This window comes from Bacillus cereus group sp. BfR-BA-01441 (assembly GCF_022663075.1).
Classification (GTDB): Bacteria; Bacillota; Bacilli; order Bacillales; family Bacillaceae_G; genus Bacillus_A; species Bacillus_A cereus.
Window position 1 is genome coordinate 1 of sequence record NZ_JAKUEU010000018.1, and the last position, 57,104, is coordinate 57,104.

Here is a 57,104-nt window from a genome sequence, read left to right on the forward strand (position 1 = left end):
TGACTCCTGAAGAAAAACCATCTGTTACAAAGCAAAGAGCTTTTTCTGGACGCCCAACATCTTTTCGTGATTGGAGAGCATCTAGTCAAAAAAATTAGGGAATGTTATGTGAAATGATAAATAAAAAAGTACAGTCTGCTGTAGAAAAGACTGTACTTTTTTATGTTAGTAGAGAATGTTAAGGGAGACGTATTTATTTTGCCTATTCCAATTCCACTTTTAATTGGAGCTCTTTATCTAACTTATCATTATTAAATTTTAAAGTTAATCCTCGCGTGTTTTTCGGTACATCGAATACAATGTTTCCGTCCGAATGTTCATCAGGGTTAACAATACCAAATTTAAATGTAGAGGTATTTGCAGCTTTAAGTACGGATTGATGTTCATTGGAAATGTGATATTCTCTTCCAAATCCATCAATTAATTTAAAGTTGTTGATATCTAGTGTAATGGGTTCTTCTTTACGATTATAAACTGCGATGTCTAATACTTTAAAGACACCTTGTGCTTTAACTTCTCCAGTCCCTAGAACATCTAATGACTCGGCAGATCCCATTGACATGTATACATCAGAGGAATCTACATTGGTAGGAAGTTCTTTTTGCGAATCCTTGTTGCTAAGTTTGTCATTCTCTGTTTTTTTAGAAGTCGCCTGCTCATTTTTCGCAGGCGCATCATGTGAACTGCAAGCTGATACTCCAAACAAGAATGTGCTACATAATAATGATGCTAATAACTTTTTGTTCATCGTTTCTTCCTTCCAAAATAGAAGCACTTTTAATGAGTGCTATATATATTTGTCTTTATATGTATTACATTTTATATCTTATTATATTAATTTTGGAAGGAAAAGGGAAAAATGCACATTTCTCTGATTCGAATTATTTATCTGTCTAAAAGTTGAAATTAAAATGAGCCCCATAAATGATAAACCATTCCACTGACAAAAAACACTAATCCTAAAAATAAAATAATTAAAGCAAGAATTCCATTTTTATTATGTTCCATAAAATAAGCTCCTTTTTCATTTACTTACATACAAAAAGCCTTTAGTCGTAATTATGGCTAAAGGCCTTAATCTTCATACTTTGTAGTTTATAAAAAAGTTGTACTTCTGTATTAATTTGGAATATGATTATTTAAAGAGAAGGTGATGAGTACATGCAGGAAACAAAACAATTCCCGCTTATATCGGGAAATCTCTCATTAGATTTAGTAAATACAGAGTTAGTTAGGCGTGGACAACGTTATGATTTATTAATAACAGATGAAGATGTATTAGAATGGCTACATGTAATAAAGGTTAATCTTCCTTTTTGGAATGAAAAAACACTTATAGGAATTCAGAAGCGAATGGATCAAGTTACATCTAGCATATTAGAGGTAAGAGAAGTATTGAGAAAACAGTTTGAGGAAATTGCTGATCAGCAAGAAATTTCTAATGATTTTATTACGTATTTAGAAAAACAAATTGAGAAGGCACCATTTACATATAAAATCATTGAACAGCAGCTAGTATCTATCCCAGTTGGAAAAATCGAGGATGTACTCGCATCGTTAATTGCATTTGACGCTTTAACGTTAATAGCAGAAAATAAGCTTATTTCCCTTAAAAGGTGTTCAAATCCTGACTGTGTTTTATTATTTATAGATAAGAGTGGAAAACGAAAATGGTGTTCTATGAAAATATGTGGGAACCGGAAAAAGGTAGCAAAATTTCAGGATCGAAAATTTGAGGAAGTTTAGAGAATCAACTTATAACAGTTGATTCTTTTTTTGCATTTTAAAACTAACCCCTTAAATTAATATTTACAGGTTAGTTATGCTGGATTATAATTGTTGGTAAATAAAGGAGGAGAACGATGGATAATATAACAGCAACTAAGCAGAAAGATCCTCAACCAATAAGTGTACGATATTTTACAAAAATGAAAGGGAAAGGAAGAAGCCCATTACAAGTAAATGTAAAGGACTCTTTAACGGGACTACTAGGGGGATTTTTAACAATTCTTACCTTAACATATTTAACGAGCATAACCTCTACAGAATTATTAATGGCTCCATTTGGTGCGAGTTGTGTATTAGCGTTTGGAGTTTGGAATGCGCCATTATCTCAGCCGCGTAATATTATTGGAGGACATTTGATTTCAACTTTCATTGGTCTATCAATATATCATTTGTTTGGGAATGAATATTGGACAATTGCTTTAGCGGTGGGGATGGCAATAGCCGTTATGATGTTAACGAGAACGACGCACCCTCCGGCAGGCGCCGATCCGATTATCGTAATTTTAGGGGCAAATAGTTGGAGTTATTTAGTAACACCAGTTTTAATTGGCTCCGTTGTTATTGTAGTTATTGCTTTATTCATTAATAATATGAGTAGTAAAAGAAGTTATCCAACTTTTTGGATGTAGTTTGTGAAGTGAAAAATAATTTAATTGAGTATTCTATTCTTACTATGTTTTATTTTTTATATAGTAAAAGCCTTAGTCGTAATTGTAGCTAATGGCTTGGGTCCTCATACTTTGTAGTTCATAAAGAAAAGACACTTTAAAGTGTCTTCTACAGATTTGAATTATTTAATTCATGTAATTAATATTCGTTAGCATAAAACTCTTTTATTAATTTTATTTCATTTATATCTGGATTAAACTTAAATATTTTAATTTGATTCGATTCGTCTTTGTATGCAAATGTATTCTCACCAACTTGGGTCATATTGCTGGTGTTTAAGATAGGATCGCTACCGTGATCAGTAATTTCCACAGTTTTCTCACGATCCCAGAATGCAATGACAATAATCAAAATGATAAGACATACCCGTATAAAACGTAATTCTCTTGCAACAGGATGTTCCATCTGTTTGTCTCCTTTACTGTTTGATAGAGTCTGTTTATAAAAGAGATGATTCCTAGGAATATAAATAAAAAAGACACCGTAAAGTGTCTTTTTTATTTTAGTTATGCGCATTACTTAATAAGACGCTAGTTCCTCAGTCTGGCTATGAGTAACTATGTAGGGTAATTCCATTGTAACATTTTAACCAGTAATGGGTCTATATGGAATTTAATTGATTTTCTTTTTGATTATTCAGAACGATTAATCGGGTATTTGGATGAAGGAAGCGGTGAGGAAGAAGGGACTTAACTTGTTTTAGAAGAGTGTCTTCTTTTTTGTATCATTGTGAGTAAAGTGTAGAGTTATATTTCCCTTTACACGAACATAACGGTATAATATAGTTAAGTTAAGTAAACTTAACTATTAAACAAAACGAAATAAAAGCATGGAGGAATAACGCTATGACTAGAACGTATAAAGAAGTAATTAATGAAATGAACCGAGCTTATAATGAATTCTACATTTTACTATTCCAGGAGTTAAAAGATGAATTCGGTCTTACAGGACAGCAAGAGAGCATGCTATTTCATATTAATTTAAATGAAAACACGACAGCAAATCACATTGCGACTACTTTTAATATATCAAAAAGTGCCGTTAGTCAAGTTTTATCTAAATTGGAGAAACAGAAGATGATTTCAAAACAAGTAAACCCTAATAATAAACGGGAGTATTTTCTTACACTTGGTCCAAACGGTAGTAAGTATATAGAGCGGTTGTCGGAGTTAGATGATGTATTAATTGAGAAATATTTTTCTAAAATCGATATAAACGCCCTAGAGCAAATGACAGATACGTTAACGAAAATAAATAAAGTCATATTGGAAGAAAAACAGAAAGATCTTGATTGTAATGAGTAAGAACGTAGATGAAGCAATTAGTAGAAAGGAGGAGAAGTGTATTATGAGTTTCATACCAAATATGATTACGATAGCAAATTTTGTATGTGGGCTTTTAGCTATTTACGCTGTTTTCGTTCACGATATTTATTTGGGAGCAGTTTTTATTATTACAGGTATGTTGTTTGACTTTTTAGATGGTATGGTCGCTCGGAAACTTGATTCTGTTTCGGAAATTGGTGGAGAGTTGGACTCATTTGCGGATTTAGTTACTTTTGGTGTGGCACCGTCTATTCTTGCATATAGTGCCTCGTTAAAAGATTTGCAGTCTATCGGGATGATATGCGCGCTCACTTACAGTATTTGCGGCATGCTTCGGCTTGCAAGATTTAACACACAGCAAAGCAAACTCCCGACCTTTATCGGCATGCCAATCCCATTCGCGGCAATGTGTCTCCTCATTTTATGTTTTTTAAAGAATCCAGTTTCCGTGGCGTTTGGTACATGCGTACTCGCTTATTTAATGGTAAGCAAAATCAAATTCCCTCATTTTAAAAAAGATATAGCTGAAAGCTTGAAGCCTGGAAGATTGGATTGATGATACGGGATTACAATGAGAAAGATAAAGGAGTATAACATGATTCGTATGGCATTAAGATCATTCAACATACAAATGTATTGTTTGCTAGGCGTAATGTTATTGGGATGGCTTGTGACACCTTTTTCAGCACAGTTCGTAGGGATAAGCATTGGCCTTTTAGTAAGTATGTACTGCGCCTGGATTTTAGGAAGGCGTATTGAAAAGTTCGGAGATAGCATTGTAAAAAAAGAAAAAGCACCGATGCTTGGAATGATAAATCGGTTCGCAGCCGCAATACTCGGCGCGATTATTATGTATGAAATTGAACACCATGAATTCATGTGGACATTCGCTGCTGGAATTATGAGTGGGTATTTCTTGGTTATTATTAATTTGGGGTATTACAGTATGAGGGATGAGAAGGGATAAAGTGAAACCTAAGTTTAAGCATACTGTTGCCTAACAACGAATAGCGGATTAGTAATTAGAGTAATAATAAAATCTAACATAAAATTTAAGAAAAATTTTATATTTCCCCCACTTTTTATTTTAAAAGTTTTTTCTATCCTATAAACAAGTTACATCAAGGAGGAGACTGAAAATGAATAAGTGGGGATTTTTTTATTTTTAATATATTCCCTATATTCGAAGACAAAGTAGAAGATTAAACATATGAACAAAGTACTGGTTCTTAAACTATATTCTAAAATAATAGATGAAAATGTAAAGTTAGGGGATTCCACATGCATACAGAAGTTTTAATGAGTTATTTGTATACTTATTTTTTTACAATTATGTTTTGTATTTTATTTCAAATTGGATTTTATTTTAAAGCGAAAAGAAACATATCTATTCGGCATTTTCTATGGGTATATGTTTTTCTGTTCTACCTTTCGTTAGTGTATAAGGTGACGCAGATTGCAACTGTATGGGATATAAGTAGATATGAAACGTGGATTCGTGTAAGTCAAATCAACTTGACTCTATTTGATACGGCAGGTAGTACTACGTATCTTTTGAACATCGTACTGTTTATGCCGTTCGGTTTTTTATTACCGATGATTTGGCCGTATTTTAGAAAAATAAAAAACACGGTATGTGCAGGATTCTTTTTTTCATTGGCAATTGAGTTAAATCAATTGTTAAATAATAGAATTACAGATATTGATGATTTATTTACGAACACCCTCGGGGCGATTATTGGGTATTTATTATATAGAGCTTTAAAAATGATATTTAAAAGAGAGGGGGAAAAGCTTGATACCAGCTCTTCTCTAGTTATAAAATACGAGGCTATTTTTTGTTTAGTATGTTCATTTGTAGGAGCGATGTTAATTTATCATCCAGCTTTATTTGGAAGACCTGTCATCATTCAGTGAGGCAATTACGAATTTCTTTTGAATGCTCGAGTGATATTTCAATTTGCAAAAAGCCTTTAACTTGTTATAGTTAAAGGCTTTTATCATCATAATTTTTACTTACCAATTACCCACTCTAACATCCGCCTTCAACCACTTCACCCAATCCAAATCCTCTACCTTAAGCAAACTAAGCGAAACACCCTTCATATCTAAAGAAGTTAACAGTGTACCAACCTTTACGAATGTCACTTGCAATCCTTCAAGTTCACACAAACGGCGAATGTCGTTTGCGAAAATGTATTGTTCCATTAATGGAGTTGCGCCGAGTCCATTAATGAGGATAGCGAAGTTGTCTCCTTTTCTCCAGCGATAAATGCTTTTTAGTTTGTTCATTAGTTCGATCGCTAATATTTCAGAAGAGGATAGTGCTTCTTTACGGTAACCTTTTTCTCCGTGAATGCCTACGCCATAAAACACTTCATCGTCATTTAATGTGAATGAAGCTTTTCCTTTTACTGGATCGTTGACAGGGGAAAGAGCAACTCCTAATGTGTGTAAGTTTTTAGTGATAGAGCGGCCAAGTGTTGTTAGTTCTTCTAGAGAATGGCCTTCAAGAGCGGCCGCACCAAGTATTTTTTGAACGAAAACAGTACCAGCGACGCCGCGTCTTCTTTTATTAAAAGAAGCATCATCTTCAATTGAAACGTCGTCATTTACGATGATGTGGTCAATTTTTCTTCCTTCTTCTTTAGCGATCTGCTTTGCCGCAAGAAAGTTCTCAACGTCATCTTTAAAGTTTTTAATAATGAATAGTATACTTTTATCTTTTGGCATAAGGCGAGTTGCCGCCGCAATTTGTTCCACTGTAGGCGGAGTGAAGATGCTTCCGTTTACTGCCGCTGTAAGCATACCTTTTCCTACATAGCCAATATCAGCAGGTTCATGTCCGCTACCACCGCCACTTATAATAGCGACGTCTTGCTTCATTTTTTCGATATCTTTTACATAAATGATGTTATTCGTTTCATCGTAATTTACTTTGTCGTTATGTTCAAAATAAAAGCCGTGCAGCATATCTTGAACGATATTTTGTACATCATTCATAATCTTTTTCATTGCTTTTGCCACCCTTTAATTACTTTGCTGATTGCTCCAGTAATAGTAGTAATTGATTGTTTATCATATTTTTCATAAGAGAAGACATAATGGAAGGATCTACTTCGCACTTACTTTCAATCCAATCTTTTATCGTTCCAACGAAGCCGTGACTATAAAAGGAGGCAATCGTATTTTTTGTCTCATCAGAAAGGCTGAATCCACAGCTCACAGATAGTTCATCGATAATCTTCATATATAAGTTTTTCGTATGCTCAAATAAATAGTGATTAAACGAGTTTTGCTCAATGACTTTAAAAGCATTTCGGTAAAATTTTTGATTTTCATAAAAGTAATCAAATAATAAATCGAAAATGTTTTCCCACGTTTCATAATCGAGAAAGTCGATAATGTTTTCCTTCGTTTCTTCTCTATAAATCCAGCTTAATAGTTCAAATTTATCTTTAAAATGATAATAAAAAGTTTGCCTACGCATTTGACAGTGTAACATAATATCGCTCACTGATATTTTATGAAACGACTCTGTTTCCATTAAATACTTCAATGAGTTCGCGATTATCTTTTTAGAAATTATAGAAGAGGTCATCTGAATCATCCCTAGAATGTTATTAATATGAAAATCCTATCTATAAATGAGAGCGGTGTCTTTAGACAGATTGTCCATTTTGTCCGTTTACTATAAAACGCTTTCATTTTAACATGGTTAGTAAGAAGAAGATTTCAAATATATCACAATATATTAAAGGAATTGAGGGAGAACTACAATGAAAAAGATTATAAACAAACCAGAAACATTAGTAATGGAAATGTGCAACGGAATGGTTATGGCTCATCCAGAGCTTGAGCTTTTGAAAAAATATAAAGTGATTAAGAAGAAAGAAATGAACGAAAATAAAGTAACGTTAATTAGTGGAGGCGGTAGTGGTCACGAGCCGGCACATGCAGGATTAGTCGGAAAAGGAATGTTAGATGCGGCAGTGTGCGGAGATGTGTTTGCGTCACCTTCACAAATTCAGGTATACCAAGCGATTAAAGAGACAGCTAGTAAAAAAGGTACGTTATTAATTATTAAAAATTATAGCGGCGATATTATGAATTTCAAAAACGGTGCGCATTTAGCGACGGAAGATGGAATTGAAGTCGACTACGTAAAGGTGGACGATGATATTGCGGTAGAAGATAGCCTGTACACAGTAGGACGCCGCGGCGTTGCGGGCGTTATTTTAGTTCATAAAATTGCCGGCGCAGCAGCGGAAGCAGGTATGGGTTTAGGAGCGGTGAAAGCTGTAGCAGAAAAAGCAGCGGCTAACGTGCGCACAATCGGTTTAGCATTAACGTCTTGTACAGTTCCAGCGAGTGGATCACCTACTTTCACACTTGCGGAAGATGAAATGGAATACGGTGTAGGTATTCACGGCGAACCAGGAATTAAGCGTGAAAAAATGCTGTCAGCAGATGAACTAGCGAACCGTATGACAAATGACCTTGTAAAAGATTTAGGAGTAAAAGATGGCGAGGAAATCGCAATTCTAGTTAACGGTTTTGGCGGAACACCACTGCAAGAACTTTACTTATTTAACAACGCAGTTACGAGAGAACTAGCTGCAAGAAACATTAAAATTAATAGAGTATTCGTCGGTAACTATATGACAAGTATTGATATGGCTGGTATGTCTTTAACGGTAATGAAGTTAGATGAAGAGCTAAAAACATTACTATCAAAAGAATGTAATACACCAGCGTTTAAAGTAGACGGTCCAGTTGAAAGTGTAGAGTACGTAAATGTACTTGAAGAGACAGAAGAGAAGGAAGTTTCATTTGAACTAGAAACTGCGGAAGAGCACGCTGTTATTAAAGATAATGTTATTACATTAAACAACATGATTTATCTCGTTGATAAAATGAGCGATATTATTATTAAAAATGAAGTACCGTTCTGTGAGCTAGATACGCATGCTGGTGATGGCGACTTCGGAATGAGTGTGGCAAAAGGATTTAAGCAATTAAAACGTGAGTGGCACTCTATTGTAGAACAAGAAAACGTAACGATCGGATCATTCCTTGACGGCTGTTCGATGATTATTATGGAACATTGCGGCGGCGCATCTGGTCCAATTTGGGGCGGTGCATTCCGCGCAGCTAGTAAAGCAGCAGCCGAGAAGCGTGAGTTAACAGTGAAAGAATTCGCTGAAATGCTGCAAGCAGCATTGCAAGGCATCCAATCGATCGGTGAAAGATCATTCGGCAGAGGAGCAGTAGTTGGTGACAAAACACTTGTTGACGCACTTGCTCCATGTGTAGACTCTTGGTTAGATAGCGCCTCAAACGAAGTAGACGTAAAAACTGCCTTTGAAAAAGGAGCAGAAGCAGCGGTCAAAGGAGCAGAGTACACGAAAGAAATCGTAGCTCGCATGGGCCGCGCTGGTACAGTTGGCGAAAGAAGCTTAGGATATCCAGATGCAGGTGCACATGCACTTGGGGTTATCTTTACGGAGATTGCAGGTAGTTTGAAATAGTAATTGGAAAGTCCCTCTGCCTTAAGGTGGAGGGATTTTTATATAGTTGATATGTAGAAGACTTCTTTCGGTTCTTTCTCAGTAAAATATGAGTTTGTTACTATTTTTGATAAAATCTTATTTCAAAAATACAACTAATATTTCTCAACATTAATATATTGAAAATAGTTAGAATATTTAAGATAATCATTTGTGAAGAAGTAAATTATAAAAAAAGGGGGAATTTATTTTGTTACGTCGTTTATCTATTTGTACAGTACTAACAGCTTTTATATTTACTTTATTTACATTTAACGGCTCTGCTTTCGCGGCTACGAATGCTACTGAAAATCAAAATGTAGTAGCAGCTTGTGCAAAGGGAGGTACGGTAGGTGTATATGGTGCAAAGATGCGCAGTGGTTATACTGTCGATTCACCTGTCTTACATACATTTAATGATGGTACGAAAATTACTGGAACATGGGTAACTGGTGAATATGTTCAAGGTCATTACAGTAATTCTAAACAGTGGTTAAAAGTTACATATAAAGGGATGACAGGTTATGTATCCCATACAACATTATATAACGTTTGCTCATAAAACTATGTACCATAATAGCTTTGGATATATTGAGCTAATCTCTTCTCGAGATTAGTTCTTTTTTATCTCTTAGTTTTTAATGGGGCATTTTTTGAAAAAGACCAACGATTCATTAAATCGATGGTCTTACGTTTATATAGTATTCATTTGTATCTATATTAAATTTTTCATTGCTTTTTGCTTATTTTAGACTTAGTTTGTTTGTGATTGCAGCTTATCAATTTTCCAGTATGTTTGTAGAGGGTCTAAAGAGCTTTCAATATAAAACATATATTCATCTGCGGTACGTGGTACTTCAAAAGCTATTTTCAATTCTACCGTTTCATTTGGTTTAACTTGTATATCAGAAGGGTTTTGATCAAGCACCTTTCCTTTATAGATCTTTCCGTCTTTTTCATCTTTTAAGTTATATTTTAATTCTGATAGTCCAATCGTTTGACCTCGTACATTTTTTACAGAGACATTAACAACTACGGAATCGTTGCTAGCATTTAAATAGGCACTTTGAACAGCGGTCAAGTAATAGCCTCCCTTAACACTCTCACCAACTAATAAAATACCTTGTTCCAAGCGGCTCATATCTTCTTTTTCTTCGAAATTTATTAATTCTTCATTTTCATTTTTTGCGGTTGGTTCTTCTATTGGACCATTTTCAACGGCACTATCTGTTTTATCTTGTGTGCAAGCAGCCGTAACACTGACTAATACTAGAATGAAAGTAAGTAATATAGATAATTTTCTCATAAAATTTATCTGTCTCCTTAAGTTTCTCAATTTTGTGCAACTATACATATAAGATTAACATAATGTCTCATTATTGGCTCAAAATAGGGGGTCTTTTAGACAACTTATTCTTTTTACTTTTAATATACATTCGATTGGTTCTCGCGATATTTGTTAATCTTTTAAAACATTGGCTTAGTAATACCGAGGGTTATTATAGATATATTAATCATGTAATTTGTCCATATCAAAATGAACGTTTTTTGCATTTAATATATTGTAAATATATTTTATTTTGGAAGGATGTGATTATATGGCTCATAAATCTACTGGAGTGTTTCGAGTTCCAGTTTCTGAAAATGGGATTATTCCAACTGCTCTCAACATTATGTTAAACAATGATTCACGCTGTCATACTAGTAATGTAACGGTAACTGTTAAGAGAAGTCGAAACACCTTTTTCCCAACTCAAAATGAATTAGTTGAAATCTCTCGTACTTTTGTTTCTTTAGAACCAAACAGAACAACTAAGATTGTGTTGTTTACTCCAGAATTCCAAGTAGAAGATTTCCTTGATGTCATCATTAGTGGAAATAGAGAGGATGTTAAGGATGTTCTTGTATATTCTTTCTTAGCAGATTCAGTAGGTCATAATCTGCCATCTACTGTTTTCAGAAATGCAGAATACACTTTTGCTTGCTGACACTGTGATAATGTATTCTTTACTGTCGTATATCTGAATTGAAATGTTGCAAACAGCACTTCAAGGCATATAATCTATCGTTGAAAGATCATTCGGCAGAGGAGCGGTAGTTGGTGAAAGAAGTTTAGGATATCCAGATGCAGGTGCACATATGCTTGGGGTTATCTTTACAGAAATTTTAGGTAGTTTGAAATAGAAATTAAAAGATCCCTTCTACCTTAAGGTGGAGGGGGTTTTTTAATATGTTTTTTGATATATATTGCTAAATATGTTCCCATAATTCATTCTATTGTATTGAAAATAATGTCATCTACATCAAAACAAACGGCTTATAAAAGGAACTAGTATTTGAGGTGGATTTATTAACGAATTTTATATAGCATGACTGAAAATGAGATAAATAAAACAATATTCCCTATTATGTTTTTAAAAATTAATTGAGCAGGTCCTTGTAAAAATAAAGAAAAGACACCTAAAGGTGCCTTTCGCCGACTTAAATTAATTTTAATATTATCGATCTAAGTTTAAAAGCTGTAGGGATTTTTTCTGTGGGTTTTGTAAGTAGTTTTTACGAAATTATGAGTGTTTTTTATTTTGTATTTCAATAAGTTCATCTGGTAGCATTTTTGTATAATATTCTTTTTCTGTTAGTTCAAATATAAATAATGCTTTTTTCCAGTTATAAATAACATCTTCTACATTATGTTGTTTCATTTTTAATAAACACTGACCTTTTAAATAGAATAGTTCACCTAGTAAGTATAAAGTATTTAGATTAATTGCTAATTTGATACCCTTATCAATATACTTTATTGCCTCTTCATGTTGATATGTGAAGTCGAAACATTTTGCTAAATTTAACATGAGTTTTAATTTAATTTCTTTATCTCTAGGAAAATCTAATTTATTAAAATTAGTTAAACATCTTTTGAATATATTAATACTTTTTTCATATTCTTTATTTTCTGCATAAAATATAGCCATTGTTTGCATAATATCTATTTCTCTTTCTGATAAAAAATCAGAATTAGTTAAAGTGAGTTTTAATGCATTATTTAAAAAATCTAAAGCAGTTTTTATTGATTTATCCACCATAAATATAGCAATTGCTTCATGCCACATTAGAAATTGTTTCTCATCTTTTGTTTGAAAATTATTCAAGTTTTTTTCTTTTTTTACTATTTCATAAAGTTCTTTATATTGTTTTTGCTTTAAGCAATCTTTTATTACGTATTTTACATTTTCTACATATTTTAATCTTTTGTTTTGAGTTAGTGCAAATATGTTATTCGGATCAATACCAAGTCTTTCTGATAATTGATATAACAATATACTAGATGGATAAATCATACCTTTTTCAATCTTGCTAATTTGACTTTGTGAACATATTCCATGACATAATTCGGATTGTGATATATTTTTTTTAATTCTAAGTTCTTTAATGGTAATACCCAAATCGTTAAATTCCATTTTTCCACCTACTATTTAGCACTTTATTAATATAAGAACATTCTCTAACCTTAATGTAATGTAAAATTAATATAGTTGCAATTATTGTTTTAAAGGTCTTATCGTTTCTATAAGATGGTGAGATTTTTTTTTGTACAAAAAAGACACCAAAAGGTGCCTTTCGCCGACTTGGACCACGTTCATTTAATATAAACCTATCTGTATTTTCACATGCTTCTCTAATCCCTCTATTTTACATTTGATAAAATAAAATCCTAATATTACCAATAATTAAATGGATATTTCTACATGTTCAAGATATTTACATAAATTACAAAAATGATACATTTAAGTTGTAAGCTATAAAAACTATTAAAGGGGGATTTATTATGTTCAAGAAATTAGTAGTAGGGCTATTGGCAACAGGTATTGCATTAACAGGAGGAATTGGGGCAGCTTCAGCTGATACGCAAAAAGCTGTGAGCTCTCCGAAGCAAGCAACATGCTCAATTCCTTATGAGTATTCTAATGGTAAATTCAAAAGAACTCTTTATTACTCAAATGGAGTATATGCTAATAGTTTTAATGAAAATGTTTGTGGCGGGACGATTACGTGGTACTTAAAACATGTTCAAAATGGAGTTGCTTTTTACGAAGGTAATTTAAAATAGTAGATTTTTTGAACCTCATTTATTGAGGTTCTTTTATTTTTAGTTTTTAAACTGATTCTCTATAAAAAAGACACCCTAAGGTGCCTTTTTGCGATTTGATCCATTGTAATATGGTATTGAATGCCAGTCCGATTATTATTTTACTATGTTAAGTAGTTTCGATTATTGAGAAAAAATACAACTCATTGTTTGAATGCAAAAAAGCCCTAGGGGGACTAGGACTTTTTGCTAGAATGAATAAGATTTAAAAAAGGACTTATATAACGTAACATATGAATGTTTCGTAAATGTATCAAAAAAGTGAACAAAAGCGTTAATTTTAATAAAAAAAGCTCCGCGATAAAAGTTGCGGAGCTTCATAAGGTCGAGTTATGTCGTACTCACAAGGGATTTTAACATGAATGTTGTGGTAAAAATACTGGTAAATTTATCCCGTAAAAGCCCGATTGGTTTAACTCATAATTAGTGGGGGATAAATAAAACTCCCACTGATTAAAGTTTCACTTCATTCGAAGGAATTCATGTTTTATAAATTAGATTATGAGAGTTGATATTCTCCATATTGACCAGAAAAGAACTAAAAATTCTAGTGAAATTCCAAGTGTTCGTTTCCTAGTTTTTTGAAATTCTTTTATTAAATAGCCAACAGCACTAATTGCTATAAGAATAAAAAGAATAAGTTCGAGTGTAACTGGCATTTTATCTACTCCTAATACATTAATTTGTTATATATAGATTATAAGATATTTTTTGTGATTAGTAGTGAAAAATTCAATAGAATTATCTCTAAATGGAGTAAATGTTTCAACGGACCAATCAAAGGTCAATACAACAAGTGTTATACAATATACGCATGGAGAGCCGTGGGGCTGAAGAAATATTGAAGTATAAAGAGTTGTTAGATCGAAGGATGATTAACGAAGAAGAGTTCTAAGTGAAGAAAAAGTAACTAATAAGTATATAGATGAAACGCTCAGATGAGCGTTTTTTTATTTATATATTCGCAAGTAAAATAACATAATATCACTATGAATCCTTATAACAATATGAATTTTTGCATATTTTAAAATTCAATATATCCCTTAAAAACTTTTAATTGTATAATATATTTTGTCATATTTTTAGATTTTTCGACATAAACCAACAAAAATAGAGAACGTATTGGGAGAAGACATTATGTATACAAAACTATTAAAATCAATTACATCATTATCACTGATTGGTGGTGCGTTGTTATATACAAATGGCAGTGGTGTGAAGGCTGCTGAAGTGGGTGTTTTTTCTGATGTGCCGACATCACATTGGTCATATCCTGCGATTAAAGATTTAGCGAGTAAAAATATTATTTCCGGTTATGGGAATGGGATATTTGGTTTTGGAGATGTTGCGACAAGGGAGCAAGTTGCGGCTTTAATTTATCGAGTGTTAGTACCGAATAAACAAGGCGGTTCGTTTAGTAATGATGGAACTCGTTACGTATTAAAGGATGGGTCTACGTTTAAAAATCCTTACGGTGATATTAATCAAAGTTCTACAATGTTTCCAGAAGAGGTATTAACTTTAACGAATTTAGGAGTTTTTAAAGGTGATGAAAATGGCCAATTTAGACCGAAAGCTTCTGTGAGTCGTGCGGAAATGGCACAAATTCTTACAAATGCTTTCCATCTTGCGGCAAAACAAAAACATACCTTTAAGGATGTTCCAAATCCATTTTGGGCAGAAAACGCAATTAGTGCAGTGCAGTCAAATGGAATCGCAGATGGCACAGGGAACGGGAATTTTGAACCGTATGGCACAGTAACACGTGAACAGTATGCGCAGTTTTTATATAAAACTTTAAAATATAAAAATGCCGATGTGAAAGATACAGGAGATGCTGCATTATTAACAGCGTTTAAAGAGGAAGTACAAAAGCGTATTAATACATACGAGACAAATATTACACTTCCATATAAAACGAAAAACAATAATACAAACGAAGTGATGAATACACTTTTTAACGCATATAAAGAAGTTGCAAGTAAAAATGAGTATACAAATAATAATAGATCGAATGTTTCATATGGACTTTCTGGATCACCTGGAAATTATACATTTACGCTTAAGATTACATATCGTGAAACGAAAGAACAGACGGAATATGTCATGAAACAAGCGAAAGCAATCGTTTCTTCTATTACTCAAGTTGGAATGGACGATCACGAAAAAGTGAAGGCGATTCATGATTACGTAGTAAAACATGTTTCTTATGATACGTCTTATAAAGCTTACACAGCATATGAAGCACTTGTAAATCGTTCTGCGGTTTGCCAAGGTTACGCACTATTAACGTATCAATTATTAAAAGAAGCAGGAATTGAAAATCATTTCGTGACAGGAACTGGGGACGGACAACCTCATGCTTGGAATTTAGTGAAAATCGAAAACAAATGGTATCATCTTGATACAACATTTGATGATCCGGTTCCAGATGAGCAGGGCCGCGTAACGTATTCGTATTTCAATTTATCAGATGAACAAATCGCAAGAAATCATGAGTGGAACCGCGGAGACTACCCGCAAGCTACAACGAATTATTATAGTACACTGACAAACAAAATTGCGGCAGGTAGTACGAAAACGCCTGCATATCAACAAATATTAAAAGATACAAAGTTAAACTATTTAGGAAATGAATATATCGCAAATAACTATACCGAATTAAAAAATAAAATGCAGCAACGCTATAGTGCAAAACCAGAGAAAATTGAAGTGCTATACAAGCAATCAATGAATGGTGCACTGCAAGATGTGAAAAAGGCAATTGGTGAAATCGATTATCCGCAAGGGGCAAATCGAGTTTCTTATAAAGCGGAGCCTTACAATGCGAAAGAAGGGTATTCTTTAGTGACGATTACGTTTACGTATTAAAAGCAACCTAGATCCTATGGGATCTAGGTTGTTTTTTTATTATTCTTCGACAAAACATGACAATATATAGATACATTCTTTGCTACTATGAGATGAGAAATCTTACATTAAAAAACTGTTTAAAATAACTAATGCAGATAGGCGGAAAAAAATGAACCGAAAGTTACTAATGGCTTTAACATGCGGTACATTGCTTATGGGAATGGCTGCTTGTAGCTCAAATGAGAAGACTACAACTGAATCAAAACCTAAACAAGAAGAAAAGGTTCAGGAAAAACCGAAAGTTCAAACCATTCAAAAGCAGCAAAAAGATAGTTATGTAGTAAGTGAAGATGAACTCTCTAAAGCGGCACAGTCGATTGGTGAAATCCAAAACGAGCAAACTATAAATGATATGATGATACATATGTCTTTACAAAAACTCACATTCAATGGGAATAATCTTCATGTTTCCGGTACCCGTGATGTAGGGCGATTTCAAATGACGAAAGAAAACATTCAATACTTAAAAAACAACTTAAATGTTATTAATAATGATGAAAGATCAAAATATGAATCTATTCTGAACAAATGGTATGATGGAGAGTTCGAATCTGTAGTTAAAGACTTTGAAGAAATTCATTATTTAAGTTCAGGAAAAAAGCAAAGTATGAAGGGATCTAAACTAGCTAAAAAAATTGATAGTGATGAAAAAGAATTTATTCTCCATTTCTTTGGTCAAGAAGGATTAGATATCCATAATAAAGAGTGGAAACAGGGCGAGTTATAGAAGTAAAACTGAATTTCTCTTCACTAGGAAGTACAATGTTTTATGGAACAAAAAAATAATGAAATTTCCTTAAATATAGTCCCATCGGGAGGTTGTCTATACTGAGATTCAATAGATACACAGTAATGCTTATTTTTCTAGCCATTGGCACAAATGCTGCATTATCTATGTGGATTAAGCAGGGACTTTTAGGTGTCATCAATGCTATTATTTTCTTGTTAACCGCTGCACGGACTACAAAATGAACTAATACAGAAGATTAGCATAAATAAAACATTGTATTTCTCAATAAACAAAACAACTTAACGTGGTAAAATAATAGTTGGACGGGAGTCCAATACATATTATTAAAATTAAGATGGTTCAAGTCGGAGGAAGGCACCTTAGGGTGTCTATTCTTTTTTATAAAAAGAAATTTGTACGTTTAGACGCATTTTAAATACAAAATAACCGATTCCTTATACGTTAAGAAACCGGTTATTTATTTTCCTACTTTTTTAGAGGGCTTTTTCTTATAATGGTCTTAAATCATAAATAAAAGATAGAGTAAAAACTATATACGAAATAAATGTAACGAAAACAAGAAAACATATAAACTGAGAATTAGATACATATTGTTCTATTCTTTTTTTCATGTTAATTCGTATTATTTTTCAAATGTGAAGTATCAATTGGAATTTGAGCTTTCCAAGATCCATTTACTTTTCCAATTCTAGTTATATTTACGTCTAAAGTAAGAGGCTGTTTAAAAACGTCTTTTTCTTCATTAGTTATAACAAATGTAGCAACACCTTCGGGTCTATCATTATCACGGATGCCTATTTTATCTAACTTTTGACCTGCTGCCACAAGTTCAAAAGGAAGACGATCATCTGCATCATGGATAAATGATAGTCTCCCATCATGTTTAATCTCAGGGTTTTCCTCTTGTTGTCCATTAATTATACCATCACTTTGGAGATCTAATCCTGATGTATCAAATTCAAATGGTACTAAACTTCCGTCAGCTTTTTCCATTCTATAATGAACTGATATACGTGAATCTGCGATAAATAATTCTTTGAGATGTACAGTAATACCTTGATCTGTAATTTTTTCATCAATAGGAATATATTTACCATTCTTCATCATATCTTGTGTGATACCATTTTCATCTTTTATTCCTTCATTTACAACTTTATCATTTGTAATTGCATCAGAAAAATATGAAGCGACATTTGTAGCCGCCACTTGTACTTGTGGAATCATTGCTGTTGTGAAAAGTGCAGCTGCAGCTACTGCTGTATAAATGAAACATTTTGATTTTTTACTCATGTTTGTAAAGATGCCTTTCTTTTGTTGTTTTTTGTAATTTATATTAGAAACGTTGTCTAACTTGGAACGACTTTCAAATGTTTTCCATGCTTGTTCTATATCAATTTTGATTTCTTGTGGTGAATTTGCAGATTCTTCATCTAGCATTACGTTTTCCCATTGATTTAATTTACTAATTTCTACTAATAAATCTTGGCATGCTTCACATGTATCTAGGTGCTTTGTAAATTCCTTTCTTATATCATGAGAAAGTTCTCCATCAATATATGTTTGAATAAACCCGATATCATAACATTTCATTTGTTATGCCTCCTCTATTTGTTTATAAATCTTGCGGAATTTCATTTTGGCTCGGACTAATAATGTTCCTATAGAAGATATTTCAATTTGAAGTACTTCTGCAATTTCTTTATATTGAAAACCAGAGAATTTCATTAGTAAAAGGGTTCGTTCTCGATCATTCATTTTATTTAGTGTCGTTTGGACCTTTGTAATTTCTTCTTTTCTTATCCAATCATCGTCTAATGATGATACATTTTGTACTTCATGGTATTGTATTTCCTTATCAATCTTCGCTTGCTGCCTTTTTTCAAATCGAAAATGGTTATAAGCTACATAAGTAGAAGATTTAATCAACCATCCAGGTATATTTTTAATTCCTTTCCAATCGCTACGATATAATTGTAAAAATACTTCTTGTGCTAACTCTTCAGCGATAGATTGATCTTTAACAATCCATATAATCTGTTTCACAGCATAAGCATAGTACTGCTTAAATAAATCTTCAAAGGTCATATTAGAAGCATGACTTTCTTCATTTTCTATGGTTAACATGTTCGTTTAAACCTCACTTTCAATTTGATACCTGTATTATAGAGAAACCAGAAAAACGGATTTTGTGACAGTTTTTCTGGATATTTTTTTATATTTTTTATCTCGCATTAACGGGTAGTAAGACCCCCACCTCAAAATTCAGCGGAAGCAAAGAAGTTAGGTGGGGGGCGGGCTGACCGTAAAAGCCCGATTGGTGTGAGCTAATAATCAGTGGTCGATGAACCCCCCACTGATTAAAGTTTCACTTTATTATGTACTAAAAAAGCATTCATCTGATTAAAAAGATAAATGAAAACATAAAAACTATAATTCTTGCAGTAGTTGTCTATTAATGTACAAAAAACAGTTAGTTTGTTGCCAAATTGTATCTAAACGTACGATTTTCTTTTTTCTAAATGAGAGTCTTGCCTTAAAGAAGATAAAAATTCAATGGATAATTACCATGAATATATAGATAAAGTTCATCCATATATTTGTAGAAAGGAGGCATTCAAATGAAGAGACATGATAATAAGGTTGGTCACTTTACATCTGAAAAAGGAAAGGAAGACTTTCAAATTGCCTACGATGAATCAATGGCACTCCTTCCAAAACCTAACGATACGAAAAATATAAAAACGAAATATGGCACAATTCGTGCTTATTATTTTACTAAAGAGGAAAACAAACATAAGGAACCAATACTCTTACTCCCTGGACGTGGTGCATCTACTCCAATGTGGGTACCTAATTTAGAAGGTCTAAGAGAAAAAAGGCCTGTTTATACGATAGATTTACTAGGTGAACCTGGGATGAGTGTGCAAACGAAGGTGATTGAAAATCAAAAACAACAAGCAGAATGGTTAAATGAAGTAATTGAAGGATTAGGTTTAGAAAGAGTGCATATCGTAGGTGTCTCCATTGGAGGGTGGACAACAATGAACTTGGCCAGATATAATCCTGAGCATATTGCTACGGCTAGTTTATTAGATCCAGTCTTTGTATTTGCGCAAATATCCATAAAAATGATTCTGGCATCTATTCCAGCTTCTGTTCCTATTGTCCCTAAGTTTTTAAGAGAAAAGATGTTAAGCTATGTTTCTGGAGGAGCAGAAGCAAGTGACGATGAGCCTATCGCTAAGTTAATCGAGTCGGGTATGCGTAACTATAAACTGAAAACGCCAGCGCCTGATTTATTTAGTAAAGAAGACTTAAAAAATATTGATATTCCAGTGCTTGCACTTATAGCTGAAAAAAGTACAATGCACAATTCGGTAAAAGCAGTTGAAACTGGAAAAAAATACGTTAAAGATATTGATATAGTTAATTGGAAAAATGCATCTCACGCAATCAATGGTGAGTTCTCTAACGAAGTTAATGCTAGGATCCTTGATTTTGTAGAAAAACATTCTAATGATAACTAAGTTGAAAGTGGAAAATATGTTGTCATAACAACTTCATCTCTATATAGCTATTTAGGGGATTTAGCTCATTTTTTATTTTGGCATATTTTAATTCTGCTATTTTCATGAATATGTATAATTACATAAAATTTCAGTGAAAAAGAGAGTATACTTTCATATTGTGTAATAAAGATAAAGCCCGCCTACGGAAATAGGCGGGCTTTTTTTACTTATAAAGAAAAGACAACCTTTAAGGTGTCTTCCTTCGATTTGAAACATTTTACTAGGTTAAGTTTTTGTGATAATAAACTCTTTTAATTGGAATGAACCTACGCAGTACATCACTTTATTCTTAAGCATCATTCTCAACAAAAGTGAAGATTTTCATTATCTTTTTAACTACAAAGGGTAATAATTTAGAAGCTAAAAATGCAAGTATGAAAGCAATTCCCCATGTTTTTATCCATGATTTGAGAAATAAAGCTGTATATCCAACATTCATTGAAACCATGACGAAAGAGATAATGCTAGATATGCCTAAAATCATAAAGATATTAAAAATTAATGGTTCAAATTTTTTATTGATTTTCAACATTAACACCTATTTTCTATATATGCTTTGCTGCCCAATTTCACCAACATCTAATCTTACAGTTTGAAATCTAGGTTGTCCAGTTTGTTTTACTTTGGTGCAATAGCGATATTGTTTGGAATAAAGTTTCACTTTATTATTTAAGAGCGAATAAATGAAAAATAAAATATCCAAAAATATAGATAGAAATCCGCTTTTATACCTTTCAATAAAAGAATACTAGCATTATATATTATAAGGAATACTTGTCCTTAATTGTAAATGAAAGGGGGGAATTGGTATGAGTTATGGCTATGGTCACCCTCCAAAAAAATGCTTTGAACATCATAATGAAACTTTATCAACGGGTGTATTACGTAGACATTCCGCTACGTTATTTCTTACTGTTGAAGCTATGAATGTTGATCCAGATGATACTCGTAGAGTAACAGTTGAAATGTTTGATTGGTCATCGGGTTCTCCGGTATTGTTACCATTAATAGACCCTTCAACACAAACATTGCCACCTAATCGATATGTTACTTTTCGTTCAGCAGCTCTTCCTCCAGCACTCTTTGCTTATGAAGTAAGAATCATTCGTCCGAAAGATAGAGATGTTGTTACAAATGTTTTTGGTCTTAGTGCAATCGTATTTAACCCACAAGAAGGAAATAATGTTTTACAACATGATTTAGCAAAATTAGACCTTAAATAGATTTTATAAAGGTCTATTTATTGAGCATGATTAAACAAAAGAGTAGGGTGTAATCCTACTCTTTTTTTAACGTTAACTAGAATTTTAAAAGAAATCCTTCATCATTTTAGCATCTTTAATATTTACTATCACACCTTCTACCTTATCTTTCTTCTCATCTTTAGCAATTGTAATTTGTTCCTTATTATCAACCCAAACAAGAAATTCTTCTTTTGCGTCATCTTTATATGTAACGGTAATAGTAGAATGTGCAGATTCTCTCTTTTTTTGATCTAAAGTGATAGTTTTAGGTGTTCCATTTTGAACGGCTGAAACGATAGATTTTATCATTTCTTTATTATCTGTTTGAGATTTGGAAGTAGTATGATTTGTTGTTTTTAGTATTTCAATGTCTGAAATATTTGCGGAGTTTAATTGAAAGGTATATTGTGTATGTTCTTGCTTAACTTGTGAAGCTTTATCTGTAGCCGAGGTGCTTGTACAACCTATTAAAGTGAAAGATAGAGCGGTTAGTGCGCATATAGATATGATTTTTTTCATAGTATCCCTCCTTAAGATTAATTATAACAATTTTCTGTTAATTTAGGTAGTTATTGTAAGGGGAAGATGTTTTAAAGTGGTAAATGATGTTGTTCATTTTCTATTAAAATTAAAATTCACATAATTTTTTTCATATTTTATGTTTAACATTTCGAAAATAGGTGTACTACATATAATATAACAAATAATTCATTTTAAAGGAGGAAGTTAAAGATGGAAACGAAGTATAGTAAACCTTTTGTATATGAATTTATTACGGAGAAAGAGGTCATGAATGCGGCGAATGATCTAGTGAAGAAAGGAATAGAACAAAAAGATATTTACGTGTTAACACATGAGAAAGAGAGGACAGATAGAATCGCAGATAATGCAGACGTGAACACGATTGGAATAAAAGAGGAAGGACTTGGGACAAGCATTATTAATGTCTTTCAAAAAACGGGAGATCAGTTAAGAAATAAGATGCAGGAGTTAGGGCTTAATGAGGAAGAAGCTAACTTTTATGAAGAAAAGCTGGATGAAGGAAAAATCTTGTTATTCGTTAAGGATTTAGAAAGAGTCGGTGAATGGCTACACGAAAGAAGATGCATGTATTCTATTTAAATTTATATCCTTTACATCTATAAATCTATTACGAAAAGGAGATTGGAAATATGAGTGAGAGCGGTCTAAAAGAACAAATTACGGGTAAAGTTGAAAAGAAAAAAGGACAAGTAAAAGAAGGAATTGGTGAAATTACAGAAGATAGAGAGTTGAAAAATGAGGGGAAGTGGGAGAAGACGAAGGGAACTATAAAAGAAAAAGTCGGAAAAGTGAAACAAAAGATAAGTGATGGATTGGATAATAAAGAATAATACATGTTTATCAAGCTTTGGTTACATACCAAAGCTTGATAAATCAAATATAAAAACAATATAGGAGGTTTAATTGTGGGACTTATTATTACGTGTATTGTAGGTGGACTTATTGGTGCGTTAGCTGGAATGATTACGGGAAAAGACTTTCCTTTAGGTATAGTTGGTAATGTGATTGCTGGTTTAATTGGATCTTGGGTAGGTAGTGCGTTATTTGGTCATTGGGGTCCTGAATGGGGAGGCATTTTTGTTCTTCCAGCGTTATTAGGTGCAATCGTCTTTATTTTAATCGTTACATTCTTCTCTAGAATGTTGCGGAAAGCGTAAGTATGATAATGAATAGTAATCTTAAGTTTATTATATATAACTATAAAGTGAATGAACTGATAAATATACATAAAAAAGCATCCAATTAAACTAATTTGGATGCTTTTTTAATGTAACCTACATAGGAATGAGTGGGGGATGAAGGCCCCCACTCATTGAAATTACACTTTTTATTATGTATTAAACCGTCGTTACTTTTTCACAATTATTTATTCTTACGACCTGCCTCGGTTCTATATGAGATAAGTCCTCGTTATTACCTATATCAACTACAATTGTATTCGTTAGTATGTTAATGATAGAACCAACTAATTTTGTAGCATGATCGTGTCGATAAGAAAATTGAACGAAATCTCCCTTTTTAAAGTTGTGCTCTTCCATAGATAGATCCCCCTAAAAATAATGTTTATACATTATACATACACAGATTTATAAGGTTTAAACATTCGGTAGTATTTTTTTAAGTGTTAAGCCAAGAAAGGTGTAGAAAATTTATTTATAATGAAAATAAAAAAATATGTTTAAAACTAATTTTTATGGGTAATTAACATAGTAGTAGTTCGAGATAAGGGGGCGGAAATGATGAATTTGGCAATAAATATTTTGCAAAATAATGTAGGTTATACGGTACAACTTAATGGTGAAATTGATGCGTATACGGCATCAGATTTGAAAAATAAGATTATGCCTATTGCAAGCGAAAAAGAGGTTCAGATTGTAGTAGATTTTCATAACGTAGATTATATGGATAGTACTGGTTTAGGTGTTTTTATAGCTCTATTAAAAGCGGTTAAGAAAAATGATGGAAAACTAGAGTTTATCGGTGTATCTAAAAGATTAAAAAGATTATTTGATATTACAGGGTTAACAGAAATATTAAATTTGAATTCCGATTTTGAAAAAGTAGAAAGAAGGTGACTAGGGATGATGGAGAGATTTGAAAAGATAGAAATGAAAATTCCTGCAAAGGCAGAATATGTGGCTATTATTCGTTTAACAATGGCTGGTGTTGCGAATCGAATGGGCTTTGCTTATGACGATATAGAAGATATGAAAATTGCTATTAGTGAAGCATGTACAAATATTGTACAACATGCATATAAAGAAGACGTTGGAGAAATTGCAATTGTCTTTGGACTATATGAAAATCGATTAGAAATTATGGTTGCGGATAATGGGGTTAGCTTTGATTTTAATAACTTAAAAAGGAAAGTTGGTCCGTATGATATTAGTAAACCAGTAGAACATTTGCCGGAAAATGGTTTAGGTTTATATTTAATTAATACGTTAATGGATGATATACAAATCATGCATGATGAGGGCATGACAGTTTTAATGACAAAATATATACAAAGAGAGCAGGTGGAGAATGATGGAAATCCAATCTCAACCTACGAATCTTACTAAAGAAGACGTTATTAAACTAATTGCAGACTTCCAACAAAACCAATGTGATGAAGCGCAGGAAAGGTTAGTTGAGCATTATAAAAATCTTGTCTATTCCATTGCATATCGCTATTCAAAAGGCGGACCGATGCATGAGGATATTATACAAGTAGGCATGTTAGGGCTCTTAGGCGCAATAAGAAGGTATGATTATTCGATAGGGAATGCCTTTGAGCCTTTTGCAATACCTACAATAGTAGGCGAAATAAAGAAGTATTTACGTGATAAAACTTGGGGCATTCACGTTCCAAGGCGAATTAAAGATTTAGGCGGAAAAATTAAACTTGCGATAGAGGAGTTAACAGATCATCTGCAACGTTCACCGAAGATAATAGAAATTGCAAATCATTTAGGACTATCGGAAGAGGAAGTTCTAGAGATTATGGATGCGAAAAATAATTATCGAGTATCTTCCTTAGATGATGTAGTTGAAAATTCATCTGATGGAAGTTCGGTAGCGAGAATTGAATCTGTAGGTGAAGTAGAGCAAGGATATGAAGAGACAGAAAGGCGTCTCGTTTTAAAGGATATTTTTAACGTATTAAATGATACGGAAAAGAGTGTTATTCATTATATATTTGGAGAAAATTTAAATCAAAAAGATACAGGGGAACGGTTAGGTATTTCACAAATGCACGTTTCTCGTATTAAAAGACAAGCGATAAGTAAATTGAAGCAAGCCGCATTTTTAGATACATAAAAATTTAAAATAATGATGTTTAAAACATGAGAAAAGGGGTACTTATTAAGTATAGGAGGAGATATGAAAATGTCACACGATGTGAAAGAACTAATCGAAGGATTGAATGAAGATTTAGCAGGAGAATACTCAGCAATTATTATGTATAACCATAATGCAGCTACAGTTTCTGGTATATATAGACAAGTGTTAAAGCCTTTCTTTGAATCTGAAATTAGTGATGAACAAGGACATGCCCTATATTTAGCGGAGAAAATTAAGACGCTAGGTGGTACACCTACTACAATCCCTTTACCAGTGAAACAAGTAGAAGATGTTAGAGAAATGTTAGAATCCGCTAGACAATCAGAATATGAGACAATTAAGCGTTATGAAACGAGAAAAGAACAGGCAGCGAAATTAAATATGACAGAGTTAGTTGTAAAGTTAGAAGATATGATTGCAGATGAAACAAATCATATGGAAGAATTAGATCGTCTTTTAAATGACAAAGCAATGGTATTAAATTAATAGTGGAAATTTATAGAATGAAAGAACAAACTCTCATTTCTGGGGGTTTGTTCTTTTGCTGTATAAAAATTATGTTAGAGTAGGAAATTTTCATTTTGTAACTGAGTATGCAATACTAGAAAAATAGAAAATGATAATAGATTTACATTTTAAATAAGAAAAGGGGAAATAACTTGTGTCCATTTTAATTGTCGATGATAATCCGGTTAACATCTTTGTAATTGAAAAAATTTTAAAACAAGCCGGATATCAGGATCTTGTATCGCTGAATTCTGCACAAGAGCTTTTCGAATACATTCAATTTGGAGAAGATTCTTCCAGGTATAATGAAATTGATTTAATACTATTAGATATTATGATGCCTGAAATTGATGGACTTGAAGTTTGTAGGCGATTACAAAAAGAGGAGAAGTTTAAAGATATTCCTATTATTTTTGTTACAGCTTTAGAGGATGCAAATAAATTGGCCGAAGCTCTTGATATGGGGGCAATGGATTATATTACGAAACCTATAAATAAAGTTGAATTATTAGCACGTATGCGTGTAGCGTTACGCTTGAAATCAGAATTAAATTGGCATAAAGAACAAGAAGAAAATCTTCGGAATGAACTAGATTTAGCTACGCAAGTACAAAGAAACTTATTAAGTAGCCCATTAAGAGAAGATCATATAAAAATTGAAGCAAGTTACTTACCTTCATTTAAACTAGCTGGAGATATGTATTATTGGTATAAAATCGATGAAAATCGCTACGGTATTATATTATTAGATGTGATGGGACATGGTGTATCTGCTTCATTAGTTTGTATGTTTATTTCGTCTGTATTACGTGAAACAATTAAATGTTTAATTGATCCAGAACTCGTTATTAAAGAATTAAATAAATATATGACCCTTTTACATAATGAAAATGATAATATTCCTTATTATTTTACGGCGATATACTTAGTTGTTAATACAGAAGATAGAACAGTTGAATATGTAAATGCAGGGCATCCTTCTGGATATGTTTTAGTTGATGAAACAAATGTAGTTGAACTAGATCGCGGGAGTTGTGCCGTAGGATTTTTTGATGAAATAAAAGTTAAAAAGACAGTTATACCTTTTGAGAAGAACGCTCAAATATTATTGTTTACAGATGGTGTTCTTGAAGCAATTGCAAATGATGAATTTGAGTCTGAAGAGAAATTACGTACTTTTACAGAAAGAAAATGGGGAGATTTAGAAGGCGAGATAGAAGGGTTTTACAAGGAAGAACAAAAGAAAGCGCAATCAGATGATATGTGTCTAATTATGATACAAACGAATGCGAAATAAAAAGCGTATGAAATCCAAACAGAGGATTTCATACGCTTTTTATCCCGCATTAACGGGCAGTAAGACTCCTACCAAAAAATTAGTCTGAAGCAAAGAAGGTAGGTGGGAGATCAACTGCCCGTAAATGCCCGATTGGTGAGGGCTGATTAAAGTTTCACTTTATTGTATTTTTTGATAAATTTGTTCACTAGGATTAAATTGCGTATAATGCGGCATTATATTTGAAAAACGAAGAGTTTCTTTATTTCCTAAACATAGAAATCCATTGTGACTTAAGCTTTCATAAAATAGTTGCTGCACTTGATTTTGAAGTTTACTTGTAAAGTAAATTAAAACGTTACGACAAAGTATAATATGAAACTCGTTAAAAGATTGATCGGTTACTAAATTATGCTGTGCAAAAATAATGTTTTGTAACAGTGAAGGATTAAAATAAGCAAAACGATTATCTGTTGAATAATAGTTAGAAAATGCTTGTGTACCGCCAGCTTGTAAATAGTTTTTCGTATAAGTTTGCATTTTATTTAACGGGAGGATACCTTGTTTTGCTTTTTCTAACACATTTGTATTCATATCTGTTGCGTAAATAACCGACTTTTCACTTAATCCTTCTTCGTGAAGTAAGATGGACATTGATAATACTTCTTCACCAGTTGCGCATCCAGCATGCCAAATTCTAATTTCGGGATGCTTTTTTAATTCAGGAATAACATGCTCTCTAAGCGCTTTAAAAAAGGCAGGGTTACGGAACATCTCAGTTACATTAATCGAGAAATCATTTAATAACTGTTCTAAAACCCCTTCCTCGTGAATTACTTTTTCAATTAATTTTGAAATGGTTGGGATATTAGAGAGCTGCATTCGATTACAAATTCTTCTATAAATAGATGTGCGAGCATATTGGCGAAAATCAAATCCTGATAGTTTAAATACCGCTTCCAATAGTAATTCAATTTCTAAGTTCGTGCGCTCATCCGTATCTACTGATGGATCAAAATTATAATACTTATTTTCCACTCCAACTAAACCTCACTTATTTTATTAACCATACACTCATTACCGAATAGAGTTGATGTAGATTTAATGGTTTACTTATATAATCTGAAGCGCCAGCAGATAAACATTTTTCCTTATCATTTGGCATTGCTTTAGCAGTTAATGCGATAATAGGTATTTCATGTAACCCTAAGTTCATTCGGATATTTTCCATCGTTTCATAACCGTCCATATTAGGCATCATAATATCCATTAAAATAAGGTCAATATTTGTATTGCTTTTTAGTATTTCTAAACACTCTATGCCGTTTTGGGCAGTAATAATGTTGGCATTTTGTTTTTTTAATGCATTTTGTAACGCAAATATATTTCGATGATCATCATCGACAATTAAAATTGTTTTCTCTTGGAAGACGTTATTTGTTTCTGGAGTAACGATGGTTTCTTCAACAACTTCAGCAGGAATAACATCTTCTATCGTTGCTGCGACTTCTAAATTGGATAACTGTATATCATGTAAACCATTTGGAAGGTTAGGAATATATACCGTGAAAGTACTACCTTCTCCTACATTACTCTCTAACGTAATCCAACCACCTAATAATCTCGCAAACTCTTTACAAATAGATAAACCTAATCCTGTACCACCATACTTTCGAATCGTTGCTCCATCTGCCTGTTGAAAGGCTTCGAAAATAAGTTGATGCTGTTCTTTAGCGATACCAATACCAGTATCTTTTACTGAAATTGTAATCCAATCTTTACTTATAGACTGCATATCATGACTCAAATTGGTTGTTTCTATCGAATCAAAATGTAAAGAAACGGATCCTTTTTCTGTGAATTTAAATGCATTGGATAATAAGTTTTTAATAATTTGCTCAATCCGTTTTGCATCTGTATAAAACAGATCAGGAATCGTATCACTGTCCTCAATAGTAAATTCGACATTTTTTTGTGCAGCTATATGTAAAAAGTTTTGATGCATATTGGCTGCCATGTCACTTATGTTCGTTGCCTCAAAAATGATGTCTAGTTTGCCTGCTTCTACTTTAGATAAATCTAGTATGTCATTAATTAAAGTAAGTAAGTCTTTCCCTGATGAATGAATGACAGTTGCTAATTCAATTTCATCGTCGGATAAATTGTTATCATGATTTTCTCTTAACATTTCAGATAATAGTAAAATACTATTTAACGGTGTGCGTAATTCATGTGACATATTTGCTAGGAACTCAGATTTGTATTTTGAGCTGCGTAACAACTCGCTTGCTTTTTCTTCTAATTCTGATTTGGTAATTTGTAAGTCAGCTGTCTTCTGCTCAGCCTCTTCAGTTCTAGACTCTAATTGTTCATTCGTTGTTCGTAATTCTTCTGCTTGCATTTGTAGTTCTTCCGCTTGCGTTTGCAATTCTTCTGATTGAACTTGCAACTCTTCTGTCATTGCTTGTGATTCATGTAAAAGAGTTTGAATTCGCATACGTCCCATAATGCTATGAATTGTTAAACCTAGATTATCAACGGTTTGTTGAATTAAATCTTGATGTAAATCTGAAATCTCAGTTACACTTACTAACTCCATTACTGCGATCACTTCATCCTCAAATAAGATAGGGATGACTAGTAGATTTTTAGGACGTATTTCTAATACTCCACTAGTGACATAACGAAACTCTTCGGGTATGTCACTGAGAATAAAACTTTTCTTTTCTAAGGCAGACTGTCCAATGAAACCTTCACCCATTTTAATGGATTGTTTTCCAATATCAGCACCTTGATCGGCGAAAGAAGCTTTTTTCACATAGTAGACAGTTTCTTCATATTCTTCACGTACATAAAATGCACCGCAAGAAGTTTGCGTTTTTTGTATGATGCCACTAAGAATTTTTTTACCTAACATCTCAATAGAAGATACACCTTGATACATTAAAATTAATTCTGCAAGCTCAGTTTGTAACCACTCTCTTTTTGATATTTCGTCTAGTAGGTGATTTGTTGTATGAGCAAGATCTTTTATTTCATCATGTGTATTTACATGAATTCTTTCCGTAATTTTTTCTTTAGAAGAAATGGATTTAATAGCTTGAATTACATTTTTAATCGTTTTTGTAATGGCATTCGAAATATAGAGTGAAACGATAATAGAAATACAAGAAAGTAAGAACAATAAACTGTATAACCAAATCTCTAATTTATTATTTTCAGTATCTAATTGTGCAGCTCTTTTTTTCGTTAGTTGCTCCTCAGTGCTCCGGAAGTTAGTTACCTGCGATTGTAATGATTGAATTTGAGTCGTGTCGATTATTTGTACATTATTACTATTATTATTTGTAATGAGTGGGTGAATCTCTTTATTAATCCAACTAGTAATGTTTTCGTTAATCTGTTTTAATTTTTCTTGCTGAGAGGGATTATCCTCTAATAAAGCAAAAAGATCTTGATAATGTTTTTCGTAATCCTTTTCCGCAGAGTTAAGGGATTGCACGTAAGTAGGGTTATTAGAAATGATAAACCCTTTCGCTTTATTTTCAATTGTTAGTAACTCTTTCTCCACTTGATTCGTTAAATTGAGAACTTTAAAATCGTGATCAATAATAAAATTACGAGATTTTTGTAAGCTGGAAATCTCATTGTTTAACATAATGAAAGAAACAAGTAAGAACAAAATGATAACTAAATAACCAGCCATAATTTTGTAGCGAATACTAAATTTTGCTTTCGAGTTCATTAAAAATTCCTACCTTCAAGGTTATTAAAACTTTTCTATTTTAAAGAATGAAAAACGTAATATATATTATATCAGTTTTCATAAGGTCAAACTAGAAATCCCCCTATTGTATTAGGGGGTTCTTTTTTAATAGAGGAAATCATTTTGAAATATAAAAACATATATGAAAGGTAGTAGACGAGGGAATAGAGGATAACAAACATTCTAAGAAGGGAAGAGTGTTTTTAAAGCTCTTTTTGCATCTATTCCTTCAAAAATAAATAATACAAGATCTCTCTTTTTTACAGTAAGGAAAAAGGATACTAGAGTGCTTAAATTTTTGATTGATGTCATTGTTCCGTGTTTACTTATAAATACATTCGTTTGAAATGTTGTCATTAAAGCATAAAAATGATGAATCTGCGTTATTGTAGGTGTTTCATTATAAGAAATAGTAGTAGAGTGAATGGCGTTCATCGTAATATTCCTTTCCATATAGTAAGCATAACAATATAAACATACCCGTTTTAAAAAATGTTAAACATATAAATAAGAAAAAATATAAGTATAGTTTTTTACGTTTAGAAAAGGTTAGGAAGGGTATACATATACTACAAAGAGATTGACTGAAGATGAATTGTAAGATGTCTATGTTTAGTAGATTAGTCTATCAAAATATACTTTTACTTTAAATAAAAAGGAGCCTGGTATACATGAATGAAATGATGATTAATATTACATTTGATTTAATTTACTTGTTAAGTAGTTCACTTGTAGTGCTTTTACTATTCGCTTTTTTCGTAAATGGTTATGTTAATAAGAAGATTAGTGTATACAGAAATGAAGAAAAATAAAAATACATTATATAAAATTTTAGGAGGTTAATAGTTATGAATGTAGATAGAAAAATAGTAGGTGTTTTTAGAACAATTGATGATGCGGCACTCGTTATTAATGAATTAAATGATAAAGGATACTCAGCAGATAACATTTCAGCTATTGCAAAAGATCAGAAGGAAATTGAACACCTTGAAGAAAAATCGGGTGAAAAAGTGAATAGCGAAACTGCACATAAAGCAGATATCTTTTCAGCAACAGGGCTTGTGGCAGGAGGAGTAGCAGGCGGACTCGGTGGTTTATTAACAGGTCTTGGTATACTTGCCGTTTCTGGAATGGGTCCAATCGTAGCAGCAGGACCGATCGCAGCAGCTATTGGAGGAGCCGGTATTGGCGGGGGAGCTGGAAGTTTAATAGGAGCATTTATAGGGTTAGGAATTCCAGAAGAACATGCTAAAAAGTATGAAGAATATATTTACGATGGCAATATATTAATTTTAGTAGATGCAAAATTAGATGATAAGTTAGAAATCTATAAAATATTTGATAAGCATAATGCCTATAACTCTGATTTCTTTAAATAAAATGTAAACAAAGTGAATATCATTTTTTGATCTTACAACTTTGGCGCGGCCGAGGAGTCGTATGACTATAAGAGAGGAAGGGCTTATAGTAAAAGATCAAGTTCTATTCTGTTATTTAAAAGGGAAGAGGTGTCTATTCGTGATTGTAAAAATATTAAAGGATAGTAGTAATAGTTTCCTTTGCACAGTTCAAAATAAAAATGGAGACCAGTATGTGAAGAAATGGTTTCGTAAACATGAGAACAATGAAAAATTAGGACGACCAACTTTCAAAGAAGTAGAAAAGGACTGGAAAGAAAATAAAGAGTCGTTTATGTATCCTAATGTTAAAGCGCTTTATTAAAATGAAACATAATGCGCGTTTCATTCTTACAAAACTGTCACATTCCTGTAAGGTAATTCAATAGATTAGTTGTTTGTTCCATGTCATAATAAAGACATAAGAAAGCTAATTAAAACTACAACTTATTAGGAGAGTGTCAGTCATGATTGTAACAACAACGTCTGGAATTCAAGGTAAAGAAATTATTGAGTATATCGATATTGTAAATGGTGAAGCTATTATGGGTGCAAATATTGTCCGCGATTTATTCGCTTCTGTTCGTGATGTTGTCGGTGGTCGTGCTGGTTCTTATGAAAGTAAGCTAAAAGAAGCTCGTGATATCGCAATGGACGAAATGAAAGAACTTGCAAAACAAAAAGGTGCGAACGCTATCGTTGGTGTTGACGTAGATTACGAAGTAGTTCGTGATGGAATGTTAATGGTTGCTGTAAGTGGTACAGCTGTACGTATATAAGTAAATAAAAAACAGGCTCACCCCTTGAAGTTTATGCTTTGAGGGGGTTTTTTATTTTTCTTTTGTTCATGACTAAAGTTAAAATAGAGAAGGGCCGATGTACTAGCTCGCTTATTTCAAATGTAGTATATTATTTCTTAAGAAAAAGCAAATAAATGGAAGTTTTTGTATTTAAAGAAGGTGTTAATTTTATGACAAATAATAAAATTGCTATTTGAGGTACGAAGAGAATTAGTGGTATGAATAATTTTAGAAAGTGTATAGTTAATAGAAATAAACGATGGAGTATGTAAAGAGTTATATTACATAAAATTTATTATGAATGGAGGCGGTTACACTATGTTTTGGTTAGGATGTTTTTTAGGATACATTGTAGGTTCTATTATTACATGTGCGCTACTTTACTTTGGATATAGATCCAATGAAAATAAAAAAGCGGATATGCAAAAAGGGGAGGAGAGAAAAATCAATAAAAGAGGTGTATAGTAGGCGAAAGGTAAGGTGATAACATTGATGCAAAAATAAAGGACAGTTACATATTTCATATGATTACTATGTACTGTCCCGCTTATTCCTTTTGGATTAGGAAAAATTGTTTCCTGTCTTGCTGTAAAATTCATAGGCGAAATATCCAAATAAATAGCCTATTCCAGCTCCTAAACTAACTGAAAGCAGGGCGAAGTTCGGGAAAAATATACCGAAAATCAAACCGATCATACAGCCAACAAGCATTCCTATAGGTATTAAACTGTCTAATAACAGTTGAGCCTCTTTTGATTTTTTCTTACCTAATGTGCCGTTGTCATATTTATGTTTAAGCCTTCCAATTACATAGACTACAATTCCCCCGACTATTAAAACAGGCGCAATTGCCGTGAGTAACCACATGTTAGAATCTCCTTTCGCTTTTTTAATTAAATTACATAAGCTACTTAAAATTCTATGCTACTAAATGGATTGATAGTTGAATGTACTCAATTTAATAACTCGTCAAAAACACTTTCCCTTTCGTTTTCTCCGCAGATTGCACAACATCAACTGCTTTTTTCACATCTGCTAAGTCATACGTAGAATGTACCGTCATAAAACACAATTGCTTATTTTCTACTAAACGAATTAAGTGACGAAACGTTTCTTGCCATTTATATGGTGACACTTCATTATTCCAATGTCGTAAATGAAATATGTTTGCGTGTACTTTTGCTCTCGTGACAATCTCGGCCCAGTTCACTTGTATTCCTGATAGAAGACCGATCGTTAAAAAATGCCCGTTTGGACGTAAGGAGAAAGCTAATTCATTTCCATCCGGTCCCCCAATAGAATCAATCGCAGCGTCTGCACCTCTGCCGTTTGTTAATGTCATAACTGTTTCATAAAGCGGGGTAGTGGAAGTATCAATTACATATGTAGCACCAAGGCGCAGTAATTCTTCTGTATGCTTATTATTTCTTGTAACAGCAATGAGTCGGAAGTTTAAAATTTGTGATAACTGCGCAAAAAGGTGACCAATTGCGGATCCACAAGCATTCACTAATAAAACATCATTCCGTTGTAAGTTTAGCGTTTCTGTACAAGTAACCCACGCTGTAAGGGGATTAATATACATTTGTGCCGCTGTAAAATCATCAATGGAATCAGGAATAGGGACTACAAAATCAGCTGATGTCTTCACATATTCTTGCCAAGTACCTTCCCCGCGTAACGGTAACACACGTTTACCGATAAGCTCTCTAGAAACAAAAGCTCCTACATCTTCTACAATACCAACACCTTCATAACCAGGTATGTTAGGTAAAGGGATTCTATGTGCGTATGCTCCAGTGATGGGAATTAAGTCAGATGGATTAATTGGTCTAACTAGCATATGAACGAAAACTTCATTATCTTTTAGTGGTTCTATATTTTTATATTCAACTTGTAATACGTCTTTTGGATTGCCAAACTTATGAAATTGAATGCATGTTTCAAGCAAAGTAATTTGCCCCCTTAGTTTCATTGGATTTATTATAGCATTTTTAGTTTGGGTGGTTATTTTGTTAGTGATAAAAAGGGTTTTTAATTTACGTATTTATCAGAATTTTATAAAATGTGTATATAACTATAAAATGGGGGGATTTCTTCATGTGTACTAGTTTGACGTTACAAACTAAAAATTTCCAACATCTTTTTGCGAGAACAATGGATTTCACATTAGATATGAATCAGGAAGTAATAATCATTCCTCGGCGTTATCAGTGGAACAATATAACTGGTGAAACAATCCGAACGAAAAAGGCTGTTGTCGGAATGGGAATTAATTTTGGAGGAAGGGTCATGATGGCAGATGGAGTAAATGAAGCTGGTATGACATGTGCAACTCTCTATTTCCCAGGATTCGCTACTTATAGTAGTCATGTAGATAGCAATAAAACGAATGTAGCACCATTTGATTTTGTGACTTGGAGCCTCACGCAGTTCAATTCTGTTGAAGAATTAAGAAAATCTATTGATAGCATTGCCTTTATAGATGTGCCATTACCAATTTTAGGGGTTACTCCACCGCTACATTGGATTTTAGCAGATAAATCGGGAGAATGTATTGTACTTGAGCCGACAGCTGATGGAATAAAAGTGTATGACAATCCAATAGGAGTGATGACTAATAGTCCGGAGTTTAGTTGGCATTTACAAAATTTAAGACAATATATTGGTCTTAAATCGCAGCCATTTGCGCCAACGGAGTGGGGCGATGTACCATTAAGTGCTTTTGGCCAAGGTTCAGGATCGATGGGACTTCCTGGAGATTTCACACCGCCATCAAGATTTGTACGGGCAGCGTATGGCAAACAAAACATTCAAGGTATAGAGAACGAAGAAGAGGGTATATCGGCTATTTTTCATATTTTATCGAATTGTGAGGTTCCTAAGGGGGCAGTAATAACAGAAGACGGTATATTAGATAATACGATCTATACAAGTGCAATGTGTATGGAGTCTGGAACATATTATTACCATACTTACGATTGTAGACAAATTATAGCCATTCATTTATTCAATGAAGATTTAGATACAGCTGAGATTAAAACGTATCCGTTTCAGCGGAAGCAAAAAATCTTTTATGAAAACTGAAGCGCCCCTGAAAAAGTGAGACTAATAAAAACACCTCCATTTAATTTGCATACTTAGTATGCGAATTTAGGAGGTGTTTTCTATCATTTACCAATATTCAGGTTTACTTCTTGCTATTCTATTAAGCCGAAGCTCTCTTCATTCTCTCAAGTAAACTAGACAACACATGCGTACGATAAGATTCTAGTTTTTTACCTTCATAAGTACGGATACCTAATTTTTTAAGTTCTTTTACATACCAACCTTTGCTTCCGAAATACATGTGATCGCTCCCCTTCAACTTTGTTTTTATTTATCCTGATTGCATATGGAGGTACAGGAATTATAATGAAGGAAATGAATTTCGCGCGAAAATGGTTAACTTTGTTGCAAAAGACATATATACTAAAGATAGTATACAACGAGGTGGACAAGACGTGATTATAGAGAAGCACGAAATTCAAATTGACCAAATTACTAGCGGTAAAGTGAATATCTTTACTTTCTATAGAAATAGAAAGCAAATTGATGATCATTTTTTACGATTGCAAGAACCATCGCTTACAGCAAACTACTTCTTCCATTTTCATTTTGATGCAGAGAGCTTGCATCTACTTCAGAAAGAGTTTCCGAGCGTATATCCGTACGACGGTAGTGAAACGATTCACGACTGGACGGAAAAGATGAAAGCTGAATTGCAACATCAGATCCAAACAGGAAAATGGAATAAACGCGTACGTATCGGTAATCGCATTCTAGATGTGGTGTTTACGTGGTGTGACGAAGATATAGTAGAGTGAAAAAGAAGCGGATGACGCTTCTTTTTTTTAGCGCTGGAATAAAACGAGCTTACCTGCAGTAGATGTACAGCGATGTGTTTTTTCATACAATCCTTTTTCTTGTAAGATAGATTCACCTTTTGCTTTTGCTTCTTTTTCAGTTGCCGCCTCGAATGATTCGTCTAATGCTTTTGAACCATCTTTTTCAAAGACTGTTAGAACGTATACTCCCATGAAAATTCCCTCCAATAATCAAAATCAGAATCTTATAATTATTTTGACATAAAACGCTACAATATGCAAAGAAATATATGACATTGCGTGGTAAAATAGAATGAAACTTTACTCATCGAGAATATTTTTATTCTCGATGAGTATTAGTTTTCAGCGATGTTAATTTTAATAAAATGAAACTTTTGAAAGATAGAAAGGATCGTTATTTGTGAAACAAGTAAAGTTTATACATGCGGCTGATTTGCATTTGGATAGTCCGTTTAAAGGGATGGAGATGAATATACCGCAGTCTGTTTGGGAGAGAATGAAGCAAAGTACGTTTGAATCATTTGAGCGTATTGTTGATAAAGCGATTCAAGAGCGCGTTGATTTCGTATTACTAGCTGGGGATTTGTATGATGCGGAGACGAGAAGTTTGAGGGCGCAAGTGTTTGTGCGTGAGCAAATGAAGAGACTTTCGCAGTACGATATCCCTGTTTTTATTATTCACGGTAACCATGATCATTTAGGGGGAAGCTGGGCAGCAATTGAGTTTCCGGAAAATGTTCATGTATTTACTGAGCCTTATGTAGAAGAGAAATCATTTTATAAAAATGGTGAGCTATTAGCTTCTATTTATGGTTTTAGTTATTTGCAGCAAGCGGTAACAGATAATATGACAGCGCAGTATACGAAAATGAGTGATGCGCCTTTTCATATTGGCATGCTTCACGGAAGTGTGGAAGGAGATGCAGAGCATAATCGCTATGCACCGTTTCAAATTCGTGAGTTGAAAGAAAAACAGTTTGATTATTGGGCTCTTGGCCATATACATAAACGTGAAATTTTATCAGAAGAATCATGCATTATTTATCCAGGGAACATACAAGGTCGTCATCGTAAGGAAACAGGCGAGAAGGGTGCGTACCTTATTGAACTTACGAAACAAGGAACGCAGTGTTCATTTTTCCATACGGCAGATGTTGTATGGGATGAAATCGAAGTTTGTATTGATAGACTTGAAACTGTTGATGAACTTATGACGAGCCTATCTACTGCGATGAATGAATGCCGAAGAGAAGAGGAAGGTACGCTATTAACTGTCGTATTCACAGGACAAGGCTCACTTTCCCCTTATTTGCGTGACGAAAAGCGCGTGGAAGAGATTTTTCACATTTTAGCATCTAGCGAAGAGCGAAAAGATTTTGTATATGCGATGAAGTGGAAAAATGAGACGGTTTCTTTTGCGGAAATCGAACGTTTGAAAGCGGAAAATCATTTCATAGGTAGTGTGCTAAAGGAGTTAGAAGCTTTCAGCAATATGGACGGAGTATTGCGCACTATTTGGACATCTCCTGTAGCGCGTAATAGTATTGAATCTTTTACAGAAGAAGAGAAGAAAGAGATTCAAAAGGAAGCAGAAAATATTATTTTAGAGCAATTATTCCAGCAAGAGAGGGATAAAAAATGAGAATTGAAAAACTCCATATTTATGGGTACGGAAAATTAGAAAATGTGGAAATGGATCTTTCCTTGCTGACGGTGTTATACGGTGAAAATGAAGCGGGGAAATCGACAATTCGCTCATTTATGAAAAGTATTTTGTTCGGTTTTCCGACGAGAGGACAGCGCCGTTATGAGCCGAAAGAAGGCGGGAAGTATGGCGGCGCGATGACTGTGCAAACAGAGCAGTACGGTCGTTTGAAAATTGAGCGATTGCCAAAGACGGCAGCTGGCGAGGTGACCGTTTATTTTGAAGACGGGAAAACGGGCGGAGAAGAAATTTTAAACGATATATTAAGCGGGATGAATGAAAGTTTATTTGAATCTGTCTTTTCATTTGATATGCATGGTCTTCAAAATATTCATCAGCTAGGCGAAGCGGATATTGGCAATTATTTATTTTCGGCAAGTGCAGTCGGAAGTGATGCGCTATTGCAGTTAGATAAAAAGCTAGAAAAAGAAATGGATCAGCGCTTTAAGCCGAGCGGGCGTAAACCAGAAATTAACGTGTCATTGCAAGAGATGAAGAAACTTGAAGAGAAGATGAAAGAGTGGCAAGGAAAAATTGGCACGTATGAAAAACAAGTAGAGCAGTTAAAAGAAAGTGAAGAGAAGCTTGCTTCTGTTCGCGTGGAGAAAGAGAGTGCAGAAAAAAGAAAGCAAGATTATGAAATATTAGCAGCGCTTGAGCCACTCGTTATTGAAAAACGTGCGCATGAGAAAGTGTTAGAGAACGAGAGCGGGCAGTTTCCTGTAAACGGAATGGCGCGTTATGAAGCAATGAAGGCGAAGATGGAGCCGCTTCAATTACAAGTTGATTCGCTCCACAAGAAAATTGAGACAGTGCAATCGGAAATTGCCTCGATTCAAATAGATGAAGAGTTTTTACAAAAAGAAAGTTATGTAGAAGAACTTCGTATGCAGCATATGTCTTACGAAAATGCACGCCAAGAAATGCGTGATATGAGCGGGAATATTACGAATATAAAAGAAGAAATCGCAGAACTAGAACAGCAAATTGGTACTACTTTTGAAAAGGAAACAGTTCTTTCATTTGATATGAGTTTGGCAACGAAAGAGTTAATTACGCAAACAGTGCAAAAGGCGCGCGAATTAGAAACGCAAAAAGCACAGCTCGATGATCGTTTTAAAGTAGCGCAAGAGCAATTAGAAGAACAAGAAGAAAATATAAGACAGATTAAGAAACAAATGTTAGTGGATGAAGAGAGAAATGTGTTAGTTGAGAAAGAGAAAGCGTTCCAAGATGCGGCGTTTATCGGTATGGGCGCAGAGAGAATGAAGCGCAAGTATGAGGAAAAAGCAGGAGTAGCTAAGCAAAAGAAAAAGCAGTGGCAAAGGGTTTGTCTTCTGTTACTTCTTATTAACACAGGCGTTTTATTCACAAGCTTATTTATAGATAACCGAGCGCTCTTATTTATTAGTGTCATTGTTTTTGTAGGGATTGTTCTCGCCCTTGTTTTATATAAAGATCCATCAAATGGATTACAAGAAGAGCTCCTTACACTTCAGCAAAGTGCCGGCGGGAGACAAAGTGAAGAAGCGATGTCTGTTCGCTATCAGTTAGAAAAAGATGAAGAGATACGTAAATTATTTGAGCGCGAGTCTTATAAGTTACAGCAGTTGGAACGAGCGTATGATAAAGTCGTTTCATCGTATGAGGAATGGGAGAGAGAAACGTTCCAGGCGGGAGAACAAGTCGATGCATATAAAGCGCGCTATATGTTTCCTGAATTTTATACGTATGCACACATATTGCCGGCGTTTGAGCGTATGGAAAAAATGCAGCAATTATATCGTGAATTAGAGAAACAAGGCACGCGAAAATCTTCATTATATGAAATGATTTCGCAATTTGAACATAAACTAGAAACTGTTATCGGTAGTGCGGAGTATAGTAAGCTACACGAGGCACAAAGCCGTATGCAAAATGAGAAAGAGAAGCGCCAAACTTGTAAGCAGTTAAAAGAAAAACTGGCGGAATGGCAAGAAGAATATGAGTTTATGCAAGAACAATTAAAGCAATTACTAATAGAACGAGATGGTTTATGGCATATTGCAGCGTCTACAGATGAAGAGATGTTTTTAGAAGCGGGTAAACTAGCGGAAAAACGTGAAGATGCAGAGAAACAAGTGGGGCGTTTATTACCGCAAATTGATCTGTTAGAACAGCGTTTAACGAGTTTATCATTAGCTGAACATTACGAAGCTGACGGTTATGACGGAAAATTAAAGCAAGAACTGACAGTCGTGCAAAACTGTCTGGCACAAGAGAAAGAACTGACAGAGCGTATTGCGAAACATCGTATGGAAATTGCGAATTTAGAAGAAGGTAGTACGTACGGCGATTTAATGCATGAATGGGAAATGAAAAAAGCGCAAGTGCGTGAACAAGTGAAGAAGTGGGCTGCTTATGCGGCCGCAAAAACGGTGTTAACGAAAACGAAGCAATATTATCATGAAGTACATCTTCCTCGTATTTTACAAAAGTCAGAAGAGTATTTCGTCTATTTAACAGGCGGACGATATAGTAAAATCTTTTCACCGTCAGAGTCAGAGCCGTTTATTGTAGAGCGTAACGATGGTATGCGTTTTTACAGTCATGAACTAAGCCAAGCGACAGCGGAGCAGTTATATTTATCGCTGAGATTTGCACTAGCAAAAACATTTGAGCATGATTATCCATTTATTATTGATGATAGTTTCGTGCACTTTGACGCGGTAAGGACGAATCGAACGATTGAACTTATAAAGGAAATTGCAAAGGATAGACAAGTCATATTTTTTACATGTCATGCGCATTTACTCGCGTATTTTACAGAAAAACAGATTATAAAATTAACACATATGCGTAAAGAAAATGAGTTGTAGTGTGCTATACTAAAAGTAACTGATTTGGTGGAGGAATTCGAATGAAAAAGAAAATTGCAGAGTATGAAGTTGGTGAACAAGTCGATATTTTCTTGTTAATTAAAACAGCGACAAAAGGTATCGCAAGCAATGGAAAGCCATTTTTAACAGTAATCTTACAAGATCCAAGTGGAGATATTGAAGCAAAATTGTGGGACGTATCACCAGAAGTTGAGAAACAATATGTAGCGGAAACAATCGTGAAAGTAGCTGGAGATATTTTAAACTACAAAGGACGTATTCAATTACGTGTGAAACAAATCCGTGTTGCGAATGAAAATGAAGTAACAGACATCTCAGACTTCGTAGAAAAAGCACCAGTGAAAAAAGAAGATATGGTTGAGAAAATTACGCAATACATATTTGAAATGAGAAACCCGAACATTCAACGTCTAACAAGACATTTATTAAATAAGCATCAAAACGAATTTTTAGACTATCCAGCAGCGACAAAGAACCATCACGAGTTCGTATCTGGACTAGCTTATCACGTCGTATCAATGCTTGATTTAGCGAAAGCTATCTCAAATCTATACCCATCGTTAGATAAAGACTTACTATATGCAGGCGTTATTTTACATGACCTTGGTAAAGTAATCGAACTATCTGGCCCAATTTCTACAACGTATACGTTAGAAGGAAATTTACTAGGCCACATTTCGATTATGGTGAACGAAATTGGTAAAGCGGCAGACGAATTGCAAATCGATGCAGAAGAAGTATTAATTCTTCAACACATCGTCCTTTCTCACCACGGAAAAGCAGAATGGGGTAGTCCAAAACCACCATTAGTAAAAGAAGCAGAAATTCTGCATTACATCGATAACTTAGATGCAAAAATGAACATGATGGACCGCGCATTAGGACGCACAAAACCAGGCGAATATACAGAGCGTGTCTTTGCGCTTGATAATCGTTCGTTTTATAAACCGTCGTTCCATAATTAATAGTGTGAATAAAGTGGCCTCATTAAGTTTTAAAAGCTTAGTGAGGCTATTTTTATAGGAAGTAAATAGTATGATACAAAAAATATCTCGAATTTGAGATAAATCTCTTGCTTTTTAATCACTTGAGGTGTAAAGTGATAGTAACGAAAGCGATTGAGTCATATGAAAAACATACACTCAGTTGTTTTCGATTAAAAACAAAGTAACTTATACAGTAAAAACTAAGATGAATTTACAAAAACATAATTAAGAATAAATTGAAAAGCTAAAAACCATATTAGTTGTGGGAAATGTTATTTTTTTAGTTATCACTTGACTAGTAAAACGAAACGGAGGAATAACCAATGTATGAAATTAAAGGGCATCATCACATTTCAATGGTTACGAAAAATGCAAATGAAAATAATCAATTTTATAAAAACGTGCTTGGCTTACGTCGTGTGAAAATGACAGTAAACCAAGATGATCCGTCAATGTACCACTTATTTTATGGAGATAAAACAGGAAGTCCAGGTACAGAATTATCATTTTTTGAAATTCCATTAGTAGGAAGAACATATCGCGGTACGAATGCGATTACTCGAATTGGATTACTCGTTCCTTCAGAGGAAAGCTTACATTACTGGAAAGAACGATTTGAGAAATTTGATGTGAAACATAGTGCAATAACAACATATGCAAATCGTCCTGCTTTACAATTTGAGGATGCTGAAGGTCTTCGCTTAGTACTACTCGTTTCAAACGGGGAAAAAGTGGAGCACTGGGAAACTTGGGAGAAATCAGAAGTTCCTGCAAAGCATCAAATTCAAGGAATGGGTTCTGTAGAAATGACAGTGCGTAGACTTGATAAAATGGCGAGTACACTTACAGAGATGTTCGGTTATACAGAGGTTAGCCGAAATGATCAAGAAGCAATTTTCCAGTCCATTAAAGGAGAGGTTTTTGGAGAAATCGTTGTGAAATATTTAGATGGTCCTACTGAAAAGCCGGGCCGAGGGAGCATTCACCATTTAGCAATTCGCGTGAAAAACGATGCAGAGCTTGCTTATTGGGAAGAACAGGTGAAACAAAGAGGCTTCCATTCTTCAGGAATCATCGACCGTTTCTATTTTAAAAGCTTATATTTCCGCGAATCAAACGGAATCCTATTTGAAATTGCGACAGATGGACCAGGATTTACAGTTGATGGAGATGTGGAACATTTAGGAGAAAAACTTGATTTACCACCATTCTTAGAAGGTCAGCGTGCAGAAATTGAAGCGAATTTAGCACCGATTGAAGAGAAGTAATAGAAGAAAATATACAACTTTAACATATAAATGAAACCCCATTGGAGGAATATAAAATGAACCAATTAAAAGGAATTCACCACGTTACAGCGATTACAAGTAGTGCAGAAAAAAACTATGAGTTTTTTACTCACGTTTTAGGAATGCGTTTAGTTAAGAAAACAGTAAACCAAGATGACATTCAAACGTATCATTTATTCTTTGCAGATGATAAAGGTAGTGCAGGAACAGATATGACATTCTTTGACTTCCCAGGTATTCCAAAAGGAGTACACGGTACGAATGAAATTTCAAAAACTTCATTTCGCGTTCCGACCGATGCAGCATTAGAGTATTGGGTGAAACGTTTTGACCGTCTTGAAGTAGAACATACAGGAATTAAAGAGCAATTTGGTAAGAAAACTCTTTCTTTCGTTGACTTTGATGATCAACACTATCAATTAATCTCAGATGAACTTGATAAAGGAATCGAATCAGGTACACCATGGCAAAACGGACCAGTACCATTAGAATACGCAATTACTGGTTTAGGACCTGTATTCATCCGTATCGCAAACTTTAGTTTCTTTAAAGAAGTGTTAGAAAAAGTTTTATTATTTAAAGAGGTTGCGCAAGAAGGAGAATTCTATTTATTTGAAGTGAATAAAGGCGGAAACGGTGCATCTGTCATCGTAGAACATAATACGGTTCTTCCTGAAGCACAACAAGGTTTTGGTACAGTGCACCATGTGGCATTCCGCGTAGAAGATCGCGCTGTATTAGAAGAATGGATTGAGAGAATCAGTAGCGTTGGACTTCCTTCATCTGGTTATGTAGACCGTCATTTCTTTGAATCATTATATGCAAGAGTTGCACCACAAATTTTATTTGAATTTGCAACAGATGGCCCAGGATTTATGGGAGATGAGCCATACGAAACACTTGGCGAGAAATTATCTTTACCTCCATTCCTAGAGCCAAAACGTGAAGAAATTGAAAAATTAGTTCGTCCAATTGATACAGTAAGAAGCACGAAGGAATTTATTAAAGAGTAAAAATAGAGCAAGTAGTTTTAGCGGAGTGCTGGAACTGCTTGCTTTTTTATTTATTCTAGTAAGTTTTCTGACAATTGTTTCTCAAGTTATTAAAAAGGAAAACTTTGGTATAATTAATTAAAATATTAAATTTTCTGATAATTATTTTTCAATGCATAGAAAAGGAGTGGTAATATACAATTTTGATAATTGTATAAAAATACTAATTTTGGAGAAAAGGGGATGCGGAGTGTATGGGAGCAGATGTAGTAACGCGGGAGCAAATGAAACATTCTTTAGATGATTGGTATCGTGTAATGTTGCAGCAAAATATAGAGAAAGCTACGGAAATGAAAGAGGAGATTGAAAGTAAGATTAGTGGTTTGGACGTGGATCAGGATGTATTGCTTTATCATTCGTTGTTGAATTTTAGATATGATGCATTAGTGGATTGGATTGGGGTTAGAGAAGATAGTTTTGATAAAGTGGAATCTTTTGAAATCCCGGCAGAAGGTGTTCTAGCTTATTACTATCACTTTTTTAAAGGGTTTCATTGCACATTAATTTCAAATTATAACGAAGCGAAAGAACAGTATGAGCAAGCTGAGAAGTTATTGAAATATATTGCAGATCCGATAGAACATGCGGAGTTTAATTATCGGATGGGGAATTTCTATTATCAAAAATATGACCAAGTTCATGCAATAGATTACTTGAATAGGGCAAAAGCAGCATTTTTACAATATCCAGGTTATGAAATAAAAGTAGGATTATGTGAAAATGCTTTTGGACTATGTTGTGTAGACATAGATCACTATGAATTAGCGGAAGAAAACTTTAATTCTGCTATGGAAGTATTGCAAAAAGCAGATCAAAAAAAATATATGCTAATGGTTCGGCATAATTTAGCTTGGCTTTATGCTAGTCAAAATCTTTCAGAATTAGCGATTCGTCATATATCTGAGGTGACCAAAAACTACCCAGAACACTTTAAAGCCTTATTTGTAGAAGCGCGTGAACATTACAAATTAGGACAATATAATTTAGCGAATCCAATCGTTGAAAAAGGTTTAAATATTTGTGTTGATTTAGGAGAAAAAGAATTTCAACATCGGTTTAAAATTTTGAAAGAACTCAATGGAAAATCTTCAGTATCAATTATTGAAGATGTAATTTTAGAAGGACTTTCTTATTTTGAGAGAGAAAGATTATGGGATTGTATTCAAGAATACACTGAAATTTTAGCGCTGAAATTTTATGAATTTGATGATCATGTTAAGGCAAGTAAATATTTTTATATGAATAATAAGGCTCAAAAAAATATATTGGAAAAGGGAGCGTTAAAATAATGAAGAAATTTCGTTTGGCTATTGTTGGGACTGCATTAGTAGGGGTATTATCAATTGGGTTCAATAGTTCTTTTACAAATCAAGCTGTAAATATTGGTGACACAGGAGGGGCACCAGCAAGACCAGACTACGTTAATATTGGTGACACAGGAGGAGCACCAGCAAGACCAGACTACATTAACATTGGCGACACAGGCGGAGCACCAGCAGATAATAAAGGCGACGGCGGAGTAAGCCAACTATAATAACAAAGAAAGGGACTTCAACATGAAGTCCCTTTTTCTATTTTCAGGCCATGTAGAGAAAAGAATTGACTTACTTTAAATGTGTAACTATAATAGTTACAGAATAACCATTAGTAATAGAAATGAGTTATATTTTTTTAGTATAATTGTAACTGTTTTAGTTACAATTAAAAAAGAGAACATAAAATAACCAAAAAATGTAAAAACTTTTAAATAGCAACAAGAGAAAGGAGACGGGAACTTTGAAACGGTTTAAGTTTTATATGATTAGCGGTATTGTGCTCGTTTTGTTAATTGTTTGTAACTTCGTTGATAAGCCGATTGCGAAGGTTGGAGAAGTGAAAGATACTGTTATGATGAAGCTGAATACGAAAGAGAGTATGGCGCAAATTGATGGGCAGACGATTTATTTTAAACAAATTGGTGAGGGGAAACCTCCTTTACTTATGTTGCATGGGTTTGGTGGTTCTTCTGATGGGTTTAGTGATATTTATCCGGAACTAGTGCGAGATCATACGATTATTGCGGTTGATATTTTAGGGTTTGGGCGTTCTTCTAAGCCGGTTGATTTTCAGTATTCGTTTCCTGCGCAAGTGAATTTATATTATAAGTTAATGAAGAAGCTCGGATACGATCAGTTTGCGGTGCTCGGCCATTCGATGGGCGGAGAGATGTCCCTTAATTTAGCGTATTTATATCCGGATGCAGTGACGCATCTCATCTTGGCGGATGCTACAGGGATAGAGTCTTTCCAACAAAAAGAAAGTTATGAAGTACCACCGCTATCGACGGACTTACAAACTGTAACTGAGATTACGAAGTATAATAAAAGTGAAGTGAAAAATAGTCGTGATGATAAAGAGCATTATGATCAGCTTACGAAAATGAGAGAGCGCCGCATTGCGATGGAAGCTGATAAAATTAAGGTACCGACTTTAATTGTATGGGGACGACACGATAAAAGTGTTTCTTGGAAAAATGGTGAACTGTATCATGAGCTATTTGCGAATAGCACGTTCCACATTATTGAAAAAGGATACCACGCACCGTTTCGTCAAGAACCAATTGAGTTTATGGAATATGTACAAGCATTTTTCGCGAAGCATCCACAATAAAAATTTTAAGCATAAATCCACTTCTTTCCTCATAAAGTGAAACTAATAAGGCTTGTCTAAGGAAAGGAATGAAGTAGAGTGGAAACTTTACCATGGTGGGTGTATCTTGTAATTGTTGGGATTGTACTAAGTGGCTACATGGTTTTATATACTTCGAAAAAAGAGCAAGATATGGATAATGAGTTTATCGAAAAAGAAGGCGAAGTATATATGAAGCGCTTAGAAGAAGAGCGCGAGAAACGTAATCAGGATAGTGATAAGGATTCTGTATTGCTTTAATAGAAATTTTGAAAGGTTACCACCTAGTAGGATTTTACATCTCGGTGGTAGCTTTTTTTCTTCTGCGGGAGCAGTATATGTTCATCAAGCTAAGGTTATATTAGTTTAATTTTACATGTATAAGAGAGTCATCATAAACTTTTATTGATGGTATTTATATATTTTTTTACTCATAAGAATGGAACTAGTGGGGATTTTACTGGGGGGGATTAACAATGCATAGGGATGAAACTTCATTACATCCGGATACAGGTGTTACATCTGTAATGTTTGTTGAGCGTTCATTAAATGAAATTCGTTTTTGGTCTAGAATCATGAAGGAGCATTCTTTTTTTCTTCGTTTAGGATTTAGGTGCGAGGATACTCAACTAATCGAAGAGGCGAATCAATTTTATCGATTGTTTGAACATATTGAACAAATAGCGCATTCCTATACAAATGAAACAGATCCTGAGCAAATAAAAAGATTTAATGCAGAAGTACAACAAGCCGCAACTAATATTTGGGGATTTAAACGAAAAATTTTAGGATTAATTCTCACATGTAAATTGCCAGGACAAAATAACTTTCCACTTTTAGTTGACCATACAAGTAGGGAAGCTGATTATTTTAGAAAACGTTTAATACAATTAAATGAAGGTAAATTAGATGCGCTTCCTGATGCTATTATTAAAGAAAATGTTTTCTTTTTACGGATTATGGCAGACCATGCTAAATTTATTGGCCATCTTCTTGATCCATCGGAAAGAAAGCTTGTAGATACAGCACGGGATTTTAGCAATGATTTTGATGAATTGATGTATCAAGCAATTGACTTAGAATCTATGAAACCACAATCCCAAACAGCCCCTCTTTTAGATCAATTTTTAGATCAAAATCGTGTGTCGGTTGCATCTCTTCGGGATTTTAAGAAAACAGCACGTGATTTAATTGAGCAATGTAAAATAAAGAGTATCATTCATCCGTTATTAGCAGACCATGTTTTCCGTGAAGCTGATAGATTTCTTGAAATCATTGATATGTATGATGTTCATCTTACAAATATTCAATCACAACCTAGATATTAGAAGATAAGGAAAGATAGTATTTTACTTTCGATTGAGCAGTTAACAATTTATTGTTAGCTTCTTTTCTTTGTGATTAAAATTTTCTTTTAAGGACTACATAAATCCTTTTGACCAAATATGTAATTCTTTGTAAAATGTTATATATGGAAAGATTATGAATATACAGGAAATCTATGGGTAGTAGATTTTAATAAATTACTCGGGGGAAATTTATTAATTAAGTATATTAACTTTTTCACATTAAATTTTACAACTAAAGGGGTAGTAGTAATCATGAAGGCAAAGAAATTAGTAAGTTTAGCATTACCAGTTATGTTATTGAGCGGTTGTATTACAATTGAAACTGATGGTAAGAAAGCTGAAACAAAGAAAGAAGAGACGCAAAAGGTAGAGAAAGAGAATAAGACTTCTGAAAAAGAGAGTAAGTCAACTGATAGCAAGAAAGAGGATAGCTTATCTGTAGCGAAAGGTGAAGGTACAAACAGTAGTTCATCAAGTAGTCAACCAAGTTCTTCTTCAACTTCTTCACCTGGTAAGGTAACTGGTTCAGATGTTGAAAGGTACAAGGCAGATATCATAAATAGTGCTACTCAAATTGAAGATACAATGAAATTAATTGAAGGAATAGCAGATTCAGACGTAAAATCATACAAACAAAAGAAAAGTGAAGTACAACTAAGTTTAGGTGGAGCAAAGGCAACAACGAAGAAACTGAAGAATTTACAAGCGCCCCCTGAGTTACAGGGAGAACAGGCGAAGATAAAGCAATCGATGGAACTGTATGCGGATTGTTTTCAACTTCTCTTTGATGCATTGGACCAAGAAGACGAAAGTAAAATGCATCAATCAGTAAGTAAAGCACAAGAAGGTTCGAAACTGTTTGAAGAGGCAGCGAAGAGTATCGGTAGTAAAACTAACTAAGAATACATTAATGTAAGGGGTATGAGGTATGAAAGTGAAGAAACTAATAGCTGCTGCAGTTTCAGTTACATTGTTAATATCGTGACTTTATTTCAAACTCGCCTGCTACTTAATATATTTTTACTACATATAGAAAAGAAACCCTAACTTCATTTTTTATAGTGAATTTAGATTAATTACGAAGTAGTAATATTGAAGAATTATGAGATCGTTTTAAAAGCATTTCATTTAGTAGAGGAAGAACCAAATGGATGCTGTTAGCTATCACAAAAAGCCAATGTGCATATGCGAATGGAGACAAAGACAGGCCATAATATAGAAAAAATCTATATTATGGCCTGTTTTTATATGTACTTTGGTTTTCTTGAATATATGTATTTTTAGATAATCAAATAGATTAACGTAAAAATGAAAATGTAATTGATTTTTACTAGAGAGTAATTTATATTTAAATAATATAATATATAGTTTTAATATTATTAGGAGGGATGTATTATGAAAAAAAGTAAATTTCTTAATTTAACAACGGCCGCCACACTAAGTTTAAGCCTTTTATTCACAGGAGCTGTATCCGCCGCTACTGAAGAAAATTTCAGTCCAAAACAAATTAGTTTAGATAAAGTTACATCTGAAAAAATTGATATGTATCAACTAAATCAAATTCAAGATACATTTACAAAAAACACTGAAAATCAGGTAACTTTTTATTGGAAAAATACACAAGGTATAGAGGAAGCAATTGATCTATCTGTTCGAACAGATGCTAGAGGAAATATAACTTCCGTAAACGAAGTCACTACACATGACAACCTAGTTGATTCTCTAGTTAAAAAGAAAAAACCAGGGAAACCAGGGAAAGGTTCGAGTCCAAAGGTACCATATAAATTAAATGGTGGAACAAATAAATCTAACTTTATTAACGAACACGCTTATAATAGACATAAATATAATCCAAAAGAAAAATCTACTTCTAGCAAAACTCAGTATGGTCGAGATGTTGACGTGAAGAAGTTAAGGGAGGAAACAATGCATAATTATGAAAATAAGTGGAGTCAAACGGATAACAAGGGTAACAGAACAACAACTTATGCTAAACAATTTGATGGTAATATAAGCACTTCTGATTCATCAACAAGTCATCATAGGGTTATAATCAATCATTCTGACTCATCAAGAAGTACACAATTCCCATTGTACTTAAAGAACTAACATGAATACAAAAAAATTTCAAACCTATGTGGCGTTGTCAACAAAAGACTGGAGTGCTGAAACATTTGTAAGAACCTTAGAAGAGATTGTATCTTCGGCAAAAGAATATGAAAATGATTATATTGAAGTCCATCAAGTACTAGAAATGGTAGTAACAGAAGTTGAAGTTGAGTATGTAATCATTCTAAATCATACGAGAAACTTAGATGATTTGGGGAAATACCTTAAATAATAATTTTTAAATACTGTTTATAAAAAGGAATGCTGTTCTATTTGGATAGAATGGTATTCCTTTTTGTCGCTGTTAATAATATAAGGGATTTTGATATGGAATTTTAAAAAGAGAGTGTTAATATTGGCCCTCTAAAAAAGGGTGTAATCAGTATGACAAAGGAAAGACTTTTGGACACTTTACGTAAAAAAAAGAAAACGCCCTCTGTTAATCTTTCTGAAACAGAGGGCGTTTTTTGCATTTTACTTAAAGTTTTTGTTGTCCATCTTCTGTTTTAAATAGTAATGGGTAGTAGACTGTTAGAGCGAAAATTGCCGAATCTATAGTAAAAGTAACCATTCAAAGCCCAATTCATACACTATGATGGAGGCTTTTTACTTCATAACCGGATGAAAAAGGAGTGTAATCATGAAGAAACGTACTGTTAATGAAGCAGGAGGGAATGTGCCACAACCAATCCGCAGCGACGGAGCAGGGGCGATTGATTCTGGACCTCGTAATGTTATGCGGGATATTCAAAATCCGAATATGCTTGTTCCGCCTATAACGGATGCAGGGTTAGTTCCTAACTTGAAGTTTTCATTCTCGGACACTTCTATGATTTTGAAACAAGGGGGGTGGTCTCGGGAGATTACTGTTCGAGAACTACCGGTTTCGACGACGATTGCAGGAGTAAATATGAGTTTAACGGCCGGTGGAGTACGAGAACTACATTGGCATAAAGAAGCGGAATGGGCGTATATGCTTTTAGGACGGGCACGCATAACGGCTGTTGATCAAAATGGACGGAATTTTATTGCTGATGTTGGACCAGGTGATCTTTGGTATTTTCCGCCTGGTATTCCGCATTCCATTCAAGGATTGGAACATTGTGAATTTCTACTCGTTTTCGATGATGGACATTTTTCTGATTTATCTACTTTAGCTATTTCTGATTGGTTTGCGCATACGCCAAAAGAGGTGTTGTCGGCTAATTTTGGAGTACCTGAGAGTGCTTTTCGTTCTATCCCTTCAGATCAAGTTTATATTTATCAAGGAGAGGTGCCAGGTTCCCTTGAAAGTCAGGAAGTTCAATCACCGAAAGGAGAAGTTCCTTTAACATTTAAACATGAATTGTTAAAACAAAAGCCGATTAAGACGCCTGGTGGTAGCGTTCGAATTGTAGATTCCACAAATTTCCCTATTTCCAAAACAATCGCAGCAGCGCTCGTTGAGGTTGAGCCTGGTGGAATGAGAGAACTTCATTGGCACCCGAATAATGATGAATGGCAATATTATTTGACAGGGGAAGCGAGAATGACTGTGTTTCTTGGAAATGGTACCGCTCGTACATTTGATTATAGAGCTGGCGATGTCGGATATGTACCGTTTGCGACGGGGCATTATATTCAAAATACAGGTACCGAAACATTATGGTTTTTAGAGATGTTCAGAAGCAATCGTTTTGAAGATGTATCGTTAAATCAATGGATGGCACTGACTCCTAAAGAAATAGTGGAGAGTAATATACATGTTGGCCCGCAAGTAATGGATTCTCTGCGTAAGGAGAAGTGGCCTGTTGTGAAATATCCGGGGTTTTCATATAGTCCGAAAAGTGATGAGTAAAAATGAAAATTTGCGTTATTCTTTCTGGAGACTGATAAGAAGGGATGGCGTATTTTTTATGCCTAATCTAGTCTTTATCCCGCTATTTGCCGGGTAGTAAGCCCCCTACCTCAAAATTCAGCTGAAGTAAAGAAGTTAGGTGGGGGGGCTGTCCGTAAAAGCCCGATTGGTGAGGGCTGATTAAAGTTTCACTTTATTAGTATCCATTCTTTGTATTATTGTTCGGGAAATTATTATTGGAGCATAGTATAGGGAAGATACATATAAAATAGCGCCATTATAAGCTGTAACGCATAAGTTGCGCAGGAAATGCAACGATAACTCGCTTTACTCTTCATCATTTATTTGAACATAATGGGCATAGAGAGGTGATAAACACAGTATGATTTTTAGTGAGCGTTTAAAAGAAGAAAGGGAAAAAAGAAATTGGCCGCAAAATGATTTGGCTGAAAAACTTCATGTGAACAGGCAATCTGTTTCGAAATGGAGACGGAAAAGAACTATCCGAGCATTGAAATTATTATTCATTTAAGTGACCTGTTCGGTATTACGATGGATGAACTGCTAAGGAGTGATGAAGAATTGACGCAGAAAGTAATTGAAGATAGTAAGCAATTGGCGTATCCAAAATGGAAGGTGTTTTTGGATAGTCTATTTATGATAGGAGTATTTTTGTTTATTGCAAAAACCGTTGTATGGATGCTAAATAAGTTTGCTGGAGCAAGTATTACAATTGTAGCAGATGCGCCATATGTAATGAATCTTTTGCCCCTTGCATTCATGATTATAGGTGGTATAGGTTCCGATAAGTTGAAGAAAATATATAGATAAGAGAAAGATTTGAAAGAAATCCCCAACACTAGCTGTTCTTTTCACTTAAATTGTGTACTATAAAGGATAGGATGATATAAAGAAGGGGACATATAGAATGGAATTTCATGAACAGAAGATTTTGCCGGCAGTGAGGCAAATTAAAGATTTGGAAAAGCTATTACATAGTTCGTATGAATATATTGTTATTTTAGATATTCATGTCGGCCAATTGAAGAGTGTTATATCGCTTGCGAAGCAATATTGTAAAAAGGTGTTTTTACATGTGGATTTAATTCATGGTTTGCAGAGTGATGGGCATGCGACGGAATATTTATGTCAGGAGTTTAGACCGTACGGGTTACTTTCAACAAAGGCGAGCGTTATTATGAAGGCGAAGCAAAAAGGTGTTGTGGCAATACAACGCATCTTTTTAATCGATTCGAGTGCGATGGAGAAGAGCTGCAATCTTTTAGATAAGACGAAACCGGATTATATTGAGGTACTTCCTGGAGCATTAACGGACGTTATCGCTGAAGTGAAAGAGCGTACTGGTGTACCGATTTTAGCAGGTGGTTTTATTCGTACTGTAGAAGATGTGGAAAGAGCATTAAACGCTGGTGCGACAGCAATTACGACATCAAAACGTGAACTATGGAAACATTACCAAAAAAAGTGACGAAAATGTGAATTTTTTCGTTGACACCGCTTTCATTTACGGTTAACATTATAGACAAGTTAATAAACGTGACGGAGAAAAGTAGAGATCCACATTTCATTGTTTCTATATAAATTTATATAGAAGCGTGCAAGCTGTGGGTCTTTTTCTTTTGACAAAAACGAATGGCCATTCATTTTACCTCTATCACATTTGAAAGCGTTTAAATTGATTGTGGAGGGATACTATGTCAGCATTTTTAGGAGAGTTAATAGGGACTGCGTTGTTAATCGTACTTGGTGGCGGCGTTTGTGCTGGTGTAAGTTTAAAGAAATCGTTTGCGAAAGATTCAGGTTGGATTGTTATTACAATGGGCTGGGGCTTAGCAGTAGCGGTTGCAGCGTATGCGGTTGGATCAATTAGTGGGGCACATTTGAATCCAGCGTTAACGATAGGATTAGCATTTAAGGGAGCGTTCCCATGGAGTGACGTACCAGGTTATATCGTAGCACAAATGATTGGGGCAATTATCGGGGCAGTTATCGTATATTTACATTACTTACCACACTGGAAAGAAACAGAAGATCCAGGAACAAAGTTAGGTGTATTTGCAACAGGTCCAGCAATTCCGAACACATTTGCAAACCTTTTAAGTGAAATGATTGGAACATTCGTTTTAGTATTTGGTATATTAGCAATTGGTGCAAATAAATTTGCAGATGGATTAAATCCATTTATCGTAGGTTTCTTAATTGTAAGTATTGGTTTATCATTAGGTGGGACAACAGGATACGCAATTAACCCAGCGCGTGATTTAGGTCCGCGTATCGCACACTTCTTCCTTCCGATTGCAGGAAAAGGCGGTTCAAACTGGAAGTATGCATGGATTCCAGTAGTTGGTCCAATTTTAGGTGGATCACTTGCAGGTTTATTCCATCAAGTTGTATTTGAAGGAAAACAAAATTCAGCACTTATTTATGTGATTATCGCAACTGTGATTGTACTAGCAATCTCTTATATGACAAGTAAAAAAAGCGGAAGCAATACAAATAGTAGAAAAGTAGCATAAGGGGGAAACCGATATGAAAAAATATATTCTTTCATTAGACCAAGGAACAACAAGCTCACGCGCAATTCTTTTCAATAAAAAAGGTGAAATTGTTCATTCAGCTCAAAAAGAGTTTACACAACATTTTCCAAAGCCAGGCTGGGTAGAGCATAATGCACAAGAAATTTGGGGATCTATTTTAGCAGTTATCGCAACTTGCTTAAGCGAAGCGGATGTAAAACCAGAACAAATCGCTGGTATCGGTATTACGAACCAACGTGAAACAACGGTTGTATGGGATAAAACAACTAGTAAACCAATTTACAACGCAATCGTATGGCAATCTCGCCAAACAGCTGAAATTTGTGATGAGTTAAAAGAAAAAGGTTATAGCGAAATGGTTCGCGAAAAAACAGGTCTTTTAATTGATGCATACTTCTCTGGTACGAAAGTAAAATGGATTTTAGATAACGTTGAAGGTGCAAGAGAAAAAGCAGAAAACGGCGATCTATTATTCGGAACAATTGATTCGTGGCTTGTATGGAAACTATCTGGTGGTAAAGCACACGTAACAGATTACTCAAACGCATCACGTACGTTAATGTTTAACATTCACGACTTACAGTGGGATGATGAGCTTCTAGAAATGTTAACAGTACCAAAGAGCATGCTTCCGGAAGTGCGTCCATCATCTGAAATTTACGGAGAAACAATTGATTACCACTTCTTCGGCCAAAATGTACCGATTGCAGGTGTAGCTGGTGACCAACAAGCAGCATTATTTGGACAAGCTTGTTTCGGTGAAGGTATGGCGAAAAATACTTACGGAACTGGTTGCTTCATGTTAATGAACACAGGTGAAAAAGCAGTAGCTTCTGAGCACGGTCTATTAACAACAATTGCATGGGGAATAGATGGTAAAGTAAACTACGCATTAGAAGGAAGTATTTTCGTAGCGGGTTCTGCAATTCAATGGTTACGTGACGGAATGCGCATGTTTAAAGATGCAAGTGAGAGTGAAGTGTATGCGAGTCGCGTTGAATCAACTGACGGTGTATACGTTGTACCAGCATTCGTTGGACTAGGAACACCTTATTGGGATAGTGAAGTACGCGGCGCTATGTTTGGTGTAACGCGCGGTACGACGAAAGAGCATTTCATTCGTGCAACGCTAGAATCTTTAGCTTACCAAACGAAAGACGTATTATGCGCAATGGAAGCAGATTCAGGTATTGAGCTGAAAACATTACGCGTTGA

At 34.2% G+C, this 57,104-nt stretch carries 65 protein-coding genes and 1 pseudogene (1 of these 66 running past the window's edge); 48 read left to right on the forward strand and 18 right to left on the reverse strand.

The window, feature by feature from the left end:
• Positions 1-202: 202 nt before the first annotated feature.
• Positions 203-748 (reverse strand): DUF4352 domain-containing protein, encoded by a 546-nt coding sequence (locus MR107_RS10100; protein WP_001035576.1) that lies wholly within the window; start codon positions 746-748, stop codon positions 203-205.
• 413 nt (positions 749-1,161) lie between these two features.
• Here MR107_RS10100 and MR107_RS10105 point away from each other — a divergent pair, with 413 nt between their 5' ends.
• Both MR107_RS10105 and MR107_RS10110 read left to right on the forward strand, forming a co-directional pair.
• Positions 1,162-1,746 (forward strand): CGNR zinc finger domain-containing protein, encoded by a 585-nt coding sequence (locus tag MR107_RS10105; protein WP_242292333.1) that lies wholly within the window; start codon positions 1,162-1,164, stop codon positions 1,744-1,746.
• 116 nt (positions 1,747-1,862) lie between these two features.
• Positions 1,863-2,417: an HPP family protein gene (locus tag MR107_RS10110; RefSeq protein WP_000368844.1), complete on the forward strand. Its 555-nt coding sequence runs from the start codon at positions 1,863-1,865 to the stop codon at positions 2,415-2,417.
• Between the two features lie 178 nt (positions 2,418-2,595).
• Here the strand turns inward: MR107_RS10110 and MR107_RS10115 are convergent, their stop codons facing one another.
• On the reverse strand, positions 2,596-2,862 hold the full coding sequence (locus MR107_RS10115; protein WP_242292334.1) for a YmzC family protein: 267 nt from the start codon (positions 2,860-2,862) through the stop codon (positions 2,596-2,598).
• A gap of 440 nt (positions 2,863-3,302) precedes the next feature.
• Here MR107_RS10115 and MR107_RS10120 point away from each other — a divergent pair, with 440 nt between their 5' ends.
• The 4 genes from MR107_RS10120 (at position 3,303) to MR107_RS10135 (ending at position 5,699) form a co-directional block, all read left to right on the forward strand.
• Positions 3,303-3,761, forward strand: a complete 459-nt coding sequence (locus tag MR107_RS10120; RefSeq protein WP_000198939.1) for a MarR family winged helix-turn-helix transcriptional regulator — start codon at positions 3,303-3,305, stop codon at positions 3,759-3,761.
• Positions 3,762-3,804: 43 nt separating this feature from the next.
• Positions 3,805-4,338 (forward strand): CDP-diacylglycerol--serine O-phosphatidyltransferase, encoded by a 534-nt coding sequence (pssA, locus tag MR107_RS10125; protein ID WP_000008338.1) that lies wholly within the window; start codon positions 3,805-3,807, stop codon positions 4,336-4,338.
• A 39-nt stretch (positions 4,339-4,377) separates the two neighbouring features.
• Positions 4,378-4,749 (forward strand): ATP synthase subunit I, encoded by a 372-nt coding sequence (locus MR107_RS10130; protein ID WP_000620610.1) that lies wholly within the window; start codon positions 4,378-4,380, stop codon positions 4,747-4,749.
• A 314-nt stretch (positions 4,750-5,063) separates the two neighbouring features.
• On the forward strand, positions 5,064-5,699 hold the full coding sequence (locus MR107_RS10135; RefSeq protein WP_000556719.1) for a VanZ family protein: 636 nt from the start codon (positions 5,064-5,066) through the stop codon (positions 5,697-5,699).
• Between the two features lie 99 nt (positions 5,700-5,798).
• Here MR107_RS10135 and dhaQ read toward each other — a convergent pair whose 3' ends face one another.
• On the reverse strand, positions 5,799-6,797 hold the full coding sequence (gene dhaQ / locus MR107_RS10140) for a DhaKLM operon coactivator DhaQ (protein ID WP_000723364.1): 999 nt from the start codon (positions 6,795-6,797) through the stop codon (positions 5,799-5,801).
• Between the two features lie 19 nt (positions 6,798-6,816).
• Positions 6,817-7,383, reverse strand: a complete 567-nt coding sequence (gene dhaS / locus MR107_RS10145) for a dihydroxyacetone kinase transcriptional activator DhaS (protein ID WP_000204220.1) — start codon at positions 7,381-7,383, stop codon at positions 6,817-6,819.
• A 178-nt stretch (positions 7,384-7,561) separates the two neighbouring features.
• Between dhaS and dhaK the strand changes: the two genes are divergently transcribed.
• Positions 7,562-9,313, forward strand: a complete 1,752-nt coding sequence (dhaK, locus tag MR107_RS10150; RefSeq protein WP_242292335.1) for a dihydroxyacetone kinase subunit DhaK — start codon at positions 7,562-7,564, stop codon at positions 9,311-9,313.
• Between the two features lie 229 nt (positions 9,314-9,542).
• Positions 9,543-9,893, forward strand: a complete 351-nt coding sequence (locus MR107_RS10155) for an SH3 domain-containing protein (protein ID WP_000946193.1) — start codon at positions 9,543-9,545, stop codon at positions 9,891-9,893.
• Positions 9,894-10,085: 192 nt separating this feature from the next.
• Here the strand turns inward: MR107_RS10155 and MR107_RS10160 are convergent, their stop codons facing one another.
• Positions 10,086-10,637: a DUF4352 domain-containing protein gene (locus MR107_RS10160; protein WP_001228902.1), complete on the reverse strand. Its 552-nt coding sequence runs from the start codon at positions 10,635-10,637 to the stop codon at positions 10,086-10,088.
• Between the two features lie 292 nt (positions 10,638-10,929).
• Between MR107_RS10160 and MR107_RS10165 the strand changes: the two genes are divergently transcribed.
• Together MR107_RS10165 and MR107_RS10170 are read left to right on the forward strand one after the other, a co-directional pair.
• Positions 10,930-11,319, forward strand: coding sequence for a hypothetical protein (locus MR107_RS10165; RefSeq protein WP_000940664.1), 390 nt, complete (start codon positions 10,930-10,932; stop codon positions 11,317-11,319).
• Positions 11,320-11,395: 76 nt separating this feature from the next.
• Positions 11,396-11,515, forward strand: a complete 120-nt coding sequence (locus tag MR107_RS10170; protein ID WP_071740898.1) for a DAK2 domain-containing protein — start codon at positions 11,396-11,398, stop codon at positions 11,513-11,515.
• A gap of 380 nt (positions 11,516-11,895) precedes the next feature.
• On the opposite strand, the gene MR107_RS10175 is transcribed toward MR107_RS10170, so the two are convergent.
• Positions 11,896-12,789, reverse strand: coding sequence for a helix-turn-helix domain-containing protein (locus MR107_RS10175; protein ID WP_000395467.1), 894 nt, complete (start codon positions 12,787-12,789; stop codon positions 11,896-11,898).
• 368 nt (positions 12,790-13,157) lie between these two features.
• On the opposite strand from MR107_RS10175, the gene MR107_RS10180 reads away from it, so the two are divergent.
• The 3 genes from MR107_RS10180 to MR107_RS10190 all read left to right on the forward strand — a co-directional run bounded on the left by MR107_RS10180 (position 13,158) and on the right by MR107_RS10190 (position 17,118).
• Positions 13,158-13,439, forward strand: coding sequence for an LCI fold-containing protein (locus MR107_RS10180; RefSeq protein ID WP_000473837.1), 282 nt, complete (start codon positions 13,158-13,160; stop codon positions 13,437-13,439).
• Between the two features lie 1,176 nt (positions 13,440-14,615).
• Complete coding sequence (locus tag MR107_RS10185) at positions 14,616-16,349, forward strand: S-layer homology domain-containing protein (RefSeq protein ID WP_000288216.1); 1,734 nt, start codon at positions 14,616-14,618, stop codon at positions 16,347-16,349.
• Between the two features lie 151 nt (positions 16,350-16,500).
• Complete coding sequence (locus tag MR107_RS10190; RefSeq protein WP_242292336.1) at positions 16,501-17,118, forward strand: DUF6241 domain-containing protein; 618 nt, start codon at positions 16,501-16,503, stop codon at positions 17,116-17,118.
• A gap of 636 nt (positions 17,119-17,754) precedes the next feature.
• Here MR107_RS10190 and MR107_RS10195 read toward each other — a convergent pair.
• Together MR107_RS10195 and MR107_RS10200 are read right to left on the reverse strand one after the other, a co-directional pair.
• Positions 17,755-18,732, reverse strand: coding sequence for a DUF4179 domain-containing protein (locus tag MR107_RS10195; RefSeq protein WP_000650420.1), 978 nt, complete (start codon positions 18,730-18,732; stop codon positions 17,755-17,757).
• A 3-nt stretch (positions 18,733-18,735) separates the two neighbouring features.
• The gene (locus tag MR107_RS10200) at positions 18,736-19,266 is read right to left on the reverse strand and encodes an RNA polymerase sigma factor SigX (RefSeq protein WP_000955512.1); all 531 of its coding nucleotides are present in this window, start codon (positions 19,264-19,266) and stop codon (positions 18,736-18,738) included.
• A gap of 494 nt (positions 19,267-19,760) precedes the next feature.
• Here MR107_RS10200 and MR107_RS10205 point away from each other — a divergent pair, with 494 nt between their 5' ends.
• A complete protein-coding gene (locus MR107_RS10205; protein ID WP_000820345.1) occupies positions 19,761-20,669 on the forward strand; it encodes an alpha/beta fold hydrolase in 909 nt (302 codons plus the stop codon).
• 331 nt (positions 20,670-21,000) lie between these two features.
• Here the strand turns inward: MR107_RS10205 and MR107_RS10210 are convergent, their stop codons facing one another.
• Entirely contained in the window at positions 21,001-21,240 is a 240-nt protein-coding gene (locus MR107_RS10210; RefSeq protein ID WP_000700223.1) for a DUF2798 domain-containing protein, read from the reverse strand.
• Positions 21,241-21,520: 280 nt separating this feature from the next.
• On the opposite strand from MR107_RS10210, the gene MR107_RS10215 reads away from it, so the two are divergent.
• Positions 21,521-21,934 carry a hypothetical protein gene (locus MR107_RS10215; RefSeq protein ID WP_000120217.1) on the forward strand — a complete coding sequence of 138 codons (414 nt, stop codon included), beginning with the start codon at positions 21,521-21,523 and terminating at the stop codon, positions 21,932-21,934.
• A gap of 84 nt (positions 21,935-22,018) precedes the next feature.
• Here MR107_RS10215 and MR107_RS10220 read toward each other — a convergent pair whose 3' ends face one another.
• A complete protein-coding gene (locus MR107_RS10220) occupies positions 22,019-22,474 on the reverse strand; it encodes a hypothetical protein (RefSeq protein ID WP_048538035.1) in 456 nt (151 codons plus the stop codon).
• A 213-nt stretch (positions 22,475-22,687) separates the two neighbouring features.
• On the opposite strand from MR107_RS10220, the gene MR107_RS10225 reads away from it, so the two are divergent.
• From MR107_RS10225 to MR107_RS10235, 3 genes are all read left to right on the forward strand, one after another.
• On the forward strand, positions 22,688-23,077 hold the full coding sequence (locus tag MR107_RS10225; RefSeq protein WP_016125605.1) for a YflT domain-containing protein: 390 nt from the start codon (positions 22,688-22,690) through the stop codon (positions 23,075-23,077).
• Positions 23,078-23,127: 50 nt separating this feature from the next.
• Entirely contained in the window at positions 23,128-23,328 is a 201-nt protein-coding gene (locus MR107_RS10230) for a CsbD family protein (protein WP_029442042.1), read from the forward strand.
• A 75-nt stretch (positions 23,329-23,403) separates the two neighbouring features.
• A complete protein-coding gene (locus tag MR107_RS10235) occupies positions 23,404-23,655 on the forward strand; it encodes a GlsB/YeaQ/YmgE family stress response membrane protein (RefSeq protein WP_000522903.1) in 252 nt (83 codons plus the stop codon).
• A 180-nt stretch (positions 23,656-23,835) separates the two neighbouring features.
• On the opposite strand, the gene MR107_RS10240 is transcribed toward MR107_RS10235, so the two are convergent.
• Positions 23,836-24,036, reverse strand: coding sequence for a methyltransferase (locus tag MR107_RS10240; RefSeq protein ID WP_074555658.1), 201 nt, complete (start codon positions 24,034-24,036; stop codon positions 23,836-23,838).
• A 198-nt stretch (positions 24,037-24,234) separates the two neighbouring features.
• On the opposite strand from MR107_RS10240, the gene rsbV reads away from it, so the two are divergent.
• The 5 genes from rsbV (at position 24,235) to MR107_RS10265 (ending at position 27,629) form a co-directional block, all read left to right on the forward strand.
• Positions 24,235-24,573: an anti sigma b factor antagonist RsbV gene (gene rsbV, locus MR107_RS10245; RefSeq protein WP_002182514.1), complete on the forward strand. Its 339-nt coding sequence runs from the start codon at positions 24,235-24,237 to the stop codon at positions 24,571-24,573.
• A 6-nt stretch (positions 24,574-24,579) separates the two neighbouring features.
• Positions 24,580-25,062, forward strand: coding sequence for an anti-sigma B factor RsbW (gene rsbW, locus MR107_RS10250; protein ID WP_000970576.1), 483 nt, complete (start codon positions 24,580-24,582; stop codon positions 25,060-25,062).
• Positions 25,025-25,801, forward strand: coding sequence for an RNA polymerase sigma factor SigB (sigB, locus tag MR107_RS10255; RefSeq protein WP_002183358.1), 777 nt, complete (start codon positions 25,025-25,027; stop codon positions 25,799-25,801). Before rsbW ends, sigB begins: the two co-directional genes overlap by 38 nt.
• A 69-nt stretch (positions 25,802-25,870) precedes the next feature.
• Positions 25,871-26,311: a ferritin-like domain-containing protein gene (locus MR107_RS10260; RefSeq protein ID WP_000017755.1), complete on the forward strand. Its 441-nt coding sequence runs from the start codon at positions 25,871-25,873 to the stop codon at positions 26,309-26,311.
• Between the two features lie 175 nt (positions 26,312-26,486).
• Positions 26,487-27,629 carry a fused response regulator/phosphatase gene (locus tag MR107_RS10265; RefSeq protein WP_000025533.1) on the forward strand — a complete coding sequence of 381 codons (1,143 nt, stop codon included), beginning with the start codon at positions 26,487-26,489 and terminating at the stop codon, positions 27,627-27,629.
• A gap of 159 nt (positions 27,630-27,788) precedes the next feature.
• On the opposite strand, the gene MR107_RS10270 is transcribed toward MR107_RS10265, so the two are convergent.
• From MR107_RS10270 to MR107_RS10280, 3 genes are all read right to left on the reverse strand, one after another.
• Positions 27,789-28,646 (reverse strand): CheR family methyltransferase, encoded by an 858-nt coding sequence (locus MR107_RS10270; RefSeq protein ID WP_046392424.1) that lies wholly within the window; start codon positions 28,644-28,646, stop codon positions 27,789-27,791.
• 16 nt (positions 28,647-28,662) lie between these two features.
• Complete coding sequence (locus MR107_RS10275) at positions 28,663-31,353, reverse strand: ATP-binding protein (protein ID WP_242292337.1); 2,691 nt, start codon at positions 31,351-31,353, stop codon at positions 28,663-28,665.
• 204 nt (positions 31,354-31,557) lie between these two features.
• On the reverse strand, positions 31,558-31,809 hold the full coding sequence (locus MR107_RS10280) for a hypothetical protein (RefSeq protein ID WP_242245263.1): 252 nt from the start codon (positions 31,807-31,809) through the stop codon (positions 31,558-31,560).
• Between the two features lie 236 nt (positions 31,810-32,045).
• On the opposite strand from MR107_RS10280, the gene MR107_RS10285 reads away from it, so the two are divergent.
• The 5 genes from MR107_RS10285 (at position 32,046) to MR107_RS10305 (ending at position 34,036) form a co-directional block, all read left to right on the forward strand.
• Entirely contained in the window at positions 32,046-32,186 is a 141-nt protein-coding gene (locus MR107_RS10285; RefSeq protein WP_001004571.1) for a hypothetical protein, read from the forward strand.
• A 36-nt stretch (positions 32,187-32,222) separates the two neighbouring features.
• Complete coding sequence (locus tag MR107_RS10290) at positions 32,223-32,753, forward strand: general stress protein (protein ID WP_016513868.1); 531 nt, start codon at positions 32,223-32,225, stop codon at positions 32,751-32,753.
• 139 nt (positions 32,754-32,892) lie between these two features.
• On the forward strand, positions 32,893-33,096 hold the full coding sequence (locus tag MR107_RS10295) for a DUF4028 family protein (RefSeq protein ID WP_002023439.1): 204 nt from the start codon (positions 32,893-32,895) through the stop codon (positions 33,094-33,096).
• Positions 33,097-33,238: 142 nt separating this feature from the next.
• On the forward strand, positions 33,239-33,550 hold the full coding sequence (locus MR107_RS10300) for a YbjQ family protein (protein WP_000637511.1): 312 nt from the start codon (positions 33,239-33,241) through the stop codon (positions 33,548-33,550).
• Between the two features lie 339 nt (positions 33,551-33,889).
• The gene (locus tag MR107_RS10305; RefSeq protein ID WP_000498628.1) at positions 33,890-34,036 is read left to right on the forward strand and encodes a hypothetical protein; all 147 of its coding nucleotides are present in this window, start codon (positions 33,890-33,892) and stop codon (positions 34,034-34,036) included.
• Positions 34,037-34,132: 96 nt separating this feature from the next.
• Here MR107_RS10305 and MR107_RS10310 read toward each other — a convergent pair whose 3' ends face one another.
• Positions 34,133-34,438: a hypothetical protein gene (locus MR107_RS10310; protein WP_000266566.1), complete on the reverse strand. Its 306-nt coding sequence runs from the start codon at positions 34,436-34,438 to the stop codon at positions 34,133-34,135.
• A gap of 91 nt (positions 34,439-34,529) precedes the next feature.
• Positions 34,530-35,522: a zinc-dependent alcohol dehydrogenase family protein gene (locus MR107_RS10315; RefSeq protein ID WP_242245265.1), complete on the reverse strand. Its 993-nt coding sequence runs from the start codon at positions 35,520-35,522 to the stop codon at positions 34,530-34,532.
• Positions 35,523-35,671: 149 nt separating this feature from the next.
• Between MR107_RS10315 and bsh the strand changes: the two genes are divergently transcribed.
• Positions 35,672-36,658: a choloylglycine hydrolase gene (gene bsh / locus MR107_RS10320; RefSeq protein ID WP_000337598.1), complete on the forward strand. Its 987-nt coding sequence runs from the start codon at positions 35,672-35,674 to the stop codon at positions 36,656-36,658.
• A 121-nt stretch (positions 36,659-36,779) separates the two neighbouring features.
• On the opposite strand, the gene MR107_RS10325 is transcribed toward bsh, so the two are convergent.
• On the reverse strand, positions 36,780-36,920 hold the full coding sequence (locus MR107_RS10325) for a YflJ family protein (protein WP_000273537.1): 141 nt from the start codon (positions 36,918-36,920) through the stop codon (positions 36,780-36,782).
• 154 nt (positions 36,921-37,074) lie between these two features.
• On the opposite strand from MR107_RS10325, the gene MR107_RS10330 reads away from it, so the two are divergent.
• Positions 37,075-37,437 carry a hypothetical protein gene (locus MR107_RS10330; protein WP_000582785.1) on the forward strand — a complete coding sequence of 121 codons (363 nt, stop codon included), beginning with the start codon at positions 37,075-37,077 and terminating at the stop codon, positions 37,435-37,437.
• Positions 37,438-37,464: 27 nt separating this feature from the next.
• On the opposite strand, the gene MR107_RS10335 is transcribed toward MR107_RS10330, so the two are convergent.
• Positions 37,465-37,650, reverse strand: coding sequence for a YhzD family protein (locus MR107_RS10335; RefSeq protein ID WP_000539552.1), 186 nt, complete (start codon positions 37,648-37,650; stop codon positions 37,465-37,467).
• A gap of 208 nt (positions 37,651-37,858) precedes the next feature.
• Between MR107_RS10335 and MR107_RS10340 the strand changes: the two genes are divergently transcribed.
• The 18 genes and pseudogenes from MR107_RS10340 to glpK form a co-directional block, all read left to right on the forward strand.
• Entirely contained in the window at positions 37,859-39,100 is a 1,242-nt protein-coding gene (locus MR107_RS10340; protein WP_242292338.1) for a metallophosphoesterase family protein, read from the forward strand.
• Positions 39,097-42,021: an ATP-binding protein gene (locus MR107_RS10345; RefSeq protein WP_242292339.1), complete on the forward strand. Its 2,925-nt coding sequence runs from the start codon at positions 39,097-39,099 to the stop codon at positions 42,019-42,021. Before MR107_RS10340 ends, MR107_RS10345 begins: the two co-directional genes overlap by 4 nt.
• A gap of 41 nt (positions 42,022-42,062) precedes the next feature.
• A complete protein-coding gene (yhaM, locus tag MR107_RS10350) occupies positions 42,063-43,007 on the forward strand; it encodes a 3'-5' exoribonuclease YhaM (protein ID WP_000726638.1) in 945 nt (314 codons plus the stop codon).
• Between the two features lie 344 nt (positions 43,008-43,351).
• Positions 43,352-44,296 carry a ring-cleaving dioxygenase gene (locus tag MR107_RS10355; protein WP_000272988.1) on the forward strand — a complete coding sequence of 315 codons (945 nt, stop codon included), beginning with the start codon at positions 43,352-43,354 and terminating at the stop codon, positions 44,294-44,296.
• 56 nt (positions 44,297-44,352) lie between these two features.
• Entirely contained in the window at positions 44,353-45,330 is a 978-nt protein-coding gene (locus tag MR107_RS10360; RefSeq protein WP_001072552.1) for a ring-cleaving dioxygenase, read from the forward strand.
• Between the two features lie 233 nt (positions 45,331-45,563).
• A complete protein-coding gene (locus MR107_RS10365) occupies positions 45,564-46,658 on the forward strand; it encodes a response regulator aspartate phosphatase (RefSeq protein ID WP_242292340.1) in 1,095 nt (364 codons plus the stop codon).
• Positions 46,658-46,903, forward strand: coding sequence for a Phr family secreted Rap phosphatase inhibitor (locus MR107_RS10370; RefSeq protein ID WP_000714514.1), 246 nt, complete (start codon positions 46,658-46,660; stop codon positions 46,901-46,903). Before MR107_RS10365 ends, MR107_RS10370 begins: the two co-directional genes overlap by 1 nt.
• A 242-nt stretch (positions 46,904-47,145) precedes the next feature.
• Positions 47,146-48,018, forward strand: a complete 873-nt coding sequence (locus MR107_RS10375; protein WP_242292341.1) for an alpha/beta fold hydrolase — start codon at positions 47,146-47,148, stop codon at positions 48,016-48,018.
• A 78-nt stretch (positions 48,019-48,096) separates the two neighbouring features.
• On the forward strand, positions 48,097-48,297 hold the full coding sequence (locus tag MR107_RS10380; protein WP_000449223.1) for a sporulation YhaL family protein: 201 nt from the start codon (positions 48,097-48,099) through the stop codon (positions 48,295-48,297).
• A 215-nt stretch (positions 48,298-48,512) separates the two neighbouring features.
• Entirely contained in the window at positions 48,513-49,364 is an 852-nt protein-coding gene (locus tag MR107_RS10385) for a DUF2935 domain-containing protein (protein WP_242292342.1), read from the forward strand.
• Positions 49,365-49,637: 273 nt separating this feature from the next.
• The gene (locus MR107_RS10390) at positions 49,638-50,285 is read left to right on the forward strand and encodes a DUF7018 domain-containing (lipo)protein (RefSeq protein WP_074555678.1); all 648 of its coding nucleotides are present in this window, start codon (positions 49,638-49,640) and stop codon (positions 50,283-50,285) included.
• Between the two features lie 495 nt (positions 50,286-50,780).
• Positions 50,781-51,494: a hypothetical protein gene (locus MR107_RS10395; RefSeq protein WP_074555524.1), complete on the forward strand. Its 714-nt coding sequence runs from the start codon at positions 50,781-50,783 to the stop codon at positions 51,492-51,494.
• A gap of 1 nt (position 51,495) precedes the next feature.
• Positions 51,496-51,726, forward strand: a complete 231-nt coding sequence (locus MR107_RS10400; RefSeq protein ID WP_001093032.1) for a hypothetical protein — start codon at positions 51,496-51,498, stop codon at positions 51,724-51,726.
• A 408-nt stretch (positions 51,727-52,134) separates the two neighbouring features.
• Positions 52,135-53,331, forward strand: coding sequence for an oxalate decarboxylase family bicupin (locus MR107_RS10405; RefSeq protein ID WP_049107799.1), 1,197 nt, complete (start codon positions 52,135-52,137; stop codon positions 53,329-53,331).
• 382 nt (positions 53,332-53,713) lie between these two features.
• Positions 53,714-54,162, forward strand: a pseudogene (locus tag MR107_RS10410) (helix-turn-helix domain-containing protein).
• Positions 54,163-54,259: 97 nt separating this feature from the next.
• Complete coding sequence (gene glpP, locus MR107_RS10415) at positions 54,260-54,820, forward strand: glycerol uptake operon antiterminator GlpP (RefSeq protein ID WP_000394285.1); 561 nt, start codon at positions 54,260-54,262, stop codon at positions 54,818-54,820.
• Between the two features lie 226 nt (positions 54,821-55,046).
• Complete coding sequence (gene glpF, locus MR107_RS10420) at positions 55,047-55,868, forward strand: glycerol uptake facilitator protein GlpF (protein ID WP_001272200.1); 822 nt, start codon at positions 55,047-55,049, stop codon at positions 55,866-55,868.
• Positions 55,869-55,881: 13 nt separating this feature from the next.
• Positions 55,882-57,104 carry the 5' portion of a glycerol kinase GlpK gene (glpK, locus tag MR107_RS10425; protein WP_000760011.1) on the forward strand. The gene runs 268 nt beyond the window's last position, so the window shows 1,223 of its 1,491 coding nt (coding positions 1-1,223); it begins with the start codon at positions 55,882-55,884; the stop codon falls past the right edge of the window.

Excerpts from the sequence above, each read along its gene's own strand:
- MR107_RS10100 (WP_001035576.1), bottom strand. The coding sequence starts at position 748 with ATGAACAAAAAGTTATTAGCATCATTATTATGTAGCACATTCTTGTTT.
- MR107_RS10105 (WP_242292333.1), top strand. The coding sequence starts at position 1,162 with ATGCAGGAAACAAAACAATTCCCGCTTATATCGGGAAATCTCTCATTA.
- MR107_RS10110 (WP_000368844.1), top strand. The coding sequence starts at position 1,863 with ATGGATAATATAACAGCAACTAAGCAGAAAGATCCTCAACCAATAAGT.
- MR107_RS10115 (WP_242292334.1), bottom strand. The coding sequence starts at position 2,862 with ATGGAACATCCTGTTGCAAGAGAATTACGTTTTATACGGGTATGTCTT.
- MR107_RS10120 (WP_000198939.1), top strand. The coding sequence starts at position 3,303 with ATGACTAGAACGTATAAAGAAGTAATTAATGAAATGAACCGAGCTTAT.
- pssA (WP_000008338.1), top strand. The coding sequence starts at position 3,805 with ATGAGTTTCATACCAAATATGATTACGATAGCAAATTTTGTATGTGGG.
- MR107_RS10130 (WP_000620610.1), top strand. The coding sequence starts at position 4,378 with ATGATTCGTATGGCATTAAGATCATTCAACATACAAATGTATTGTTTG.
- MR107_RS10135 (WP_000556719.1), top strand. The coding sequence starts at position 5,064 with ATGCATACAGAAGTTTTAATGAGTTATTTGTATACTTATTTTTTTACA.
- dhaQ (WP_000723364.1), bottom strand. The coding sequence starts at position 6,797 with ATGAAAAAGATTATGAATGATGTACAAAATATCGTTCAAGATATGCTG.
- dhaS (WP_000204220.1), bottom strand. The coding sequence starts at position 7,383 with ATGACCTCTTCTATAATTTCTAAAAAGATAATCGCGAACTCATTGAAG.
- dhaK (WP_242292335.1), top strand. The coding sequence starts at position 7,562 with ATGAAAAAGATTATAAACAAACCAGAAACATTAGTAATGGAAATGTGC.
- MR107_RS10160 (WP_001228902.1), bottom strand. The coding sequence starts at position 10,637 with ATGAGAAAATTATCTATATTACTTACTTTCATTCTAGTATTAGTCAGT.
- MR107_RS10165 (WP_000940664.1), top strand. The coding sequence starts at position 10,930 with ATGGCTCATAAATCTACTGGAGTGTTTCGAGTTCCAGTTTCTGAAAAT.
- MR107_RS10175 (WP_000395467.1), bottom strand. The coding sequence starts at position 12,789 with ATGGAATTTAACGATTTGGGTATTACCATTAAAGAACTTAGAATTAAA.
- MR107_RS10180 (WP_000473837.1), top strand. The coding sequence starts at position 13,158 with ATGTTCAAGAAATTAGTAGTAGGGCTATTGGCAACAGGTATTGCATTA.
- MR107_RS10185 (WP_000288216.1), top strand. The coding sequence starts at position 14,616 with ATGTATACAAAACTATTAAAATCAATTACATCATTATCACTGATTGGT.
- MR107_RS10190 (WP_242292336.1), top strand. The coding sequence starts at position 16,501 with ATGAACCGAAAGTTACTAATGGCTTTAACATGCGGTACATTGCTTATG.
- MR107_RS10195 (WP_000650420.1), bottom strand. The coding sequence starts at position 18,732 with ATGAAATGTTATGATATCGGGTTTATTCAAACATATATTGATGGAGAA.
- MR107_RS10200 (WP_000955512.1), bottom strand. The coding sequence starts at position 19,266 with ATGTTAACCATAGAAAATGAAGAAAGTCATGCTTCTAATATGACCTTT.
- MR107_RS10205 (WP_000820345.1), top strand. The coding sequence starts at position 19,761 with ATGAAGAGACATGATAATAAGGTTGGTCACTTTACATCTGAAAAAGGA.
- MR107_RS10215 (WP_000120217.1), top strand. The coding sequence starts at position 21,521 with ATGAGTTATGGCTATGGTCACCCTCCAAAAAAATGCTTTGAACATCAT.
- MR107_RS10220 (WP_048538035.1), bottom strand. The coding sequence starts at position 22,474 with ATGAAAAAAATCATATCTATATGCGCACTAACCGCTCTATCTTTCACT.
- MR107_RS10225 (WP_016125605.1), top strand. The coding sequence starts at position 22,688 with ATGGAAACGAAGTATAGTAAACCTTTTGTATATGAATTTATTACGGAG.
- MR107_RS10230 (WP_029442042.1), top strand. The coding sequence starts at position 23,128 with ATGAGTGAGAGCGGTCTAAAAGAACAAATTACGGGTAAAGTTGAAAAG.
- MR107_RS10240 (WP_074555658.1), bottom strand. The coding sequence starts at position 24,036 with ATGGAAGAGCACAACTTTAAAAAGGGAGATTTCGTTCAATTTTCTTAT.
- rsbV (WP_002182514.1), top strand. The coding sequence starts at position 24,235 with ATGATGAATTTGGCAATAAATATTTTGCAAAATAATGTAGGTTATACG.
- rsbW (WP_000970576.1), top strand. The coding sequence starts at position 24,580 with ATGATGGAGAGATTTGAAAAGATAGAAATGAAAATTCCTGCAAAGGCA.
- sigB (WP_002183358.1), top strand. The coding sequence starts at position 25,025 with ATGATGGAAATCCAATCTCAACCTACGAATCTTACTAAAGAAGACGTT.
- MR107_RS10260 (WP_000017755.1), top strand. The coding sequence starts at position 25,871 with ATGTCACACGATGTGAAAGAACTAATCGAAGGATTGAATGAAGATTTA.
- MR107_RS10275 (WP_242292337.1), bottom strand. The coding sequence starts at position 31,353 with ATGAACTCGAAAGCAAAATTTAGTATTCGCTACAAAATTATGGCTGGT.
- MR107_RS10280 (WP_242245263.1), bottom strand. The coding sequence starts at position 31,809 with ATGAACGCCATTCACTCTACTACTATTTCTTATAATGAAACACCTACA.
- MR107_RS10285 (WP_001004571.1), top strand. The coding sequence starts at position 32,046 with ATGAATGAAATGATGATTAATATTACATTTGATTTAATTTACTTGTTA.
- MR107_RS10290 (WP_016513868.1), top strand. The coding sequence starts at position 32,223 with ATGAATGTAGATAGAAAAATAGTAGGTGTTTTTAGAACAATTGATGAT.
- MR107_RS10300 (WP_000637511.1), top strand. The coding sequence starts at position 33,239 with ATGATTGTAACAACAACGTCTGGAATTCAAGGTAAAGAAATTATTGAG.
- MR107_RS10305 (WP_000498628.1), top strand. The coding sequence starts at position 33,890 with ATGTTTTGGTTAGGATGTTTTTTAGGATACATTGTAGGTTCTATTATT.
- MR107_RS10310 (WP_000266566.1), bottom strand. The coding sequence starts at position 34,438 with ATGTGGTTACTCACGGCAATTGCGCCTGTTTTAATAGTCGGGGGAATT.
- bsh (WP_000337598.1), top strand. The coding sequence starts at position 35,672 with ATGTGTACTAGTTTGACGTTACAAACTAAAAATTTCCAACATCTTTTT.
- MR107_RS10325 (WP_000273537.1), bottom strand. The coding sequence starts at position 36,920 with ATGTATTTCGGAAGCAAAGGTTGGTATGTAAAAGAACTTAAAAAATTA.
- MR107_RS10335 (WP_000539552.1), bottom strand. The coding sequence starts at position 37,650 with ATGGGAGTATACGTTCTAACAGTCTTTGAAAAAGATGGTTCAAAAGCA.
- MR107_RS10345 (WP_242292339.1), top strand. The coding sequence starts at position 39,097 with ATGAGAATTGAAAAACTCCATATTTATGGGTACGGAAAATTAGAAAAT.
- yhaM (WP_000726638.1), top strand. The coding sequence starts at position 42,063 with ATGAAAAAGAAAATTGCAGAGTATGAAGTTGGTGAACAAGTCGATATT.
- MR107_RS10355 (WP_000272988.1), top strand. The coding sequence starts at position 43,352 with ATGTATGAAATTAAAGGGCATCATCACATTTCAATGGTTACGAAAAAT.
- MR107_RS10360 (WP_001072552.1), top strand. The coding sequence starts at position 44,353 with ATGAACCAATTAAAAGGAATTCACCACGTTACAGCGATTACAAGTAGT.
- MR107_RS10365 (WP_242292340.1), top strand. The coding sequence starts at position 45,564 with ATGGGAGCAGATGTAGTAACGCGGGAGCAAATGAAACATTCTTTAGAT.
- MR107_RS10370 (WP_000714514.1), top strand. The coding sequence starts at position 46,658 with ATGAAGAAATTTCGTTTGGCTATTGTTGGGACTGCATTAGTAGGGGTA.
- MR107_RS10385 (WP_242292342.1), top strand. The coding sequence starts at position 48,513 with ATGCATAGGGATGAAACTTCATTACATCCGGATACAGGTGTTACATCT.
- MR107_RS10390 (WP_074555678.1), top strand. The coding sequence starts at position 49,638 with ATGAAGGCAAAGAAATTAGTAAGTTTAGCATTACCAGTTATGTTATTG.
- MR107_RS10395 (WP_074555524.1), top strand. The coding sequence starts at position 50,781 with ATGAAAAAAAGTAAATTTCTTAATTTAACAACGGCCGCCACACTAAGT.
- MR107_RS10400 (WP_001093032.1), top strand. The coding sequence starts at position 51,496 with ATGAATACAAAAAAATTTCAAACCTATGTGGCGTTGTCAACAAAAGAC.
- MR107_RS10405 (WP_049107799.1), top strand. The coding sequence starts at position 52,135 with ATGAAGAAACGTACTGTTAATGAAGCAGGAGGGAATGTGCCACAACCA.
- glpP (WP_000394285.1), top strand. The coding sequence starts at position 54,260 with ATGGAATTTCATGAACAGAAGATTTTGCCGGCAGTGAGGCAAATTAAA.
- glpF (WP_001272200.1), top strand. The coding sequence starts at position 55,047 with ATGTCAGCATTTTTAGGAGAGTTAATAGGGACTGCGTTGTTAATCGTA.